44 protein-coding genes, 2 tRNA genes and 1 other annotated feature (1 of these 47 running past the window's edge) are annotated in these 57,671 nt (G+C 46.2%); of the genes, 24 read left to right on the top strand and 22 right to left on the bottom strand.

Features of this window, described 5'->3' with window-relative positions:
* Positions 1 to 29: 29 nt before the first annotated feature.
* The 3 genes from AADH33_RS04810 to leuC all read right to left on the bottom strand — a co-directional run bounded on the left by AADH33_RS04810 (position 30) and on the right by leuC (position 2,948).
* The gene (locus tag AADH33_RS04810; RefSeq protein ID WP_100749553.1) at positions 30 to 698 is read right to left on the bottom strand and encodes a hypothetical protein; all 669 of its coding nucleotides are present in this window, start codon (positions 696 to 698) and stop codon (positions 30 to 32) included.
* 136 nt (positions 699 to 834) lie between these two features.
* Positions 835 to 1,485 carry a 3-isopropylmalate dehydratase small subunit gene (gene leuD, locus AADH33_RS04805; RefSeq protein ID WP_100749554.1) on the bottom strand — a complete coding sequence of 217 codons (651 nt, stop codon included), beginning with the start codon at positions 1,483 to 1,485 and terminating at the stop codon, positions 835 to 837.
* 44 nt (positions 1,486 to 1,529) lie between these two features.
* Complete coding sequence (gene leuC / locus AADH33_RS04800; protein ID WP_348549744.1) at positions 1,530 to 2,948, bottom strand: 3-isopropylmalate dehydratase large subunit; 1,419 nt, start codon at positions 2,946 to 2,948, stop codon at positions 1,530 to 1,532.
* 443 nt (positions 2,949 to 3,391) lie between these two features.
* On the opposite strand from leuC, the gene AADH33_RS04795 reads away from it, so the two are divergent.
* Complete coding sequence (locus AADH33_RS04795) at positions 3,392 to 4,264, top strand: LysR family transcriptional regulator (protein WP_075101606.1); 873 nt, start codon at positions 3,392 to 3,394, stop codon at positions 4,262 to 4,264.
* Between the two features lie 558 nt (positions 4,265 to 4,822).
* On the top strand, positions 4,823 to 6,322 hold the full coding sequence (putP, locus tag AADH33_RS04790; protein ID WP_348549743.1) for a sodium/proline symporter PutP: 1,500 nt from the start codon (positions 4,823 to 4,825) through the stop codon (positions 6,320 to 6,322).
* 169 nt (positions 6,323 to 6,491) lie between these two features.
* Here the strand turns inward: putP and AADH33_RS04785 are convergent, their stop codons facing one another.
* From AADH33_RS04785 to AADH33_RS04770, 4 genes are all read right to left on the bottom strand, one after another.
* Positions 6,492 to 8,078, bottom strand: coding sequence for a hypothetical protein (locus AADH33_RS04785; protein ID WP_348549742.1), 1,587 nt, complete (start codon positions 8,076 to 8,078; stop codon positions 6,492 to 6,494).
* A 682-nt stretch (positions 8,079 to 8,760) separates the two neighbouring features.
* Entirely contained in the window at positions 8,761 to 10,212 is a 1,452-nt protein-coding gene (locus AADH33_RS04780; RefSeq protein ID WP_348549741.1) for a hypothetical protein, read from the bottom strand.
* Positions 10,213 to 10,414: 202 nt separating this feature from the next.
* Positions 10,415 to 11,491, bottom strand: a complete 1,077-nt coding sequence (locus AADH33_RS04775) for an RNA-guided endonuclease InsQ/TnpB family protein (protein WP_348549740.1) — start codon at positions 11,489 to 11,491, stop codon at positions 10,415 to 10,417.
* A 175-nt stretch (positions 11,492 to 11,666) separates the two neighbouring features.
* Positions 11,667 to 11,924, bottom strand: a complete 258-nt coding sequence (locus tag AADH33_RS04770) for a SlyX family protein (RefSeq protein ID WP_348549739.1) — start codon at positions 11,922 to 11,924, stop codon at positions 11,667 to 11,669.
* 240 nt (positions 11,925 to 12,164) lie between these two features.
* On the opposite strand from AADH33_RS04770, the gene AADH33_RS04765 reads away from it, so the two are divergent.
* The 6 genes from AADH33_RS04765 (at position 12,165) to AADH33_RS04740 (ending at position 18,588) form a co-directional block, all read left to right on the top strand.
* A complete protein-coding gene (locus AADH33_RS04765) occupies positions 12,165 to 14,105 on the top strand; it encodes an ATP-binding cassette domain-containing protein (protein ID WP_348549738.1) in 1,941 nt (646 codons plus the stop codon).
* A 469-nt stretch (positions 14,106 to 14,574) separates the two neighbouring features.
* Positions 14,575 to 15,159: a ubiquinol-cytochrome c reductase iron-sulfur subunit gene (petA, locus tag AADH33_RS04760; RefSeq protein WP_075101614.1), complete on the top strand. Its 585-nt coding sequence runs from the start codon at positions 14,575 to 14,577 to the stop codon at positions 15,157 to 15,159.
* A 22-nt stretch (positions 15,160 to 15,181) separates the two neighbouring features.
* Positions 15,182 to 16,387, top strand: a complete 1,206-nt coding sequence (locus AADH33_RS04755) for a cytochrome b (protein WP_172953106.1) — start codon at positions 15,182 to 15,184, stop codon at positions 16,385 to 16,387.
* A complete protein-coding gene (locus tag AADH33_RS04750) occupies positions 16,387 to 17,103 on the top strand; it encodes a cytochrome c1 (RefSeq protein WP_207968845.1) in 717 nt (238 codons plus the stop codon). Before AADH33_RS04755 ends, AADH33_RS04750 begins: the two co-directional genes overlap by 1 nt.
* 254 nt (positions 17,104 to 17,357) lie before the next feature.
* Positions 17,358 to 17,972, top strand: a complete 615-nt coding sequence (locus AADH33_RS04745) for a glutathione S-transferase N-terminal domain-containing protein (protein WP_348549737.1) — start codon at positions 17,358 to 17,360, stop codon at positions 17,970 to 17,972.
* Between the two features lie 190 nt (positions 17,973 to 18,162).
* Positions 18,163 to 18,588, top strand: coding sequence for a ClpXP protease specificity-enhancing factor (locus tag AADH33_RS04740; RefSeq protein WP_317053670.1), 426 nt, complete (start codon positions 18,163 to 18,165; stop codon positions 18,586 to 18,588).
* A gap of 156 nt (positions 18,589 to 18,744) precedes the next feature.
* On the opposite strand, the gene dcd is transcribed toward AADH33_RS04740, so the two are convergent.
* The 8 genes from dcd to AADH33_RS04700 form a co-directional block, all read right to left on the bottom strand.
* A complete protein-coding gene (dcd, locus tag AADH33_RS04735) occupies positions 18,745 to 19,320 on the bottom strand; it encodes a dCTP deaminase (protein WP_075101619.1) in 576 nt (191 codons plus the stop codon).
* A 258-nt stretch (positions 19,321 to 19,578) separates the two neighbouring features.
* Complete coding sequence (locus AADH33_RS04730) at positions 19,579 to 20,700, bottom strand: DUF2804 domain-containing protein (protein WP_348549736.1); 1,122 nt, start codon at positions 20,698 to 20,700, stop codon at positions 19,579 to 19,581.
* Between the two features lie 23 nt (positions 20,701 to 20,723).
* A complete protein-coding gene (locus tag AADH33_RS04725) occupies positions 20,724 to 21,152 on the bottom strand; it encodes a hypothetical protein (RefSeq protein ID WP_348549735.1) in 429 nt (142 codons plus the stop codon).
* 82 nt (positions 21,153 to 21,234) lie between these two features.
* Positions 21,235 to 22,467, bottom strand: coding sequence for an iron-sulfur cluster carrier protein ApbC (gene apbC, locus AADH33_RS04720; RefSeq protein WP_075101724.1), 1,233 nt, complete (start codon positions 22,465 to 22,467; stop codon positions 21,235 to 21,237).
* Positions 22,468 to 22,662: 195 nt separating this feature from the next.
* Positions 22,663 to 24,015 carry a magnesium transporter gene (mgtE, locus tag AADH33_RS04715; protein WP_348549951.1) on the bottom strand — a complete coding sequence of 451 codons (1,353 nt, stop codon included), beginning with the start codon at positions 24,013 to 24,015 and terminating at the stop codon, positions 22,663 to 22,665.
* Positions 24,016 to 24,274: 259 nt separating this feature from the next.
* Positions 24,275 to 25,075, bottom strand: coding sequence for a 3-hydroxybutyrate dehydrogenase (locus tag AADH33_RS04710; RefSeq protein WP_348549734.1), 801 nt, complete (start codon positions 25,073 to 25,075; stop codon positions 24,275 to 24,277).
* A 50-nt stretch (positions 25,076 to 25,125) separates the two neighbouring features.
* On the bottom strand, positions 25,126 to 25,755 hold the full coding sequence (locus AADH33_RS04705) for a CoA transferase subunit B (protein ID WP_348549733.1): 630 nt from the start codon (positions 25,753 to 25,755) through the stop codon (positions 25,126 to 25,128).
* Positions 25,756 to 25,946: 191 nt separating this feature from the next.
* Positions 25,947 to 26,660: a CoA transferase subunit A gene (locus AADH33_RS04700; protein WP_348549732.1), complete on the bottom strand. Its 714-nt coding sequence runs from the start codon at positions 26,658 to 26,660 to the stop codon at positions 25,947 to 25,949.
* A 356-nt stretch (positions 26,661 to 27,016) separates the two neighbouring features.
* On the opposite strand from AADH33_RS04700, the gene AADH33_RS04695 reads away from it, so the two are divergent.
* The 6 genes from AADH33_RS04695 to AADH33_RS04670 all read left to right on the top strand — a co-directional run bounded on the left by AADH33_RS04695 (position 27,017) and on the right by AADH33_RS04670 (position 35,380).
* A complete protein-coding gene (locus AADH33_RS04695; protein ID WP_348549731.1) occupies positions 27,017 to 28,432 on the top strand; it encodes a GntP family permease in 1,416 nt (471 codons plus the stop codon).
* A gap of 321 nt (positions 28,433 to 28,753) precedes the next feature.
* Positions 28,754 to 30,832, top strand: coding sequence for a methionine--tRNA ligase (gene metG, locus AADH33_RS04690; RefSeq protein WP_172953104.1), 2,079 nt, complete (start codon positions 28,754 to 28,756; stop codon positions 30,830 to 30,832).
* A 302-nt stretch (positions 30,833 to 31,134) separates the two neighbouring features.
* Entirely contained in the window at positions 31,135 to 32,178 is a 1,044-nt protein-coding gene (locus AADH33_RS04685; protein WP_348549730.1) for an ABC transporter substrate-binding protein, read from the top strand.
* Between the two features lie 107 nt (positions 32,179 to 32,285).
* Positions 32,286 to 33,323 (top strand): ABC transporter substrate-binding protein, encoded by a 1,038-nt coding sequence (locus tag AADH33_RS04680; protein ID WP_207968855.1) that lies wholly within the window; start codon positions 32,286 to 32,288, stop codon positions 33,321 to 33,323.
* A 296-nt stretch (positions 33,324 to 33,619) separates the two neighbouring features.
* Complete coding sequence (locus AADH33_RS04675) at positions 33,620 to 34,519, top strand: ABC transporter permease (RefSeq protein WP_075101629.1); 900 nt, start codon at positions 33,620 to 33,622, stop codon at positions 34,517 to 34,519.
* 66 nt (positions 34,520 to 34,585) lie between these two features.
* Complete coding sequence (locus AADH33_RS04670) at positions 34,586 to 35,380, top strand: ABC transporter ATP-binding protein (RefSeq protein WP_100749770.1); 795 nt, start codon at positions 34,586 to 34,588, stop codon at positions 35,378 to 35,380.
* A 92-nt stretch (positions 35,381 to 35,472) separates the two neighbouring features.
* Here AADH33_RS04670 and AADH33_RS04665 read toward each other — a convergent pair whose 3' ends face one another.
* Positions 35,473 to 36,150 carry a response regulator transcription factor gene (locus tag AADH33_RS04665; RefSeq protein ID WP_348549729.1) on the bottom strand — a complete coding sequence of 226 codons (678 nt, stop codon included), beginning with the start codon at positions 36,148 to 36,150 and terminating at the stop codon, positions 35,473 to 35,475.
* Positions 36,151 to 36,297: 147 nt separating this feature from the next.
* The gene (locus AADH33_RS04660) at positions 36,298 to 38,394 is read right to left on the bottom strand and encodes a PhnD/SsuA/transferrin family substrate-binding protein (RefSeq protein WP_348549728.1); all 2,097 of its coding nucleotides are present in this window, start codon (positions 38,392 to 38,394) and stop codon (positions 36,298 to 36,300) included.
* A gap of 199 nt (positions 38,395 to 38,593) precedes the next feature.
* On the opposite strand from AADH33_RS04660, the gene AADH33_RS04655 reads away from it, so the two are divergent.
* The 6 genes from AADH33_RS04655 to AADH33_RS04630 all read left to right on the top strand — a co-directional run bounded on the left by AADH33_RS04655 (position 38,594) and on the right by AADH33_RS04630 (position 47,320).
* The gene (locus tag AADH33_RS04655) at positions 38,594 to 39,979 is read left to right on the top strand and encodes a cytochrome c (protein WP_348549727.1); all 1,386 of its coding nucleotides are present in this window, start codon (positions 38,594 to 38,596) and stop codon (positions 39,977 to 39,979) included.
* Complete coding sequence (locus AADH33_RS04650; protein ID WP_348549726.1) at positions 39,976 to 40,899, top strand: c-type cytochrome; 924 nt, start codon at positions 39,976 to 39,978, stop codon at positions 40,897 to 40,899. Before AADH33_RS04655 ends, AADH33_RS04650 begins: the two co-directional genes overlap by 4 nt.
* Positions 40,900 to 41,096: 197 nt before the next feature.
* Positions 41,097 to 43,460: an FdhF/YdeP family oxidoreductase gene (locus AADH33_RS04645; protein ID WP_348549725.1), complete on the top strand. Its 2,364-nt coding sequence runs from the start codon at positions 41,097 to 41,099 to the stop codon at positions 43,458 to 43,460.
* Between the two features lie 90 nt (positions 43,461 to 43,550).
* Positions 43,551 to 44,510 (top strand): formate dehydrogenase accessory sulfurtransferase FdhD, encoded by a 960-nt coding sequence (gene fdhD / locus AADH33_RS04640; protein WP_348549724.1) that lies wholly within the window; start codon positions 43,551 to 43,553, stop codon positions 44,508 to 44,510.
* A gap of 913 nt (positions 44,511 to 45,423) precedes the next feature.
* Positions 45,424 to 47,091, top strand: coding sequence for a sodium:solute symporter family protein (locus tag AADH33_RS04635; protein WP_093068989.1), 1,668 nt, complete (start codon positions 45,424 to 45,426; stop codon positions 47,089 to 47,091).
* Positions 47,092 to 47,185: 94 nt separating this feature from the next.
* On the top strand, positions 47,186 to 47,320 hold the full coding sequence (locus tag AADH33_RS04630) for a putative transporter small subunit (protein ID WP_348549723.1): 135 nt from the start codon (positions 47,186 to 47,188) through the stop codon (positions 47,318 to 47,320).
* A gap of 33 nt (positions 47,321 to 47,353) precedes the next feature.
* Here AADH33_RS04630 and AADH33_RS04625 read toward each other — a convergent pair whose 3' ends face one another.
* The gene (locus AADH33_RS04625) at positions 47,354 to 48,430 is read right to left on the bottom strand and encodes an RNA-guided endonuclease InsQ/TnpB family protein (RefSeq protein WP_348549722.1); all 1,077 of its coding nucleotides are present in this window, start codon (positions 48,428 to 48,430) and stop codon (positions 47,354 to 47,356) included.
* A 295-nt stretch (positions 48,431 to 48,725) separates the two neighbouring features.
* On the opposite strand from AADH33_RS04625, the gene AADH33_RS04620 reads away from it, so the two are divergent.
* The 3 genes from AADH33_RS04620 (at position 48,726) to AADH33_RS04610 (ending at position 50,537) form a co-directional block, all read left to right on the top strand.
* A tRNA-Cys gene (locus AADH33_RS04620) sits at positions 48,726 to 48,799 on the top strand.
* Between the two features lie 126 nt (positions 48,800 to 48,925).
* Positions 48,926 to 49,012 (top strand) — tRNA-Leu (locus AADH33_RS04615).
* A 163-nt stretch (positions 49,013 to 49,175) separates the two neighbouring features.
* Positions 49,176 to 50,537: a tyrosine-type recombinase/integrase gene (locus AADH33_RS04610; protein WP_348549721.1), complete on the top strand. Its 1,362-nt coding sequence runs from the start codon at positions 49,176 to 49,178 to the stop codon at positions 50,535 to 50,537.
* A gap of 106 nt (positions 50,538 to 50,643) precedes the next feature.
* Here AADH33_RS04610 and AADH33_RS04605 read toward each other — a convergent pair whose 3' ends face one another.
* Positions 50,644 to 51,624: a BREX system Lon protease-like protein BrxL gene (locus AADH33_RS04605; protein WP_348549950.1), complete on the bottom strand. Its 981-nt coding sequence runs from the start codon at positions 51,622 to 51,624 to the stop codon at positions 50,644 to 50,646.
* Positions 51,625 to 51,675: 51 nt separating this feature from the next.
* Here AADH33_RS04605 and AADH33_RS04600 point away from each other — a divergent pair.
* Positions 51,676 to 52,895, top strand: a protein-coding gene (locus AADH33_RS04600) for an IS3 family transposase (protein ID WP_348549720.1) whose coding sequence is annotated in 2 segments (ribosomal slippage) — positions 51,676 to 51,961 and positions 51,961 to 52,895 — 1,221 coding nt in all. Because the reading frame shifts where the segments join, the coding sequence is not laid out codon by codon here.
* Positions 51,951 to 52,067 (top strand) — a sequence feature (AL1L pseudoknot). (Overlaps the previous gene by 117 nt.)
* On the opposite strand, the gene brxL is transcribed toward AADH33_RS04600, so the two are convergent.
* The 3 genes from brxL to AADH33_RS04585 all read right to left on the bottom strand — a co-directional run.
* Positions 52,859 to 54,007 carry a BREX system Lon protease-like protein BrxL gene (gene brxL / locus AADH33_RS04595; protein WP_348549719.1) on the bottom strand — a complete coding sequence of 383 codons (1,149 nt, stop codon included), beginning with the start codon at positions 54,005 to 54,007 and terminating at the stop codon, positions 52,859 to 52,861. The two genes, AADH33_RS04600 and brxL, sit on opposite strands and share 37 nt — an antisense overlap.
* 100 nt (positions 54,008 to 54,107) lie before the next feature.
* Positions 54,108 to 56,378 (bottom strand): hypothetical protein, encoded by a 2,271-nt coding sequence (locus tag AADH33_RS04590; RefSeq protein ID WP_348549718.1) that lies wholly within the window; start codon positions 56,376 to 56,378, stop codon positions 54,108 to 54,110.
* A gap of 12 nt (positions 56,379 to 56,390) precedes the next feature.
* Positions 56,391 to 57,671, bottom strand: partial view of a hypothetical protein gene (locus tag AADH33_RS04585; protein WP_348549717.1) — the 3' portion only. The gene runs 633 nt beyond the window's last position; only the last 1,281 of its 1,914 coding nucleotides appear in the window; its start codon lies beyond the right edge, outside the window; it ends in the stop codon at positions 56,391 to 56,393.

The following is a 57,671-nucleotide window of genomic DNA, read 5'->3' as shown; positions in this document are numbered from 1 at the left end:
TAGATGACATCGACGTATTAACCAGATTTTTATATACGGGTTTCTACAAACTCACCTCGATGCTTGCTATCTAACTGCTTACAAAACCGGCGCTGTACGGTACTACCCTGTAGCAGCTCAATGCATAAAGGCTCGGGCGACGCGGTCTCTAGCAAGCTGCCTGACTTATTACTAGGTTTTTTTTGATAAGCACGTAACTGATAAGTCCCTGCCTGAGTAAAATCATGAATCATGGCAAAACGCTCAACATAGCCCACGTTATTTTCTGGATAGAAATTGACGTGAATTTCGCGCTTGGCTGGCATGACTCTGGCATAGTAATTGGTCAATCCTGGCATTGCAGAGGCGGATAGCGGCACTATCTTGATCGACTTTTTATTGGCAAGCGGCATCATCTCTGCACTGGTTGGGGTCTTTTTTGTGCCCTCTGCAAGCGTCGTCACCATGGCTGGATTTACCGGCTCGTGACTGTCAGGAGCGATGACGAGTGTTTTGTCTATCTGCACGATTTCGCAGTGATAGGTTCCAACACACGCGATACTTACCTCGCCTGCGACTGGCTGAATATGGCCTGCCCATACTTTGGCATCTTCGGCTTCATCAATTTTTTGATAACCGGTTAATAGCTGGCAGCCTGACATTAAAAAACTGGCAGCAATCACTGTACTGGTCCACAAAGCATAACGTGTTTTATTCATAATGGCGGCTACTGTTTATAATAAGGAAGATAAAAACAACACAACGACCCCCTTATTTTAGCCAGTTCACCGCCATAACTCAACGCTGCATTACTATTGTTCAGCACGTTGCCCACCACGGTTAAGAGGCACTTTTTTATGCTTGTACGTCATTAAACACCCACGGTGTTTTTTGCTTCATTTTGTCCTCATACGCTTTGATGGCGTCGCCTTGCTGCAAAGTCAGTCCGATGTCATCAAGACCATTTAACAAGCAATGCTTACGAAACTCATCGACCTCAAAAGCGTACTCTTCACCGCTTGGAGTGATGACAACTTGACGCTCAAGATCGGCGGTGAGCTCATAGCCTTCATTGGCCATGGTCGCTTTCATCAATTCATCGACAATCTCTTCGTCTAAGACGATGGGCAACATACCGTTTTTAAAACAGTTATTATAAAAAATATCGGCAAAGCTTGGCGCAATAATCGTACGAAAGCCATATTCTGACAGTGCCCAAGGCGCATGCTCACGGCTTGAGCCACAGCCAAAGTTTCTGCGTGCCAGCAAAATGGTAGCACCTTGATAGCGGGGCTGATTTAAGACAAAATCAGGGTTGATCGGGCGTTTACTATTATCTTGCCCCGGAAACCCTTCGTCCAAATAACGCCAGTCATCAAATAGATTGACGCCAAAACCAGTACGTTTAATGGACTTTAAAAACTGCTTGGCGATAATCTGGTCGGTATCGACGTTTGCGCGATCAAGTGGGCAAACGATACCCGTTTGGGTGTTATAAGCTTGCATAGTTTTTCCTATCAATTCAATGAGGGAGTTATGGATGAACGGTCTTAAAACGTACGCACGTCCACAAAGTGACCCGCCAATGCTGCTGCTGCTGCCATCGCGGGGCTGACCAAATGCGTACGACCACCATTGCCTTGACGGCCTTCAAAGTTACGGTTAGAGGTTGAGGCACAATGCTCTCCAGGCTCTAGCTTATCGGCATTCATCGCAAGGCACATCGAACAGCCAGGCTCACGCCACTCAAAACCCGCCTCCGTAAAGACGGTATCCAAGCCTTCTGATTCTGCCTGCTGCTTGACCTGCCCTGAGCCCGCCACCACAATCGCCTCCTTGATATTGTCAGCGACTTTGCGGCCTTTGATGACCGCAGCAGCATCACGCAAGTCTTCGATACGCGAGTTGGTGCATGAGCCAATAAAAATACGATCAAGCTGGATATCGGTAATCTTTTGACCTGCAGTTAGGCCCATATAGGTGTATGCGCGTAGCCAGCCTTCTTGCTGCGCCTCATCGATAGCTTCGTCAGGTGTCGGGACAGACTGAGTGACATCGACGACCATTTCAGGTGACGTGCCCCAAGACACCTGCGGCGCAATCTCACTACCATCAATCTCAATCACGCTATCAAATACGGCATCATCATCTGAGTATAACGTACGCCAATAAGCTTCGGCTTGCTCCCACTGCTCCTCGGTTGGCGCATAAGGACGACCTTTGACATAGTCAATCGTCGTATCATCGACCGCCACCATACCAACGCGTGCGCCCGCCTCAATCGCCATATTACAGACGGTCATGCGCCCCTCCATGCTCATGTCTTCGAACACTTGCCCTGCAAATTCAATGGCGTATCCTGTGCCGCCTGCCGTACCGATTTTGGCTATAATCGCTAACACCACATCTTTTGGCGTCACGCCAGCGCCAAGCTTACCAGTGACTCGGATTTGCATATTTTTTGATTTCTTTTGAATCAAACACTGAGTGGCTAGTACATGCTCAACCTCAGAGGTACCGATGCCATGAGCGAGGCAACCTAGCGCGCCATGAGTGGCGGTATGTGAATCACCGCAGACCACTGTCATACCGGGCAGCACCAAGCCCTGCTCAGGACCGACCACGTGCAAAATACCTTGACGCGCATCATTGATGGTAAACTCAGCAATATCGAACTTGCTACAGTTTTCATCCAACGTCAGTACTTGTAAGCGCGATACTTTGTCTTTGATACCCGACACGCCCTCTAAGCGCTCTTTGGTCACTGTTGGGACGTTATGATCTGGGCTTGCGATATTTGCAGACAGACGCCACGGTGTGCGATTGGCCAGCTCTAAGCCTTCAAACGCCTGTGGACTTGTCACTTCGTGCAGCAAATGGCGATCGATATAAATCAGGCTCGAGCCATCATCACGCTTGGTGACTTCGTGAGCGTTCCAAAGTTTGTCATATAACGTTTGACCGGCCATATTGCTATCCTTTATTGATTGCTAATTACTAATTGCTCAGTTTTTCACTGACCCACTATTTTCACTTGCTTACTATTTTCACTTGCTTACTATTTTCACTTGCTTACTATTTTTATCTGCTTGCTATCGGTAAGCAAAAATAAGGTCTAGTCTAGGTAGTATGTTGGTATATCTTATCTCTACGCCAACGCTTTGTCAGGTCGGCATACTTATCTAGTATTTATTGCTAAAAACTGCGCTTAAAACAAGCGTTATACGAAAAAATACCGCCGTTTATGCAATAAATATGTGACAATACGTCTCGATGTCTTGTGATTATAGCAGGCTAATCCTATAATAATAATTGATGATTTTTACATAGACACAAACTTTTATTTCTAATACATTGTGATTGGGTCAGCCAACTTTTATTTATAGCTTACAAAGTAGCTAAGGACATCCGTTTGAACACCACAAATTTGACGACATTCGTTACCGTTATGCACACTGGCAGCATCTCAGGCGCAGCCGAAAAGCTGTTTATCACTCAGCCTGCAGTCAGTAAACGTATCAAAAATTTGGAAGATGAGTTTAACATCACTTTGTTCGATACTGTCGGACGCGGTATCGTACCCACGCAAGCGGCGACCGAAATGCTGCCGCATGCCAAACGCTGGCTTGAAGATTATGAAAACTTCAAGATAAACCTGCAGCACTCTCAGCATATTGTCTCAGGTAAGCTGATTATCGGTACCAGCCACCATATTGGCCTACACCATTTAGCACCTGTTCTCAAACACTTTATCCAAGCGTATCCTGCCGTCCAGCTAGAAGTGCATTTTGTCGATTCAGAGGCGGCACACAAAGCAGTATTAGACGGCGACTTGTCACTGGCGTTTGTCACTTTGCCACCTGTCTACGACAAGCGGCTAACCTACCATACGCTTTGGTCTGACCCTTTATACTTTATGACAGGTACTTTGTCACCATTGGCGACCAAATCCAATGTGACGCTCGAGCAGTTGGCTCGCTATCCTGCGATTTTGCCCTCTGCCAATACCTTTACCAGTCAGATTACACTAGCTGAGTTCGCCAAGCATAACCTCAAGCCTTATGCGACCATGAGCACTAACCCACTAGAGTCTATTCGCATGCTGGTCTCTGTCGGTCTTGGCTGGTCGGTACTGCCGCAGACCATGATCAGTCAAGACTTGGAGCGTATCGATATGGCGGACAATATTGAGCTACAGCGCTATTTGGGCGTGGTCATCAATCCAAAACTGACTCAATCTAGCAGTGTGACGGCGCTATTGGATTTATTATCTCCTATCGATTAATAAAGTGATTCATACTATATAGCATCAGTCAAGGCGCATAATTCTTGTGCCTTGCTACTAGCAGGCACGCCATTCGCATTTGTAGTAGTCATACGTTATAATACGCTTGACGTTGTTTTTATAACAAAAATTTACCATATGAACACTGATAGTCATATATTGAACACTTCGAGTAATATATGATAGGTGGCAGTAGGTTTAATGGTTTTAAATGATTGGTTATATTGGCGATTAATATAGGTATATAACCATAGGTATACAACTGGCAAATGCGATAAAGCGAAGCATCGACTTTTTGATTTGCTCCTTATTGACTATACCATGTGCTATTTATGAGCGGATGACTGGGTCGATAATTGCAGTGTCATGATCTATATACCTTCGCCCTAGAACAACGCCAATCATATAAAACTAACAGCAGATATTGAATCAAAGCCATTATGTCCTACTTAATGGCTTTTTTCGTCTTTAGATATTGTTTTGGACAGCGTCTTGTAATACTTACTCTTTATAGTTAAAAATAATTACCGCCAACGCAGTTGGTTAAGGACAATTTATATGAACGGAGTTTCTAGTGGCGTGCTGATATCGCTCGGCGCCTATTTTTTAGTGATGATTGGGATTGGCATTTATGCTTACTTTAAGCAGGCCAATGACACAGAAGGCTATATGCTCGGTGGTCGTAATCTCGGCCCAGCAGTAACGGCACTCTCAGCGGGTGCGTCAGACATGTCAGGCTGGTTATTGCTTGGATTGCCAGGCGCTATGTATGCCGATGGTGTGGTCAGTGCTTGGATTGCCATCGGTCTGACATTGGGTGCTTTTTTAAACTATATCATCGTGGCACCGCGTCTTCGGGTTTATACCGAAGTTGCTGACAACGCCATCACCCTTCCTGATTACTTTGCCAATCGCTTTGAAGACAAATCGCACATGCTGCGCGTCATCTCTGCCATCGTTATCATCCTCTTCTTCACAGTTTATACCGCAGCCAGCCTCGTCGGTGGTGGTAAACTGTTTGAAAGCTCATTAAATCTATCTTATAGCACAGGCCTATGGGTCACCGCTGGTGTGGTCGTCATTTATACCTTGTTTGGTGGTTTCCTTGCCGTATCGATGACTGACTTTGTACAGGGTGTCATCATGCTGTTTGCCATGGTGATCGTCCCTATCGTTGCCTTGACAGATTTGGGCGGCGTGTCAGCCACGACTGATGCCATCAGAACCATCGATCCTAGTATGCTTGATATCACAAGTGGTATGACAGCACTTGGTATCATCTCGCTACTTGCATGGGGCTTAGGCTATTTTGGTCAACCGCATATCATCGTGCGCTTCATGGCGATTCGCTCAGTGCGAGATGTTCCGACAGCGCGCAACATCGGTATGAGCTGGATGATCATCAGCTTGATCGGTGCTTGTGTGACGGGTATCGCTGGTCGCGCTTACGTACAAAAAACCGCGATGACCCTAGATGATCCTGAGACCATCTTTTTGGTATTCACGCAATTCTTATTCCATCCATTGGTTTCAGGCTTCTTGTTAGCCGCCATCTTGGCAGCGATCATGAGTACCATCTCATCTCAGCTATTGGTGGTCTCAAGCTCATTGACAAAAGATGTGTATAAGCTGTTTTTTGATAAAGAAGCACCAGAGGCGCGTCAAGTACTGGTCGGCCGTATTTCTGTGATTGTCGTGGCTCTCGTGGCTATCTTATTAGCGTCGAACCCAGACAGCTCAGTACTGAACCTTGTATCTAACGCTTGGGCAGGATTTGGCGCAGCATTTGGCCCGCTCGTTATCTTTAGCCTCACCTGGCGCGGTATGAACCGTAACGGCGCTGTCGCCGGTATGGTCGTCGGTGCCTTGACAGTCATCCTATGGGTCTATGGTCCATTTGAGATGAATGGTGTGGCGTTGAATAGCTGGTTATACGCCATTGTCCCAGGCTTTATTTTAAGTACTATTGCTATCTTTGCAGTGAGTATCATGACTGGCGGTCCAAGACCTTCGGTATCTGCCAAATATAAAGAGATGGAGCTTAACTTAAATAAATAAGTCAGATATGCTACTCATAGTATCTTAATGACCGGCCTCGCTACCTTGATCGTAGCGGGGTTTTTTATTGGCTAAGCCTGTCTTTATCTCAAATCAGACACATAAAAAAAGCGACCCATCAACGGATCGCTTCTTCTTCATACTTATCAATATGTATTAGGCTGGAAGCTTACTTATCTTGATAAGACAGTTTGACTCCTAATACATACCCATCATTATCTTCAAAATCAGAGACTATAGTACTATCTGGCAATGAACCTTCAGCATCACCGAACCATAGATATTTACCACCAGCGGAGACTGCCCAGTTTTCAGTGACATTATATTTCGCACCCAGACCTACACTATAGTAGCCTTCAATAGGACCTAAAGAAGACACTGGATTACCAGCACCACTATCCCAGCCCACTGTGCCTGAAACCGCTAGTTTTGGAGCAAGACGCTTGCCTAACCCTAGCTCTACTTGCCATTGATCTTTATCATAATCAACCAAGGGTAAGTTCGATGCTTGAGTATATGCAGGTGGTCTAATTGCAAAGTCACCCCACGGTACCCAGCGCACTTTGGCAGTAGCCAAGGTTGTTGGATTCACACCTGTCTGAAGATCTAAGTTCACAGATTTAGGAGTGGTTACCTCAAAGTCGTTTGTACTATTAGGGTCTTTCCCTTGTATTGCGAGCGCCGGAAAGTATTCGGCGGCATTTAATGTATGGTCTATCTCAGAGCGGTACGTCAAAGCCGCCTTTAAAGCAATCTCAGGCTTACTATAAGAAATACCAGCCAACCAACCATAGTCCTGATCGGGGCTTATGTGTGCAGTATATCCAGCAGCTCCTTTATAAGCGTTACCTCTTAGCTTAACATCTGCTTCTAAACGCTGAGCAACAGGCCCACCATATATTTGAAACTGGTTCTGAGCACCAAACTTCATACCACCGATAAGTGATAGCGTATGAGAACGTACTTCTACATTGGTTGCCTCATCAATACTTAATAAGTTGGCGACTGCATCACGGGTGGCTTCACTTTGCGCTAGATCTTCTTTGTTACCATCCAACAGATTTTGTGCAAGTTGATTTGTCTCATCCGACAAGCCTGGTGCTATTTGGTTAAGAATTCCTTCAGTTTGAGCAATATTCTCTCGAGTACCCTCAATTAAATTATTATAATTTTCAAGGGTTGGCGCATCATTTAATGACTCAAAGCCTGTAACTGCATTAGCTAGAGCGCCATTTGCCAGTTCTAAAACTGCTTTGTTTTGACCTAATACTTGCTGTTGCGCTGGTGGCAGATTGGGGTTTGCTAAAGCTGCATCAATACCTGCTATTTGTGTATTAATTTGATCAATTTTATCTTGAGTTCTTCCAACAGCAGTTTGTGCAACTGTTTGAATAGCTCCAGCACCAGTTACATCTGCTACTCCAGTGAAGTTATTATCACCTTCATACTTTGCGGCTGCACCAAAAGGCTCATCATACAATACACCCACACTGAATCTATCGCCTATATCTGTCTTAACACCATAGCGAAAGAAGTCATAGGATTCAGCAATATCACCACTTTTATTGCCATCATTATCAACACCAGTAACATCAGCATCGATATAGGTATAGACAGTCTCTGCATAAGTACCATCTTGCAAGAATGCAGTGATGTCTTGACCAGAACGGTCGAGGCCAGCAGCTTGCGTCAACGAAGCAGCCGATAGCGTAATCAGAGCGAGGGTAAGTTTAGAGATAGGAAAATTTTGAGACACTTAGATATCCTCCATGAATAAAATAACTGGCAAGTAGCTCGGAGACTATACAGACTAGTGACCTGTACTAGTAACGTCAGCCGATGCTATGCAATCCTTTGCCAAACGACTTAACTGTCGAAAGTAACGAAGACTTATGCAACCTCACTTTCGTTGTTATCAGACATTACCGCTATGTAAGACAACGTAACTGATTTCAGTATCATAATTAAACTTCTATACTATAGCAATACTCTTTTAGAGATTTTACAAAGATAGATTTATGTTAATAGAATATTCACCACTGTTCTATTGAGCCAATAATGTGGCATTTTTTACCTCACAAACGCTTTCTTGTCGTCTATATACCACCTTATATAATGCACTATATCTCATTGATTATAATAGATATATTTTATAAAATTTTTTTTGTAAAAAAGCAGGCCGTTTTAGGCCACCATTTTTATAAAGAACAGCACAGTAAAGTATTAAAACAATCGTTCACTGACTGATAAGTATTAACTAGCTATTTGACATTTTGATTAAGCAGAAATCTCACCTATGGTCGACTCTAAATAAAAGAATCATATGTTTATTCACCAGCAAGGCTGACCATACTGTTTGTTTTTGCCAAAAAAAAGCGACCCATAATGGATCGCTTTTTTAGCATTTATCTCAATTTAAAACTAAACTGATTTAGTGCTTATTTTGCTTGATAAGACAACTTCACACCCAGCGCAAAACCGTCGTTGTCTTCAAACTTGCTGACGACTTGCTTGGTTGGAATTTGACCATCAGCATCGCCGAACCGTAGGTATTTACCACCTGCAGACACTGCCCAGTTTTCTGTGATGTCGTATTTACCACCTAGACCGACACTATAATAGCCTTCAATTGGGCCTAGTGAAGTGACAGGGTTGCCAGCGCCACTGTCCCAACCAACGGTACCACTAACGGCAAACTTTGGTGCTAGACGTTTAGCAAGACCTAACTCAACCTGCCACTGGTCTTCATCATAACTCACTAAAGGCAAACCGATATCATCTTGAGTTAGGTTTTTACTGACAGCATTATAGACGGGTGGAACGATTGCAAAATCACTCCATGGTACCCAGCGTACTTTTGCCGTAGCTAGTGTCGTTGGATTGACACCAGTCTGAAAGTCAAAGTTCACAGATTTTGGTGTAGTAATATCAATATTACCACCCTGGCTTATTCCTGCTACTGGGTATTGTTCGTCTATAGGAAGCGCGTGGTCAATTTCTGAACGGTAGGTCAATGCAGCTTTTAAAGCAATTTCAGGTTTGCTGTAAGCAACACCTGCCAACCAACCAATATCCTTATCAGAGGTTATATGAGCGGTATAACCATTTGCCAAACCATAAGCCAGTCCTCTTAGTTTGACATCAGCTTGTACTTGCTGAGCAACGGGGCCACCATAGATTTGAAACTCTTTGTTAGTACCGAATTTAGCACCTAAAATCGCTGTAAGGCTTTCAGTACGCACTTCAACATTTGTACCCTCGCCTTTACTATCTAGCTCAGACTTAACTGCATTTAAGGGAGCACCAAGTTTCTCAGCTGTAGCTTTAGAAGCTAATGCCTTTTTTTCTGAATCCTTCGCTAGAGCAGCTAATCTACCCGCTTCTGCAAGGTCACCTCTCTGCTGAGCTTGCCCTGCTTGCTGAGCAAAATTTTGCGCTTTGGTAGCTTCTTCTACCGCATTATTACGAGCACTACTAAAGTCTGAGTTTAAATCTTCAAAAGACGTATATTTGCCTTGTGTTAAATATTTCGCAGAGTTGTTTACATCACCTTGTGCTACAAAGTCATTGTCGCCAAGATAATCAGCGGCAGCACCAAATGGCTCGTCATATAAGATACCGATACTAAAGGTGTCATTGATATCTGCTTTTACACCATAACGGAAAAAGTCATAGTCTTCTGCGATGTCATCAATTTTGTTGCCTGATGAATCCTTACCACTCACATCGGCATCGATATAAGTATAAACGGTTTCGGCATAGGTACCATCTTGTAAGAATGCGGTGATGTCTTGACCTGAACGATCAAGACCAGCAGCACTAGCAACGCTAGCGACAGATAGAGCAGCAACAGCTACTGTGAGAGTTTTTAAATGAAAAGTTGCGCGCATTGTATATCTCCAAACATCCGCATTGTTTCACTACTTAACCCGACTTTTATGAGTAAGTAGCATCCGAGGGTGAAGATAGTAAAGATTTTGGCACACGAAAACAACTACAAAAACACATTATTTCTTGTTTATGACTGAACAGTATCTTCATCTAATAATGTGCATTTGACTTCCTCCCCTCCCTAAAGTGAGGAGATTCCTACTAAAGACGGTCAAGCCCGACCGCAAGAATGTTTTTTGCTCCATTAACATCTCTGTTATGGATCGTTTTACAAGAACGACAAAACCACTCTCTTATACCAAGACCTGATCTACCTTTCGGACTGTCTTGGCGAGAGCCGCAACACGAGCAGGTTTGGGTGCTGTACGCTTCATTGACTTCGATATAGTGACAACCTGCGTTCGCGCATTTGTAGTCCAGTTGCCGCTTTATTTCAAACCAACCAGCATCATAGACGGATTTGGCCAGTTTGCTTGAAGTGAATGATGTTGATTTAATTTTACCAACAACGATTAGGCTGTTGGCTTTAACAAGCTTTGATGTGAATTTATGGATCAGATCTTGACGGGTATTTTTAATCTTGGCGTGAATCGCCTTAACCCGCTTTTTGTTTTTAGCTCTTTGGGCAATGGCCAGTTTTTCAGCATATTGATGGGTGACTTTGATTTGTAGCTGATCACCCTCACTACTGACTGCTGAATCCTTGCAGCCTAGATCAATACCAACTTGGCCATCACCGCAGTTGGTTTTTGGAAATTCTTTAACGGTGACACAGGCGTACCAGTGACCACGATTGTCTTGCACTAATTCGCACGTATTGATGTTGTAGAGCGAGAGATTATAGCTATCCCACACATCAATGGTCAGCTTTTTACCCTTAGCAAGGCTTAGCTGAATGGTAGATTTAAGGCTTGTCTTGCCTGATTGACGAGTTGATAGGTGTTTTACGGCTGTCTTTTTAAAAGGAATCCAGCCCAAGCTTCTTCTCTTGGCCTTTGGGTTGTTGGTGCGCCAGTTGAGTTTGGCTTTTTTAAACTGTTTTCGGCTTTTGGAGTGAACCTCACTAATCGCTTGCAGGGTTTGGCTGTGCAAGTTTAAATACTCGCCACTACCTTTGGTATAAGTAGCCAAGTCATAGGCTGAAAAGAATTTGCCTGTGCGCTGTAAATGTTTAAAACTTAGCTCATTGACGTAATTCCAGACAAAGTTAACCGCCCCAGCTAAGATATTGAGCTGAGTGGCGTGTTTGTCTTTGATGCGTAGCTTGAGCGTTTTCATGGATTAATTATGATCTCAATGTATTTGGGTATCAAGGGGTTCGCCATACTGGGCGACAATGGCTGACGCCTGATGCCTGATATCCACGCCCTAGAAGAATGTAGATATCAGGCGCTGGTTGATAAAACAATCAAACAAAAAATATCCAGTCCTGCATCAGATATTGGTTTAGAAATCAATAATGTGGCGGTCTATCTGCCATCACATCAAATGGTGCAATACCCACTTCAGTAGCTTGACTGTCTATTTGCTTATAAATGAGCTGTAACTGACGCTGCAATGTATGAATATCCTTATCTTGTCGCGTAATGACGTCATTTAACCTTTCGACAGTGACCTCAAGATGCGCTAGGCTCATTTGTAAATCGATTACTTGGGCTTGCAAGTCATCTTGCATACCAAACCTGTCCTCTTTATCTTTGAATTGATTCATGTTGTTCTCTAAATAATGGTAAATAGAAGGTCAAATAGACTCGGCGGCAGCATATTTGCAGCAGCGTCAATAATAACCAGTCACCCTTGATGACAGGCATTAAATCGCAGCCACTATGCAAAGTAATAAATAGTGTTGATAAAACCACTTACGCGCACTACAGTGATGCGGTGGCATGTTATACTGCTGGCAATTTTGCAACAACCCCTACCTCACTATTATATAAGCTTAAGATACTCTATGGCACTGATACATCTAAAAGACATTCACTTAGCCTTTGGCGTCGCTCCCATTCTCGATGGTATTGATTTTTCCATCAATGCAGGCGAGCGTGTGTGCTTAATCGGCCGCAATGGCGAAGGTAAATCTACTTTATTTAAACTGATCAATGGCTCGCTGCAGCCAGATAGTGGTGAGATTATCACCAATAGTAGCATGCGCGTTGCGATGCTCGAGCAAGACGTCCCCGAGTCGAGCGGACGCATACTTGATATCGTCATGGGCGGTAGCCGCCGCACAGCTGAGCTGCTGATCAATTATAATAAGCAAGTGGAGATGTGCGCCAATGGCGACATGGACGCTTGCGAGCACATGGCGACCTTGCAGCATGATATCGACGCCGTCCATGGCTGGGACTTAGAGCGCGATGCCACCCGTCTAATCACCACCATGGGGCTTGACCCAGAGGACGACCTCTCCTCGCTATCTGGAGGCCGTAAGCGCCGCGTTTTGCTCGCGCGTGCGCTGGTCACCAAACCTGACGTATTGTTATTAGATGAGCCAACCAACCATTTAGACGTTGATAGTATTGAGTGGTTAGAGCGCTTCTTGCTTGATTGGCAAGGTCTAACTCTACTGTTTGTCACCCACGATAGAGCATTCGTTGATAAGCTTGCGACTCGTATTGTAGAGCTTGACCGTGGCCAATTGACCAGCTATGACGTCACCCAAGGTGCCAAAGGCTACGCTCGTTATCAAGAGCTAAAAGAGCAGCAGCTACTTGCTGAGGAAAAAAACAATGCCAATTTTGATAAAAAACTGGCACAAGAAGAAGTGTGGATACGTCAAGGCATTAAGGCCCGTCGTACCCGTAACGAAGGCCGCGTACGCGAGCTAAAGGCTCTGCGCGAAGAGCGAAAAAGCCGCCGCGAGCAAGTCGGCAATGTCAACATCACCATGGGTGAAGGCGAAAAAAGCGGCAAGCTGGTCTGTAAAGTCAAAAACCTACATCTTGAATATGACGGCAATGTACTCGTCAATGACTTTAGCACCATGGTCATGCGCGGTGATAAAATTGGGATTATCGGCCCTAACGGCGCAGGCAAAACCACGTTAATCAAAGCCCTACTAGGTATGTCGGATGACGAGGTTACCAAGACCGGTAGCGTCACACTTGGTACCAATTTACAAATTGCCTTTTTTGATCAGCTGCGCGATCAGCTCGACCTTGAGGCAAGCGTCGCACAAAACGTCTCAGAGGGCTCGGACTTTGTCGAAGTGGGCGGCCGAAAAACCCATATCATGAGCTATTTGCAAGACTTCTTATTTGCGCCAGAGCGCGCACGGACACCTGTCAAGGCCTTATCAGGTGGTGAGCGCAACCGCGTATTACTTGCCAAGCAATTATTAAAACCTGCCAACATATTAGTCCTTGATGAGCCGACCAACGATTTGGATATGGCCACCCTTGAGCTATTAGAAGAGTCGGTCAGCAGCTTTAACGGTACCATCTTGCTGATCAGTCATGACCGCTCATTTATGGACAATGTGGTCACTTCCACTTGGGTATTTGACACGGATGAAAATAGCAATGGCATCGTCAAAGAGTATGTCGGCGGTTATCAAGAGTACTTGATACAAAAAAACCGCGAGGAAGCCGCGCGCGCCGCAAAAGCACCCGTTAGCAATACTAAAACGTCAAAATCAGCCAATAAAGCTGACGCTGGAAAGCCAAATAAAGCCGCCAAAAAGCTCAACTTCAATGAGCAGCGCGAGCTAGATAGCTTACCCAAAGAAATCGCGGCGCTAGAAGCCGAACAAAAAACGCTAGAAGACAAGCTGGCTGATGGCTCATGGTTTACCACCGACTTTGATGCCGCGACGGCCGCCAGTGAGCGCTTGTTGGTCATCGAAGAGGAGATGATGAGCAAGCTTGAACGCTGGAGTGAGCTTGAAGGCTAATCGCCTAGAGACGCGTTTAGGATAATAAAAAATCACCGCTTTTGTCGCTAAAGTGGTGATTTTTGATTGACAATGAGAGACATAACGCTTAAGTACTGAAAGTTAGTGAACATTGCCTGAATTTCAAGTATCATTCGCTATTGCTGAATATCCTTATTAATTATAAGGTCATCACGTGACCATCGTTTGCAAAACCTTTGAAGCGCCTTTGCGCCCTTTATCGAAACAAAACGGATGTTAGACGTTGATAATCCAGCTTTTTTGTATGGGTTACCCTGTTCAACCTTATACTGTGTTCTCTCAAGGTTGCTTTATTTTTAACGCAATAATTTATTTTATCACCGAAATAGCTTAGAATAGCAACAATTAGCAAAATTAGGCACAGCTAAAGTGGCTTGATATTGTATATTTTCTAAGCCACAAACCCAGTGTGGGATAATCCCATTTCATTCACCTGGAGGAAGTATTAATGAGCCAAGCCGAAGGCGTTAACGTACAACGCCGTAGAGTTCTTATTGCCTCAACTGCCGCAATTGGTGCAGCTGGGGTAGCTGCTGTGGCAACACCTTTTGTCCGCTCTTGGTACCCAAGCGCCAAAGCTGAGGCTGCAGGGGCTGCAGTCACCCAAGATATCAGCTCTATTGAAGCGGGACAGATGATTGTCGTCAAATATCGCGGTAAACCGATCTTTGTGGTAAAACGTACCGAAGACATGTTGAGCACGCTTGAGTCAGTTAAGCCATTACTATCTGACCCTAATTCAGAAGCATCGCTACAACCAGAGTATTGCCAAAACCCAGAGCGTTCTTTGACACCAGAGGTCTTGGTGGTCGAAGGCGTGTGTACGCATTTAGGCTGTGCACCGAACTACCGCCCTGATGTGGGCGCAACCGATTTGGGTGGTAACGACTGGTACGGCGGCTTTTTTTGCCCCTGTCACGGATCAAAATATGACTTAGCAGGCCGTGTCTATAGTGGCGTTCCTGCACCGCTGAATTTACCTGTTCCAGAATATAGCATGGACGGTACCATCTTGACGGTTGGGGAGGCTTAATATGAGTATGGGTAAAAAGTTAATGCATTGGGTGGACGCGCGTTTCCCAGCGACTGAAACCTATGAATACCACATGTCAAAGTACTATGCACCAAAGAACTTTAACTTTTGGTACTTCTTTGGCGTATTGTCAATGATCGTATTGGTCAACCAGTTGGTGACCGGTATTTGGCTGACGATGATGTACAACCCTAGTGCCGAGGGCGCATTTGCGTCTGTAGAATACATCATGCGTGATGTCAAAGGCGGTTGGCTCATCCGTTATATGCACTCGACTGGCGCTTCAGCGTTCTTTGTCGTGGTGTATTTGCATATGTTTAGAGCACTGCTCTACGGCTCATATCAAAAACCTCGTGAGCTTATTTGGCTCATCGGCATGGGCATCTATTTGGCTCTTATGGCCGAAGGTTTCTTTGGATACCTACTCCCTTGGGGCAACATGTCATTTTGGGGTGCTCAGGTTATCTTAAACCTTCCTGCGGCGCTGCCAGTGATTGGTGACGGTCTTGCTGAATGGGTACGTGGTGACTATATCATATCAGGTATCACTCTAAACCGCTTCTTTGCGCTACACGTTGTTGCTATTCCATTGGTCCTTGTGGGCTTGGTCTTTATGCACATTGTTGCATTGCACCATGTGGGCTCTAACAACCCTGATGGTATCGATATTAAGAAGCTAAAAGATAAAAACGGCGTACCATTAGACGGCATCGAATTCCATCCATACTACACTGTGCATGATATGGTGGGTATCGTGGTATTCTTTATCTGTTTCTTTGCGGTGGTGTTCTTCTTCCCTGAAGGCGGCGGCTTCTTCCTTGAGCCACCTAACTTTGAAGCGGCGAACTCTCTAAAAACACCAGAGCATATCGCGCCAGTCTGGTACTACACACCGTTCTATGCCATCTTACGTGCAGTTCCAAGTAAGCTGGGCGGGGTCATCGCCATGGGTGCAGCCATTGCTGTACTATTCTTGATACCATGGCTCGACAGATCACCTGTACGCTCAATACGCTACAAAGGTATCTTGTCTAAGATTGCACTAACTGTCTTTGCTATTAGCTTTGTAGTACTAGGCTACTTGGGTGCAACACCTGCGACGCCAACCGCGACGATTATGTCACGTATATTCACCATTCTGTATTTCTTGTTCTTCTTGTTGATGCCGTTTTACACTGCAATCGAGAAGTGTAAACAGCCACCAGAACGCGTTACCGGAGGTCACTAATGAGCACGCTAATCAAATCCCTAGCTGGTCTAGGCTTAGGCGCGGCATTGAGTTTGACTGCTGGTAGTGCGCTGGCAGCAGGCGGCGGCGGATGTGGTACTTTTACCAATGCCGACGGCGTGGTAGAATCTTTGGCTTGTAGTGAAGCCCCCATTGACTTTACCAATAAAGGCTCGCTACAAAACGGTGCAAAAATATTTATGAACTACTGTGCTGGTTGTCACTCTGCACAGTACGTTCGTCATTCGCGCATCGCCAAAGACTTGGATATTCCACCTGAGCTGGTCGAAAAATACCTAATGGTCACCACCGATCAAATCGGTGACCATATCACAGCGGAGATTGACCCTGATGTTCAAGCCGCATGGTTTGGGGCGGCGCCACCAGACTTATCGCTTGAAACCAGACTACGCGGTGATGACTGGGTTTATACTTATCTATTGTCATTTTATGAAGATCCAAGCCGTCCTTGGGGCTCAAATAACTTAGTACTGGCAAACGCAGCCATGCCGCACGTATTGCATAACATGCAAGAAGAGCTTAGTGCTGAAGAGTTTGAATCTGAAGTTGGTGACTTGGTCAACTTTATGGCGTGGATGGCAGAGCCTGTCCGTCATGACCGTCAAGTGATTGGCTTCTTTGTGATTTTATTCTTGTTAGTATTACTGATCCCAGTTTACTTACTCAATAAAGAGTTCTGGAAAGACGTAAAGTAATAGAATCATAAACATAGCTTATCGCTATAAAAACTTGGTCACAATAGACACAAAAAGGCACTACTTTGGTAGTGCCTTTTTTCATTTTGCCGCACCGTATTTTGTACGTGTTACTATAGGGTGGACAATAGAGACTGACAATAGAACAAACACCTATCCATACGTCATCCACCCATCGTGTTTACGTACGCTGGCTTGATAATCGGCTCTACTTTGTTTACGATGACACCCTTTACTATGAACATTAGGCTTTCATGATTGATGCAAACGACATTCCAAGTAGTCAGCTAATCTTATATGCTGATGACGGCTACGACAGTCATGTGGTGCGCCTATTACTTGAAGAAAAAAAGCTCGATTATTACTTGTCACGTTTGCACTCTGAGCGCCCCGAGGACTTGACTGAGCTAAACCCCTATCATACCCTGCCTGTGTTGCAGCAGCGTGATATTGCCCTTTATGAAATCAACGTGATTTTTGAATACTTAGAAGAGCGCTACCATACCAATAAGCTGCTCCCTGAAGCCCCGCAAGAGCGCGCACAGTTTCGCCAATTGGCATGGCGCATCCAGCATGATTGGCTGGTGCTCGGCAGGCAACTACTGACACATCCTGATAGTTTTCATAAAGCAAAAGCTGTCATTGCCAAAAAACAGCTCAGTGATTCTTTGATCACGCTTGCGCCTTTGTTTGCGCATAAGCCTTATTTTATGGCAGATGATTTTGGCTGGTGTGACGTGTTGTTAGCGCCTTTACTGTGGCGACTAGAAGACATGGACATAGCGCTACCGCGCACGATCAGTCGGCCTTTATTGGACTACCAGCAGCGTATCTTTGAGCGCGAGAGCTTCCAAAGAAGTGTGCGCTAATTAGACAACGCTCGATGTCTGTCTTAAAATAAAAAGTGTAAAAAGAATAAAAACCAAACAGACAGTGACAACGCAAAAATCGGTCCCACCATACTTGTCTGTTGCAAACAATGTATTATTTAAAATAGTAGACTGTTGTCATAGATGACCGTTTATCTCATAACCCATATTTAGTATAGGAAATCATTAGATGAGCGATACCACTTCTCTCACCCCAACTCGCCCTTATATGGTACGCGCCCTTTATCAATGGATAGAAGACAATGCGCTGACGCCCTATCTGATGGTCGATGCGACGGCCAAAAACGTCCAGGTACCAACCGAACATGTGCAAGATGGCCGTATTGTGCTCAATATTGCCAGCCGTGCGACAGGCAACATGCGTATGGACAATGACTATATCCAGTTCAGCGCTCGTTTTGGCGGCGTCTCACAAGAGATTTGGGTGCCATTGACGGCGGTGATGGGTATTTATGCCAAAGAAAACTCGCAAGGCATGTTTTTTGATCCAAACGAGTATGATAATTATGAGCCAGAAGAGCAGCACACGACGCCAAAGGCTGACAAGCCCAAACCCAAACGCGATAACAAGGCGGGTCTAAAAGTCTTAAAGTAACAGAAATCTCCAACACCTTGGTCTTTAGCCCACAAAAAAGCCAGTCATGGTTCATATGACTGGCTTTTCGCTTATTTAACACTCTATAACTTTACTCTATAAGGCTAAAAACCTAAACTAGTGCCAAACAGCGATAATTAAGCAGCTGCCTGCTGACTACGTTCTTGGTAGCGTGACACCGCGTTGGCCTTGGTACTTGCCGCCGCGGTCTTTGTAGCTGGTTTCACAAACATCATCGCTATCGCTTTGGAAAAACAGCATCTGTGCGACCCCTTCACCCGCATAAATACGCGCAGGTAAATTGGTGGTATTACTAAACTCAAGCGTCACGTGCCCTTCCCACTCAGGCTCAAGTGGTGTGACGTTGACGATGATGCCGCAGCGTGCGTAAGTAGACTTGCCAAGACAAATAGTCAGGACATCGCGCGGTATGCGGAAGTACTCAACGGTACGCGCCAGCGCAAATGAGTTGGGCGGAATGATGCACTCATCACCAACGATATCGATAAAGCTTTTATCATCGAAGTTTTTGGGATCGACCACCACAGAGTGTACATTGGTAAAAACTTTAAACTCAGGGGCACAGCGTACATCGTATCCGTAGCTTGATGTGCCGTAGCTGACCAAACGCTCGCCTGCATCGTTGAAACGTACTTGACCCGCCTCAAATGGCTCAATCATGCCATGTTCTTCAGCCATTTTGCGAATCCAGCGGTCAGATTTGATAGACATTTTTGTTCCTTAGAAAATAGTAATATAGGGATTGGGCGCTGACGATAGCGCATCAATGACCCAGAGGCTGTTATGATTACCACCCTCTAAGAGACACGCTTCGTATATTGGTAGCGGTGATTATACGGAATTGAGCGCTGAATTTATAGAGCTGTCACTATTTATCATGCAAACCATTTAACAGCCAAACTGCTTGACAACCAAAAATTCAACATCCGAGTCAACCGAGTAACTTTATAAAAATCAGGCATATCTAGGCTACCATTTGGCAAAATGGTCTTCTGCCAATCCTATGACATGATCGAGTCTGATGACGGTATCGCCCAGCCGTATCTCACCACTATACCAGCCAAGCCACTGCTCAAAAATACTGGCCAGCACGCCAAGATTATCGGTTTTTTGATAGACAGTCATGGGCGTAAAGGTCAAATCAATATCGACATTGCTCCAGCCAAGGTTTTGATGATAAACACGCCAAGTACTTGGCACAACTGCCTGCAAGTCCTTACGTACAAACATCACAGGCGGTAGATAATGTATCTGCCCATCTAGCCAGCAGGCATTTTCGCTCATACCCGTTTCATTGACACCCATCGATAAGTTTAATAAAAAATGGCGACCATCGGGCAAATAATGATTGATACATGTCCAAAACCAATTGGTCTCGCGGCGCATATAGCCCAGCGTCCAATCTAGATTGGCAATTGCAGACGTATCAAAGTCTATTTGCTTGGTTTGGCTGCCAGCCGTAACCGCAGCGATATTAAGTATTGACGCTTCTTTGATACGCATGTGTCCCATGATTGCTGTCAGTGGCTCTTTTTGCGTGTATGTCCAGCCGCGCCTGCCCGTTGGGGTACAGATCGCAAGTGGCTGCGCTTGCCGCTGTAGCGTCGCATCAAGCGTAATGTGTTTACTATCCAATGCTACTGCGATTTGTGAAGGCGTAAAATCCAACGTTACGGTCAGCTTATTATGGGTAAATGCCATTCGCCCTTGATAGCAATCACCTATTAGCTGCGTCTGCCGCGTCAAAGGCTGCAAAGCTTCACAAACCTCTAGCTCATCAGCCTCATCGTTATAAAGGTAAACAAAGGCGCTGGTGGCAAGCTTGATGGTCGCCAGTGCCAAACAGATGCGATAAGGCGGCTGGATAATTTGGATAAAGCAAAATTGATTGGCTTTGAGATCTTTTCGCCAGTTTGGCAACGTCTTTTGCGAGATCAGATGACTGTGGTAGTCAAGATAATTGATACTTTTGACTTGCGTAAACACCCCAAAAGTGGGCTGTCCCTCTTGGATAAGCTGTTCAATAACTGGTCTTGCACTCACAGATGAGTGCAGCTGATTTTGTGCGTTGGGGCTGGGGTTTTGGTTCATGTTTACGGCATCCTAGCCAAATTTTATCGTGAGACTACCCGTCCTTGGTAGCCAACGGTGGTGCTTATGACGCTTCTTTTTGCTTGTCTTGCAGACACCCAAATGGCTTCTCTTATCACCTTAATCTCTATATCGGTCAAACCATCTGTCAGCGTTTGTGTCACATCGGTAACGGCTATCGCGCTCGTCCACAAAAAGTGACGAGGAAACTTTTTTAATAACTCAGCCAACACTGCTGAAAACTTATTGAAGTCGGCGATCACCATGCGGCGATTGCTAAATTCGGCGTTGATTTGATACCGTTTGCTACTACCATCTTTGTTATAGCAAACGGCAATTATTTGATTGTTTGAAAGCTCGATCACATATATCGGCGGGCGCAACAGTTTCAATAACACATACTGCTTGGGAATATCGTCCAAATAATGCCGATAAATCGATACGCTCACCATACTTCCTTGTTGTAAACCACGTTCTTTATGGAAAAGTACGCTTAGGTTATCTTGCTATTATTCGAGTAGCGCGCGAAACTTATCAAAAAATCCGCTTATCATCGACTGGTTTGGCAAATTTTGCAATGTTGGCTTCGATGTTTTTGGCAATGCTCAAATAATAAGAGGCAAACTCATCGTCAGCCAAAACGCTTGGCACCCCTTTGTCCACTTGGGCGCGGATACCACTGGCAAGTGGCAGCTGGCCTAGTAGCGGCACCTGATACTGCTCTGCGATAAACTCGCCGCCGCCGCTGCCAAAGATGGCCTCGGTATGGTTGCAGTTACTACAAGTATGCAAGGCCATGTTTTCCACCACACCCAGTACAGGGATATTGGTTTTATGAAACATCTCAACGCCCTTTTGCGCATCCATCAAGGCCACATGCTGCGGTGTTGTCACAATCACCGCCCCTGTGACAGGAATACGCTGCGCCAATGTCAGCTGAATATCACCTGTACCTGGTGGCATATCAATCACCAAATAGTCCAATTGGGGCCAGTTGGTTTGATTGTATAGCTGCATCAGGGCGCCCGTGGCCTTAGGGCCGCGCCACGCGACAGGAGTGTTGTCACTATCGAGCAAGCTACCTATCGATAGCATGGCCATACTGTGCGCCTCGACAGGCACAAACTGCTCGTTTTCTAGCTCAGGCTTGATGTCCGCCACACCCAGCATCGTTGGCATACTGGGGCCGTATATATCGGCATCTAGCACGCCCACACGGTTGCCAAGCTTTTGTAATGCCAAAGCAATATTGACTGTCGTCGTTGATTTGCCGACGCCGCCTTTGCCTGAGGCCACCACAATGATATGACGAATACGTGGGTGCGCTGCCAGCGATGCTTGGGTCGGCGCAGCCTTAGTAATCGGCGGCTCGCTGCTTGTCGGTTCTTGGTCTGCTTGGGTAGCAGGTTTGGCGTGAGTGGCCATGGCATCTGTCGTCTTTGGCATCGATTTGGGCGGCGCTTTGGGCAAGCTTGCACCGGCGCCTTTAGCATCGGCTGGTAGGCGTACATTCATATGAATGGTTCTGATACCATGCGGATGCAGCAGTTGCCCCAGCTCCTGTTGTATCTGTTCAGGGTTACTGTCTTTGGGTAAGCGCAAATCTAAGGTGAGCACTTGCCCGTCGCGCTCAAGCCCCGTCACCATCGTGGCGATGCTAACGGTGCCGACTTCATAGCCGAGCAAGACTTTATCGACCGCGCTATCACGCTCGGCGCGCTGCTGCGGTGTTTCGGCTTTGGGTTTTTTTTTCATAAAATTAAACATGGCTATCATGACTACCTATTTTGCAAGTGGGCCGGTAGGACAACTCGAGCAATACCGTCGTCGCGCTGGTCAATAATACATCATCAGCTTTTTGTCTACCCTTATTATCCGACAGTGTAGCTCAATTGACGCTATAAAAAAACCACAATGCCAGTGGGAACACGCGCGCCGACGATACCTATGGCAAAAACCAAATCAACCAATCGCCAAAAACTTCGAGGCGATAAATAAATAGATCAGCACCCCCGACGCATCACACACTGAAGTGATCAAAGGCGCACTGGCGGCGGCAGGGTCAAAGCCTAATTTGTTCAGCACAAATGGTAAGCTCATGCCGATCACACAACCAATCATCACCACCGACATCATGCTAAGCGCCAGCACCAGCGACACCACGGCATCACCGCGAATATAACCGATGATAGAGATCGCCACCGCCATAGTCGCACCGAGCATCAATGCCACCAAAGCCTCCCGACCAAGCAAGGAAAACCAATCGCGCATCACCACATCGCCCGTGGCCAGCGCCCGTACCATCAAGGTTGCAGACTGCGAGCCGGCGTTACCACCACTATCGACCAATAGCGGCAAAAAAAACACCAGCACTAAATTGGCGGCAATCACCTCTTCAAAATTTGCAATACTCAAACCAGATAGCAAGTTGCCAAACACCAAAAATACCAGCCAAAACACCCGTTTGCGGTAGAGCATACGGATACTGACATCTTTTAGCTTACCGACCATGGTCGAGACACCACCCGACTTATGAAAATCGTCGGTGGCTTCATCATTGACCACATCGATCGCATCATCATGAGTGACGATCCCAACCAGAGCGCCACTGTCATCGGTAATGGGCAAGGCGATCAAATCATAACGCGCGATGGTTTTGGCGACGTCCTCTTGGTCATCATGGACATTACACGACACCACACTACTCATCATCAGATCGGCGATACGCTGCTCAGGCGATGCCAAAATCAATACACGTAAGGACACCACGCCCAACAGCTTGCGCGCCGCATCGATGACATAAGCATGATAAATGGTCTCAGCATCCGGCGCCTCTAAGCGTAGCGCGGCCAATGCCTCAGCGACACTCATCTGAGCGCTTAAGGTCGCATAATCTGAGGTCATCAGCGCCCCAGCGGTACGCTCTTCATAGGCGGAGAGTCTGCGAATATCTTCGCGCTCTGCCTGTGCCAACGCTGGCAGCAGGGCATCACGCTGCGCTTGATTGAGACGCTTATATAAATCGGTACGCTCATCAGCGGGCATCTCGCCGACAATCTTTGCTAGGCTTGCCCGCGGGAACACCTGCGCCATGGCAACCTGAATATCAGGCGCTAAGTAGGCAAACACTGTCGCACGATTGGGCAGACGCTGTAGTAATGGCCACGCAAGCGTAGGCGTCATTAATGCCAGTACGTCAGCGCTATCGATAGGTCGCAGGTCTTGCAACTGCTGTACCGACTCATCAAGTTGCTGCTGTGCGACAGCGTCGCTTAACTTGGCTGCAAACGTTTCTGCAAAATCTTTCTCATTCATCATTGTCACTCCGTGCAGCGCGAAGTCAGGCAACAGGCGCTCATAAAAAAGAGCCAATACAATTGGCTCAAGTCAACATAAAATCAAATCCTAATGGATTGGTCTTTTATTAGCAAGCTGATGATGGTCAAACGCCTCAAATAGCCAGCAAATCACAATCACGGTCAGTGTTGCCAAAGTTGATACCACAAACAAACATGGATGGTATCAATTTATATAAAAGCGCCATAAACCCGCGACTGGCTCAGTTTGGATTTTATTAATTCATAAACCAACCATGGCTGGCGACGATGGATTGCCCAGTAAAGACATTGCTTGGGAATGCCGCTAAAAACAAAGCCAGCTGGGCAATATCATCGACTGTGGTGAACGCTTTATCGACGGTATTGACCAACATAATGTCATTCACCACCGACTCTTCACTGATGCCTTTTTCGGCGGCTTGTTCGGGGATTTGTTTTTCGACCAGTGGGGTTTTGACAAACCCAGGGCAGATCACATGCGCGCGGACATTATGAGGCGCGCCTTCTTTTGCCAACACACGGCACAGCCCTAGGAGTCCATGTTTGGCAGTGACATACGGCGCTTTATATAGCGATGCTTCGTGCGAGTGCACCGAACCCATATAGATGATCGTACCGTCTTTGTCATCTTTATACATGTGCTGCGTGGCCGCTTTGGTGGTCAAAAACGCCCCATCCAAATGAATGGCGAGCATTTTTTTCCAGTCCGCAAACGCCATCTTATCGATAGGATCAATGATCTGAATACCGGCATTGGAGACGAGAATATCGATACTACCAAACGTATCTACCAGCTGCTGCACGCCCTCACCCACCGCTTGCTCTGCGGTGACATCCATGGCGATTGCCAGCGCACGGCCACCAGCTGACTCGATGGCATCAACCGTTTGCTGGGCGGCGGCCAGATTGATATCAGCAATACCAACCGCAGCGCCTGCCTTGGCATAGGTTTCGGCGATATCGCGTCCGATACCGCTTGCAGCGCCTGTGACTAAGGCCACTTTGCCTGTCAAATCTTGTTGTAATTGGGTCGCCATATGCGATCATCCTTTATCAGTTGGCTGTTTTCAGTCTTTGTTGGCCGCCGTTATTGCACAATGCTCACTGGCGTTTTTTCTTGTAGCTCCTCAAAGCTGACACCCTCTGCCAATTCCACCAGCTTTAGGCCATCGTCGGTGACGTCTAACACTGCAAGCTCGGTGATAATACGATCGACCACGCCTTTGCCCGTCAAGGGTAGCGCGCATTCTGCAAGGATTTTTGGGTCGCCGTGTTTGTTGACTTGCTCCATCAGTACAATCACGCGCTGTACGCCTGCGACCAAATCCATCGCCCCGCCCATGCCTTTGACCATTTTTTTGGGGATCATCCAGTTGGCCAAGTCGCCTTTTTCTGACACTTCCATCGCGCCGAGTATCGCCAGATTGACGTGCCCACCGCGAATCATGGCAAACGACTCTGAGCTACTAAAATAACTGGCCCCCGGCTCTGCGGTCACCGTTTGCTTGCCTGCATTAATTAAATCGGCATCGACATTCTCCGCCGTTGGAAACTCGCCAATACCTAATAAGCCATTTTCAGACTGCAGCCAAACATCCACATCATCAGGAATATAGTTGGCCACGAGGGTCGGTAGTCCAATGCCTAAGTTTACATAATAACCGTCTTGCAACTCTTGTGCGGCACGCTGTGCCATCTGCTCTCTTGTCCATGCCATGGTGATTTCCTTATTTTTATAACCACTCGAATTTATAACCACTCGAAAAAATATGATTAGCGGCATCAAACTCGCTTAGTCTACAAAATGTAGCACTTAGGGTTATCTTGCTTACTGCTCAATTTTTAGAAGTGGTATTACAATATTCTATTATTAATGTCATCTTTGAAAGGTTTGGATAAAACCACTAACTAAGCACCCTCAGCGGCTTTCGTGGTGGTTTTTTCGATGCGTTTTTCAGGAGTCGTATTTAATACAATGCGCTGCACAAAAATACCGGGTAGGTGTACTTCATCTGGGTCAAGGCTGCCTGTCTCGACGATTTCTTCGACCTCGACGATGGTCACTTTGCCTGCCATCGCGCAATCTGGGTTGAAGTTACGGGCGGTCTTATTAAAGATTAAATTGCCTGCCTTATCGGCCTTTTGCGCTTTAATCAATGCCACATCGGCGCGCAGTGAATGCTCTAGCACATAAGTACGGCCGTCAAACTCACGGGTTTCTTTGCCTTCAGCGACCAACGTACCAACGCCTGTGGCGGTATAAAATGCAGGAATGCCTGCACCGCCTGAGCGCAGTTTTTCGGCCAAGGTGCCTTGCGGCGTCAGCTCAACTTCAAGCTCACCTGCCAAGTATTGACGCTCAAATTCTTTGTTTTCACCGACATAAGACGAAATCATCTTTTTGATTTGACGGGTTTGTAGTAGTAATCCTAAGCCAAAGTCATCGACACCGGCGTTATTACTGATACAAGTCAAATCTTTGACACCGCTATCACGTAGCGCTTCGATTAACGCTTCAGGAATACCGCACAGACCAAAACCGCCGATAGCAAGTGTTTGTCCATCACTTACCACACCTTTTAGCGCCTCTTCGGCACTACTGTATACTTTTGAGCGACTCATGCTTATCTCCTTGCAAGTCTGTTTTTGTTATTAACGTCCATTATCCATCATGATTTATTTACTGTGCCAATCAATAGCGTATTGACTGTTTTAAATTTATATTAATACACTTTATATCGATATATCATATATCAAATACTTATGCTAACTTAACATATAAATCTCGTAGCGAGAAGACAATAACACTAAGAACGAACGAGACAGCACAGTGGCGGGGTATGAGGCAAGTCAATATCATATTATTCTAGATTAATGTTTGATAAAAAATCAAAAATCACATATTTTGATTAATTTTATTGACCCCGATAAACATGCCCTGCATACTCGCTGATTGAACTTTGCCAAGGAGGGCGATTATGTATAGCACATTTGCTATTGTCATTACGTTATTATTATTGATGTTCTTTGCTTATCGCGGTTATTCAGTGCTGATATTAGCACCGATTATGGCGACGCTGGCCGTATTACTGTCGGGCGACTTTCTTAGCAGTATTCCGGCTTATACCGATGTGTTTATGGGCGCGTTAAGTGGGTTTTTGCTTAAGTTTTTCCCCATATTTTTGTTAGGTGCGCTATTTGGGCGCTTGATGGCAGACTCAGGCGCGGCGACAGCGATTGCCAATACCGTGGTCGAAAAACTCGGTGCCAGCAAAGCCATTCTCGCCGTCATCTTAGTCTGCGCTATCTTAACCTACGGCGGTGTGTCGTTGTTTGTTGTGGCCTTTGCCATTTATCCAATCGCCAAGGATTTATTTAAGGCTGCAGATGTACCCAAGCGCTTGATTCCAGCGGCGATTGCGCTTGGCTCCTTTACCTTTACCATGACAGCGCTACCAGGCACGCCAGCCATTCAAAACGCCATCCCAATCCCATACTACAATACCAATGTTTTTGCCGCGCCTATCCTAGGTATTATCGGCGGTACCATTATGTTTGTCTGCGGCTGGCTATGGCTACAGACACGCGCCAAAAAAGCCAATGCCGCAGGTGAAGGCTATGGTCAGCATGACGAAGAAGATGTGGGCGGTGTTGGTGCGGTTAAAAAAGAAACCGAAACCCTCAGTACGCATCCTACCTCATTTACCGTTGCGATGATTCCGCTGGTGTTGGTCATCGCTCTCAACGCCGTTCTGACCTATTTCATTTTTCCTTCAATGGACTTTAGCGGCTTGCAAGCGCAGTTCCCTGATCTCAATATCGCAGGCTCGCTTGGCCTTTGGTCAATTATCATCTCATTGGTCGTTGCTTGTACGGTTTTGATTGTGCTGCGTATTGGTCATTGGAATAACCTACAAAAAACCATCAACCGTGGTACTTACGACTCGATGTTGCCGATTTTTAACACGGCGTCGGAAGTGGGTTACGGCGCGGTGATTGCCTCACTCGCAGGCTTTCTTATCATTCGTGATAGCATCTTAAACCTAAACCCTGACAATCCTTTGATTTCAGAAGCGGTGGCGATGACGACCTTGGCAGGTATCACTGGCTCCTCGTCTGGTGGCTTGAGTATCGCTCTCTCAACCTTGGGTGAAGACTATCTTAGAATGGCAGTCAATGCTGGTATCGACCCTGAGCTGATGCACCGTGTGGCGGTCATGGCAGCAGGCGGTCTGGATACCTTGCCGCACAGTGGCGCGGTCATCACCTTGCTGGCGATTTGTGGCTTGACTCATAAGCAGTCGTATCTCAACCTAGCCATGGTCACCATCGTGATTCCGCTGGTCGCAGTGGTCGCTATCATCATCTTAGGGACGATGTTTGGTTCTTTTTGATCGCACCGCTCGCCTAGCCTTAGCGCACCTCACTCTACAGTCGTTTTATTTTCGATTGATGATAACCACGAATACCACCCACTTAGCCTGCGCTCGGTGGGTTTTTTATGTCAAAGCGATGCTGGTTTTTTATAAAGATTCAGCCATCACTTAGCGTTAATTACTAAGGAATATCACAAATTTGGCCGAATTACGGTATCATAGGCACACTTTTTAGACTTTTGCTTATTTTAGAAGTTTTTAGCCTTGATAACGTCATCATCATACCTTTATAAACAGCGTGTGACGTTTGATAATCAACCCATTTATACAAAAATATAGGTGATAAAAGTGCGTGAGATTTTAGTAACCAGTGCGCTGCCCTACGCCAATGGCTACATCCATTTGGGGCACCTTGTAGAATACATTCAGACAGACATCTGGGTACGTGCCATGAAGGCGCAAGGCCATCAGGTCACTTATGTCTGTGCCGATGACGCGCACGGTACAGCCATCATGCTCAAAGCAGAAGCCAATGGCGTCACGCCAGAAGAGCAAATCGCCTCGGTCAAAGCCTCACACGAAGCAGACTTTGCGAAGTTTTTGATTGAATTTGACAACTACCACAGCACCCACTCAGAAGAAAACAAACAGTTTTCTGAGCTGATTTATCGTCGTCTAAATAACGCCGGCCACATCAGCACAAAGGATGTCGAGCAATTGTTTGACCCCGAAAAACAATTGTTTTTGGCCGATCGATTTGTCAAGGGAGAGTGCCCAGAATGCGCTAGCCCAGACCAATATGGTGATAACTGTGAAGTCTGCGGCACCACCTATGATGCCACCGAGCTAAAAAACCCTTATTCGACGTTGTCGGATGCCACGCCGGTACTCAAAACCTCAAAGCATTATTTCTTTGATTTGCCAGAATTTGAGCAGTTTTTAAAAGACTGGACCCGCAGTGATGAGCGTTTGCAAGTCTCGGTCGCCAATAAGCTGCAAGAATGGTTTGAAGCGGGTCTCACCAGTTGGGACATCTCGCGCGATGCGCCGTATTTTGGTTTTCAGATACCTGATACGCCAAGCGATGAGCCAGACAAATACTTTTATGTATGGCTCGATGCACCAGTGGGCTACATGGCCAGCTTTAAAAACCTCTGTGATAAGCGAGAGGGAACCGAAAACGAATTGGACTTTGACCGCTACTGGGCACAGGAAAATGAGCATAAAACCGAGGTGTATCACTTCATCGGTAAAGACATCGTGTATTTCCATGCGCTATTTTGGCCTGCCATGCTAGCCGGTAGTGAATTCCGCACGCCAACGGGCGTTTTTGCCCATGGTTTCTTAATGGTCAATGGCGAAAAAATGAGTAAGTCACGCGGCACCTTTATCAAAGCTGAGACTTATGCCGAGCACTTGCACCCAGAGTATTTGCGTTATTACTTCGCCAGCAAGCTGTCGGACAAGGTCGAGGACATCAACCTTGATTTAGAAGACTTTATGCAAAAGGTCAACTCTGACTTGGTGGGTAAAGTGGTCAATATCGCCAGTCGCAGCGCCGGTTTTATCGTCAAAAAATACGACGGGATGCTCTCAGAGGCCTGCGCTGAGCCTGAGTTATTAGAAGACATCACCAAAACGGGCGATGAGATTGCCGCCGCTTATGAAAACCGCGAGTTCTCCCGTGCCATGCGCCTTATCATGCAGTGTGCGGACAAGGCCAACGAATATATCGATGGCAAAAAACCATGGTCACTTGCCAAGCAAGAAGGTACTGAACAAGAGGTGCAAGACGTCTGCTCGGTGGCGATCAACATCTTCCGTCAGCTCATGGTTTATTTGGCGCCAGTATTGCCTGAGCTGACCGCCAATGCCAAAACGTTTTTGAATATTGAAGACTTAAGCTTTGCCAGCCGCAATGAGTGGCTACTGGGTCATAAAATCAATAAATTCAAGCCACTCATGCAGCGTATCGAAGAAAAAGACGTCACCGCCATGATTGAAGACTCCAAAGCATCGCTAACCCAGAGTGAGACGCCAGCGGTTGATCAGCCGGCTTCTGCCGCAGACAACGCAAGCGAGTCAGACGACTATATCGGTATCGAGGATTTTGCCAAGGTTGAGATGAAAGTGGCGCACGTGGTCGCGTGCAACCATGTCGAAGGCGCGGACAAACTATTGCAATTTACCCTAGATGTCGGCGAAGAGTCTCCGCGCAATGTGTTTAGCGGTATTCGTAAATTTTATGAGCCTGAGCAGTTATTGGATAAAAAGGTGATCTGCGTCACCAATCTGGCGCCGCGCAAGATGAAGTTTGGTGTCTCAGAAGGCATGGTACTCTCAACCGGTCATCCAAAGACAGGGCTTACGGTCGTCACCTTGCCAGATGACTGCGTGATTGGCGATACGTTAGCGTAAAGTCGGTTTTGAGCGTCATGCTCTTTGTACCTTTATGATTTTTTTGTTTCAAAAAAGACGTCCAAGTGACGTCTTTTTTGCGTTTTTGCCGATAAAAGCTGAGAAACCCCATTGTCAATATATTTGGCGAGATGACTCATGACGAACTCGCCTTAATTTTTTATTGCGATAACTTACATTACTGTCATAATATGGACGTAATAATCATGGATTGATTACTTTTATGTTCGCCCGTTATCTCAGCATGTACATAATATTGACTCGGGTAACCTGCACTTCTTTAACCGACGAGCCAGAATAACATGACCTTTGCTACTACTTTACGCTTTAGCCTATATGGTGCCGCCATGAGCGCGGCCCTTGGACTACTGGGCTGCTCAGACGCCACCGACACCGCCGCCGATAGCGCTGGTACTGATGCCGACAAACCTGCCAAGACCTTGGCCATCACCCAGATCGTCGAACATCCATCGCTAGATGAGATGCGCCGCGGTATCATTGATGAGCTGGCTGATAATGGCTACATCGAAGGTCAAAACCTCACAGTAAACTTCCAAAGTGCGCAGGGTAATACTGCCACCGCAGGGCAAATCGCCAAACAGTTTGCCGGCGACAACCCTGATGCCATCGTCGCCATATCGACGCCCTCGGCACAGTCAGTGGTGGCCTCTACCAAAACCGTCCCTGTGATTTATACCGCCATCTCAGACCCTGTGGCGGCGAAACTCATCGATGCCAATGATGTGCCTATCCAGTCAAATGTCACTGGCCTATCAAGTGAGCTGCCTATCGAGCCGCAACTGGACAATATCAAAAAAATCGTCCCCGATGCCAAAACCATCGGTTATGTCTATAGCCCAGGTGAAGTCAACTCTGTGGTGGTGCTCGATCAGCTCAAAAAAGCCGCGCCAAATTATGGCCTTACCATCTTAGATGTCACGGCCAATCGCCCAACTGATGTCGCCATGGCAACGCGCAGCCTCTCAGGTCGTGCCGATGTCATTTATACCTCGCTTGATAACAACGTGGTATCCGCCTTTGAAGCCATGGCAGGCGCAGCCAACGAGCTGGATATTCCGGTGATTGCCTCGGACGAGTTTAGCGTACGACGCGGCGCGACCGCTGCACTTGGAGTCAATGATTATGACTTTGGTCGTACCACAGGCAAGATGGTCTATCGCGTGCTAAATGGTGAGGCCGTGAGCGCCATCAAGCCTGAGGTCATGAACACCTTAACCTTGTACGCCAGTCCAAAGCATGCCGCTGAGCAAGGCGTCAGCTTGAGTGAGGATTTGCTAAAAAACGCCATCAATATCGACAAAAAAGCACAAGCCACTGCGCAGTAGTCATAGGGCGTGTGATGCAGTGATGTATGACACAGTCAACTGACGTTATCCTTTACCCATTTATTAAATAATGTACGGACACATTATTATTTTCAGGAGTGAGAGCTATGTTTTATCAAAACCGTTTTGGTCATTTCAACTTCAGTAAGGCACTGTTATTAGGCAGCGTTTGTACTGCGATCTTAACTGGCTGTAATCAGACAGCCCAAGACACCAACAGTGCTGACGGTGCGACAGACAGTACCGCCACGCAAATGAAAACGGTCGCCATTACCGCCATTGTCGAGCATCCTGCCTTAGATGACGTACGTAAAGGCGTGATCGACGAGCTCGATGAAGCAGGTTTTAAAGACGGTGAAAACCTAACGGTTAACTTTCAAAGCGCACAAGGCAATACGGCAACAGCCGGACAGATCGCCAAGCAGTTCGTCGCGGATGAGCCAGACGCTATCGTCGCGATTGCCACCCCATCCGCTCAGTCTGTTGCGGCAGCGACCAGCACCATTCCGATGGTGTTTTCGGCTGTGACTGACCCTGTCGCCGCCAAGCTAGTACCGAAACTTGATGGCTCAGGCACCAACGTCACTGGCGCATCAGATGCGCTACCCTATGAGCCGCAAATCGAGCTGATGCGTCAGATCATCCCAGACCTAAAAAACGTCGGTTACGTCTATAGCCCAGGTGAAGTCAACTCAACCATCATCCTAAAAAACCTAAAAGAAAAGCTGACGCCACTTGGTATCAATGTGCATGAAGCGCCAGCACAGCGTAGTAACGACATCGCCATGGCCGCCCGCAGTCTTGAGGGTAAGGTGGATATGATTTACACCTCAACCGATAACAACGTGGTGTCGGCTTATGAGTCGCTATACCAAATCGCCAAAGAAAGTAAGATCCCACTGATTGCCTCAGACACCAGCTCAGTCGAGCGCGGTGCGGTGGCGGCGTTGGGGGTCAACTACTACGATCTTGGCCGCGAAACTGGCAAAATCGTTGTGCGTATCTTAAATGGTGAAAAAGCAGGCGCTATCCCTGTCTATACGCCGCAAGCGCTAGATTTGTATGTCAGTCCAAAACATGCGACTGAAGAAGGCATTACTTTGTCACAAGCGGTTATCGATAACGCCAAAGAAGTGATAGAATAACGGCCTTTTATCTTTGACGTCACATAGCAGCGTCTATCTATCAGCAAAACCACCAAACAGACAGCGCTATTCATGGCTGTCTGTCGTTGGTTTTGTCCGATGGGGCTATATAATTAAAACCAAGGTAGCTTATGATCGTTATTCATCGTGATATGTTTTGGTTTACCCTAACCGCAGATTGTTTAATCTGTTAAATTCACCGCTTAGCTGTTTGGCGTTTATATGAGTGTGGCAATCGCCGCGCATTTATGTGACTCTCACGCGCCGGACACTTGGTTATGACTTACTGATCTCTTATGTCTTTAATTGCTTTTTTTGGTGCGCTTGAAAGCGGTCTGATTTATGGCCTTGTTGCACTTGGCGTCCTGATCTCATTTCGTACGCTCGACTTTCCTGATCTGACGGCTGATGGCAGTTTTCCGCTCGGCGGCGCTGTCGCTGGTATCTCTATCGTCGCTGGTATCAACCCATGGCTAGCTTGCGCGTTTGGTATGCTCGCAGGATCAGTCGCAGGTATCGTCACGGCATGGCTCCACGTCAAGCTGGGTATCTTGCAGCTACTTGCCAGTATCTTGGTGATGGTCGCGCTATATTCTGTCAACTTGCGCATCATGGGTGCGCCAAACTTACCGCTCCTTGGTGAGACCACTGTATTTAGCAGCTTGGTAACTGATGGCAACGGCTATTGGATGCGCTGCTTGATCATTGGGGTGGTGATCTTACTGGCCAAGCTATTTTTAGATTGGTTTTATAACACTGAAACTGGCTTGTCGATGCGCGCCACAGGCTCCAACCTACGGATGGCACAAGCCCAAGGTATCAACACCTCATGGATGACCATCATCGGTATGGCCATATCCAATGGTCTAATCGCACTGGCAGGTGCTTTGTTTGTACAAACACAAGGCGGCGCGGACATCTCTATCGGTATCGGTACCATTGTCATTGGCCTAGCAGCCGTCATCATCGGTGAGACCATCATTCCTGCCAAGCGTATCTGGCTGATTACCTTTGCTGTTATCGTCGGGGCGGTGCTATATAAGCTGTTTATTCAGGTGGCACTATCGAGCGATACACTACGTAGCATCGGCTTTGGTCCGCAGGATTTAAACCTAATCACCGCCCTACTGGTGGTACTGGCACTGGTACTACCAAAAGCCAAAACCAAGTTTTTATCTCGTAAGGCTCGCGCTTAATAGTGGGAAAAGTAGCAGTACAAGCTTGAAGTGACTGTCTTAAAGTGACAATAAGGAATAACGACTATGATGCAAGCCACAGATTTGCGGTTAACCTTTAACCCAGGCACGCCTATCGAAAATCCGGCGCTACGCGGCATCAATCTCAACATTGCTGATGGTGAGTTTGTGACGGTGATTGGTACCAATGGTGCCGGTAAATCCACGTTTTTGAATGCTGTCAGTGGCACCACACGTGTCGATAGTGGCTCAATCTTACTCAATGGTATTGATGTCACCAAAAAAACCGCGCATCAGCGTGCGCACTGGGTCGCTCGCGTGTTTCAAGACCCGATGGCGGGCACCTGCGAGGCGCTCACCATCGAAGAAAACATGGCACTGGCGTACAAACGCGGCGGCAAGCGTGGGTTGAGCTTTGCCTTAAACCAAAATAACCGTGATTTGTTTCGCGAAAAGCTGTCCGTACTCAAACTGGGATTAGAAAACCGCTTAACTGACCGCATGGGATTGCTATCAGGCGGGCAACGTCAGGCAGTTAGCCTACTGATGGCCTCGCTCCAGCCTTCCAAAATCTTATTACTAGATGAGCATACGGCCGCGCTTGACCCGAAGACAGCGGCGTTTGTCTTGGAGCTGACTGATAAGATCGTCACAGACAACAGCCTCACGACGATGATGGTTACCCACTCTATGCAGCAGGCGCTGGCGCACGGCACGCGCACGGTGATGCTACATCAAGGCCAAGTGGTCTTGGATGTCGCAGGAGACACTCGTCGCGGCATGACTGTCCATGACCTGCTCGATATGTTTGAGCAAACCCGTGGTGAAAAGGTCGAAGATGACAGCCTAATTTTAAGCTAAGTCATTGATATTATGCACAGTGCTTATTTTAAAAACAGGTCCCCGATAGCTGGTAAATAGACCGCAAAATGAGTCACCAGTAAGGACATGCCCTAAGCGTCAAGCAGCACCAGCTTTTGAATCAATTCACTGACATGCTGCGCTTGCATCTTTTTCATCACTTGTGAGCGGTGCGCCTCGACTGTGCGCACGGCAATATCTAAGTGGTCGGCGATGACTTTATTGATATTACCTTGTAGCAGCTCATCGGCTACTAGCTTTTCTTTATCCGTCAGCCGAGCATACAGCTTGCGAATCTCGTACAGTTTGGCACGCTTGATGGTTAATACTTGCGCCTGTACCAACGCTTGCTGTAGACGCTGACTGCCTATGGGTTTTTCTAAATAGTCGGCTGCGCCCTGTTTGAGCATATTTACTGCATCCGCAATCTTGCCATTACCTGTCAAAGCAATGAGCGCCATAGGGCTATCATGAGTATTCAGATACGCCTGTAGCGCCTGCCCGCTCATCTCCGGCATCATCAAATCACTGATGATGACAGCGGGACGATAGATATCTACCTGCTGCAAAAACGCTAACGCACTCGGCCATCCTTGCGCTTGCACCCCCAAACTCCCAAGTAAAAACTCACAAGAGAGGCGCACGCTTTCTTCATCATCGATGATATGAACGACAAGGGGCTCAGCGCTGGTTTTTGGTACATGGTCAGATGACATCATAGGCGTATCTTGACCCTGCTCAGAGATGTGTGTCAAAGGGGAGAAAATCATATAAACCTTTTTGGCCCAATTGAGTGATGATAAATGATGGTGTTTTTAAATATAGGTTGCGCAGCATCGAAGGCATGCAGCACACACGTAAAACTTATACCCATCACGCCTCACAATTTATAACCGTTTTTTATTCAACTGGCTATATTACTGCCTGTTGTTTCTATCAATTACAGACAGCGGCAAATAAAAAGAGACTTGCGCGCCCAGCGTATTTGCTGGCGGCTGGCCTAGATGCGCGGGTAGCGACTGCAGTTTACCCTGTAAGGTACGCCGAAAGCGATAGGTCTGAGCGTTTGCTACAGGATATTTATCGAACTCTGCGGCCACTTCGATATTACTTAGCGCTATCTGTGCCTCTATGGACTTACACAGCCGCTGACAAATCATCAGACCCAGCCCCAGACCGTCCGCTTTGCTCGACTGCGCGGCATAATATCCAGATGCAGCCTCGTGCTGATGAGACTGAGCCAATTGCCGCACATCAAATCCTCCTGCATCGTCACTGACATGCAGCGCCAGCCACTTTTCGTCATCGCGGCTATCTATCTGACAGCGTAACGAGATATTTGTCGCACCTTGCTGGGCGGCATTGCTCATGGTATTGATGAGCAGTTGATCTAAGAGCAGATGCGGCAGGGTCACGCCTTTATAGTCGGTTATCAGCCAAAAATCGATACCGCTCGCTTTATCACCCAATAATAAAACACACTGCCGATAGGTCGCTATGATGTCGACCCTCACGTCATCGGTGGCGCTCCGCTGCGAGCGTCCCGCCCAGCTGCGGATATTATTGACGACCGCCGCGACACGTTTGGTCTCATGGACGATCTGCTCTAAGGCATTTTGTGTCATTTTATTATTTGGCTCTTTATTATTTGTTTCTGTCTTAGTCTTATGCTGATGCCGTATCAGCAGTCCTTGTGCGTAGTTTTGAATAGTTGCCAGCGGCTGATTGATTTCATGGGCGATGGCACCGCTCATCTCACCAATGACCGCAAAACGCTCTGATTGACGCAGCTGCTCATCATAGTCACGAATGAGACGGTTTTGCGTCAGTATTTTTTGGCGGCGACGCCATGCCAGCCAGCTCATCCAGCCATAATTGATGGTCGATATCAAAATAATAAACACCAGCACGCCGACCCCCAGCCGATGCGCTTGTATCCAGTCGAGCAGATGAGCGCTGAGCGGTTTTTGGGCTGGATGACGCTGCATCTCATACAAGACACGCTCAGCCTCCATGCTAGACTCTGGAGGTAGCCAGCGCAGCCCTGCCGTAGACATTGGCTCTGCTGGCGGCGGGGCAAATATCTGCTGACTGACTTGCCGTACCAATGCCGCCGGTGCTTGCTCAGTGGCGGCTAACGTCCAGTTGGGATAGATTGCTGTAGAAGACTGGCAGTTTGATGCGGTCGCGACTGGATGCAGTAGACGATATTGTTTAGCATGTATTTTCCCTTGCCGCGTCATCTCCTCCATCAAGCATAGCGGCACGATGGCAGCATCGACCCTGCCATGGGCCAAAGCCTGCAAACTCCGCTCAATCGGATAGCCGGTGAACTGTATGTGATAATGACTGGGCGTGATGCCGTTTTGCTGTAGTAAATGCGCGCCCAGCAAATATCCACCAAACGCATCGGCATCGACTGCGGCCACCGTACGGCGCTGTAAATCTGACAAACGATAGATGTCGCTATCGGCTGCCACCCATAAGGCACTGGCGACCGCTTCCATCGCGCTGGGCTGTTGCTGCGCTATCGGCTCAGGTATTTGGCGAAACTGCTGAGCCAAGCTAACCGTCGCCTGCGATGCACGTTGGGTGAGCGTATGTGCCCGAAAGCCTTGCACCTTATCATCGACCGACAGCGCCGGCTCAGACAACACTGTCGGCGCCTGCAACGTAGCCAGCCAGCGCCATTTGGTGGTATTCATTTTTATAAACTGAACTTGCGGACCCAGCACAAATGCAAACTGCTTGGCTTGTATTTGCTGTTGCCAGTTTTCTAATGCCAACGGCACTAATATCACCGTGTCCTCGGCGAGCTGCCGATTGATATCATCTAGCCATGGCTGCCAGCGATCTTGCGCGGCTCTCTCGCCTTGCGGCGCCAGCACGCCCAAATAATACGTCTGCGCAAATGCTGTCGCGACACCTACCCCACTGTATAATGTCATCACAAGCAGCAAGACGGCACTAACAGACGCATGCCACACCGCCTTATTTTTAGAGCCTTTGTACATCGTGCTCACTTCCCACTGGACCTATCAGTCGATATTATAAACCAAAACCCCAATTATAATGTGGTTTTCCACAATATCGCCAGTGCCGCGCCTGCCCTATACTTAATCATCATAGTACGACTTTTAAATCGTCATGCGCACCGTATGCAATCCTAGGGCATGGTGTGCTGGACACAGCTATCTTATGGAGGGTGGACGGATGAAAAACAAAAAGTGGCCACTGATTATCTTAATCATCGGTATTATCGGGCTGGTCATTGCCTTTATTATTGGACAATTATTGCCAAATATGCGCACCAGCACGAGCAATATCGAGGTCGATATCACCGATCCGGCCTTAATAAAAAAAGGCGCGTACATCGCCCGTACTGCAGACTGTGTCGCTTGTCATACGACGCTTGACGGCGAGACTTATGCAGGCGGTCTCCCGATGCTGACGCCACTTGGGGCGATTTACTCAACCAACATCACCCCCGACAAAGACACGGGCATTGGCAATTATAGTTTTGATGATTTCAAAAATGCGGTCAAACACGGGGTACGCCATGATAACAAAGCCTTGTATCCTGCGATGCCCTACCCGTCTTATCAGCTGATGCCAGATGAGGACGTGGCCGCAATGTATGCGTTTTTTATGTCTGATGTCAAACCCGTTCAGCAAGCCAACCTAAAAAGCGAGCTACCACCAGTGGCCAATTGGCGCTGGCCCCTAGCCTACTGGCAGGTGTTATTTGATCGCAAGCGTGAGTTTGTCCCTGAGACGGACGATGCGCTCTTGACCCGTGGTCAGTATTTAATCGAAGGCCCTGGACATTGCGGCTCTTGTCACACTAGCCGCGGTATCGGCTTTCAAGAGGTCGCGCTCAGTAACGCGGACTCCAACAAATATCTAAGCGGCGCGGTCATCGATGGCTGGCGTGCCAAAAGCATACGCGGCGAGCATCGCGGACTTGGCACGTGGACAGTAGCAGAATTAAACGACTTCTTTAAGACTGGCCGTACCGACACCACTGCTGCCTTTGGTGCCATGGCCGAAGTGGTCGAGCACAGCACCCAATACATGACTGACAACGATATCAACGCCATGTCGTCCTACCTCAAAACCCTAAGCCCTACACCAAACAAAGAAGAAACCTTGCCGAATAAAGCAGACACCACCACGCAAAAACTGCTAGATGGCAACTATGACTCACGCGGCGCAATCCTCTACGCAGAGTATTGTCAAGTGTGCCACCGCGCCGATGGTCAAGGTGTGGCGCGTATCTTCCCCGCCCTTGATGGTAATAGCGCGGTGTATTCTAAAAACGCGGACTCCGTCCTACAAATCACCTTAAGCGGCGGCCGGATGCCCAAGACCCCTTATGACCGTATGGCATTTACCATGCCTGAGTTTTCTAACTTAAGCGATGCGGATGTGGCCGAGGTGGTCAACTATGTCCGCAACAGCTGGACCAACCAAGCGCCCAAAATCGACGTCAATGACGTAGTAAAAATGCGCGCTTTTCTCGCCAAAAAACCAAAAACCAGTACCGATATCGCCCCAGACCTAAGCATTGACGCTGCAGAAAAAGGAGCAAACCAATGACCCATTTACTATTCATATTGCCGCGCGCCGCGGTTTATGCCGTCTTAGGTGTCATCAGTATAGGCGCCTTCAGTGGCTGCTCCAATCCTACCCCTGCTGAGCGCAATGCGCCTGAATTTAACACGGTCACAGCCGACGATGCCAACGAAGACATCGGCACATATATACTGCCGCAAGACACTGCCATCTTATATGAGCCAAATGCTGAGGAAATATTTTATGGCAAGCGGCTCCTTAACGAAACCAAGCGCCTGCTACCAGAGCACGTCGGCGCGCAGATGAACTGTAATAGCTGCCATATATCACAAGGCAAAGTCCCGCTTGGCGACCCCTATATCAACAGCTATAACACCTACCCACGGGTGATGCCGCGTGCTGGCAAAGAAATCGATCTAGAAGCCCGTATCAATGGCTGTTTTCAGCGCTCAATGAATGGTAAACCCTTAGACCGTGAGTCACCTGAGATGCAGGCGATGATGGCTTATATGAAATGGCTGTCACAAAACACGCCAAAAGAGCACAAAGTCGATATCAAAAACGCAGGCGCTGTCGATACCTCATTGACACCGGACCCTATACGCGGCGAGCAAATCTATCAGGCACAATGCGCGACTTGCCATGGCGACAATGGCGAAGGGCTCAAAGACAGTCGCGGTGACATCGTTTTTCCGCCATTATGGGGCGATGAGTCCTTTAATATCGGCGCAGGCATGGCTCGCACCTATAAAGCTGCCGCCTTTATTAAATACAACATGCCCATGGGCATTCAGACCAAAGGGCTATGGGGCCACGGCAATGTCCTAAGCGATCAAGATGCTGTCAACGTGGCGCATTTCTTTACCCATCAGCCGCGCCCTGATTTTGCAAGCAAAGTCAATGACTGGCCCAGTGGTAAAAAACCCAAAGACGCGCGCTACTGATCGCCCTAAACGCGGCGTTCTCCGTGGTTGTTCTTTGCTGTTGATAAAACCACTCTAACAAAGCAGACCTTTAAGAAAACGCGCTTTTCTTAAAGGTTTTTTGTTATCTATGGTTACTACTGCTACACACGGTACAGCGGGCATTATATAGTGATGAAACACCACCATTATGCCGCCATTTATCGATGAGGTCTGTCATGCGCAAAATTCCTGTTTACTCCCACCCTGCTGCCGGTTGGCCTGCGCTGATCTCATCGACACGCAAACTGATGGATTATCAAACCTTTTTACGCGGTAGTGTCAGCGTCCTAAAGAGCAATCAGCCTCAAGGCGGATTTGACTGCCCAGGCTGCGCGTGGCCAGACCATAAGTCACATAAGCGCATCGACGTCTGCGAAAACGGCATCAAGGTCATCGCCAGCGAAACCATGACGAAAAAGGCGGATGCACAATTTTTTGCGCGGCATACCGTCACCGAGCTGCAAGGCTGGTCGGGCTATGAGCTTGAGCATAGCGGGCGCTTATCAGAACCTTTATATTACGACGCCGTGCAAGATCGCTATGTACCGATTTCTTGGGAGGCCGCTTATCAGTGTATCGCTGAGCAATTAGGTCAACTTGACTCACCAGATGAGGCGTTATTTTATACCTCAGGGCGCGTGACCAACGAGCCGGCCTTTATGTATCAGCTGTTTGTTCGCAGCTTTGGCACCAACAATCTGCCTGACTGCTCGAACATGTGCCATGAACCGACCTCAGTGATGCTCGGTAAACAGCTAGGCGTCGGCAAAGCGACAGTCATGCTAGAGGATTTTGAGCAAGCCAAGCTCATATTGATGTTTGGTCAAAACCCTGCCACCAACCATCCGCGCATGCTCGAGATGCTCGCTCATGCCCATGAGCAAGGCTGCCAAATCCTCTCGATAAACCCCATGCGCGAGCAAGGCTTGAGTAAGTTTCGAAACCCACAAAAACCCACGCATATGGCAGCAGGGCAAAGCGACACCATGATCGATGAAGTCGTGCAAATCCAAATCGGCGGCGATGCGGCGCTGCTGACCGGCATTGCCAAATGGCTGATAGATAATAATAAAATTAATACCGATTTTATTACAACGCATACCTCAGGGTTCGAGCCATTAAAACAATGGCTGACCGAGCAATCATGGACGGATATCGAGCAAGGCTGCGGTATCGCTCAGACAGAGATTATCAGGCTTGCTAAGTTGGTCGCCGATAGTCCAGCGACCATTTGCACATGGGGCATGGGCATCACTCAGCATGTACAAGGCGATGACAATGTAGCGATGATTACCAACCTATTATTATTGATGGGTATGATTGGCATTGAGGGCGCAGGCGCATCTCCTGTGCGTGGACACTCTAACGTACAAGGCGATCGCACCATGGGTATCCATGAACGCCCAGCGCAAAAGCTACTCGATAGTCTAGCGCGCGTCTTTAAGCGCCCAATGCCAAAAGAGCATGGCTATGATGTCGTCACAGGCGCCAAAGCCCTTATCGAAGGTAAATTAAAAGTGTTTATGGGTATGGGCGGTAATTATGCTGTGGCAGCCCCTGATACCAGCGCTATCGAGCAAGCACTCACCACCACTCAGCTCAATGTATTTGTAGGCACCAAGCTCAATGAAACCATGCTCTACCCCGGGGCGCACAACCTAATACTGCCTTGTCTAGGGCGTACTGAGCGTATCGTGACGGCCAAAGGTGAGCAGTTTGCCACCATCGAAGACTCTATGTGTCAGATTGTCCCAACGCAAGGCACCCTAACACCAGTCAGCGACGCACTCAAATCTGAGGCGCAGATCGTCGCCGATATCGCCACGCATGTGCTCAAGACTGATACCGACATTCCTTGGCAGGCGATGAGTGCCGACTTCGATCTCATTCGCGACTATATCGCCCAAGCGATTGACGGCTTTGAGAACTTCAACACGCGCATTCGGGCAGCCGAGCGCGGTTTTCATTTATACCATCCAGCGCGCCACCGGGTGTGGAATACAGACAGTGGTAAAGCACAGTTTATCGTGCTGCAATACCCCATCACTTATGTCGCAGCCCAAATGGCCGACACCGCCGCTGCCTTAAATGATGGCTTCAAACCCTCTGGCAATGACAACGACCAAGGGACCGAACAAAAAATTTGGCAACTGACCAGCGTTCGTAGTCATGACCAGTTCAATACGATGATATTTGGATTCAAAGACCGCTATCGCCAGACCAACCGCCGCGACGTGCTATTCATGCATCCAGACGAGATGAGCCGCCTAGGCTGGCAAAAAGGAGATCAGGTGATGGTATCGCGGCACGCCAGCAGCTCAAGCCACACAGCGCATAAAAACAAGCCGCGCGTACTAGGGCCTCTCATATTGACTGAGATGGATATCGCCGCCAATGCCGTCGCCGCCTATTATCCTGAATGTAACGACCTGTTTGATTTGGATACCCATGCGCCAGACTCTCATATCCCAGCATACAAATCGACGACCGTGATCTTAGAGCGTGTGAATACAAATGTTCAGACAGCCGAACCTGTATAAGTGGTGATGATCACTGAAAGTAATTTTGAGCAAAGTGAGTCCTCTAGCAAAATGGCTATGATGGCAGAGACAACTGAAACTAGAGTGATTATGACTGAGATATCTGAGGATAATGATAATAGCGCAGCCGAGACAATGCTCGCTCGCAAACATTTAGCGCAGAAGCATTATTATCCATCGGACAAGGCTCATGGAGCCGATATACCTCAAAGCTGTATTGAGTCTCAAACCACCAGTTTGGCAGTAGAGGCAGCGGTATCAATCGTTATTAATGGGATTCATTATGCGGTACTGATGGCCAGCCCTTACCAACTAGAGTATTTGGCTGTTGGGTTCTTATTTAGCGAGGGCTTGATTCAGCACAGTCATGAGTTACTTGATTGGGAAGTGACACATCTTACGGATATTGCCATCTACCAAAAGTTTGCTCAATCCTTAAACGATGGGGATCTTGAATCCGCCTCCATTGAGCAACGCTTAGAGCAATTTCAAGATTATGATATCTATGTCGTAGAGCTGGTGCTAAACCAACGCTGCCATCAGCGGATCCAAGCCCAAAAGCGCCAACTGGCGGGGCGTACAGGCTGCGGTATGTGCGGTATCACGGGGCTGACACAAGCCCTACCTGATTTGAGCGCTTATACGCAAGATAGCCAACCAATTCAGGCAGCCTGCCCGCGTCTGGATTATCTATTGGATATGCGCCAGCAAATCACTGCCATGCAGCATACCCATCAGCTGACAGGGGCGGTACACGCTGCAGCGACCCTGCATGACGAGCATCTGTATTTGTTTGAAGATGTTGGCCGCCACAACGCGCTAGACAAACTGATTGGCTGGCAGCTGCGCAACAAGCGAGAGGCAGACTGTGTGCTGATGACCTCACGCTTGTCTATCGAGTTGGTACAAAAATCGATTCGGGGGCGTATCCCTTGGCTCGTTGGCATGTCTGCGCCCACCAGTACGGCCGTACGGGTCGCCCAGCGCTATGGTTTGGGACTGGCTGGGTTTTTGCGTGACAATAGAGTCACCTACTACACTGGTATTTGATGAGTATTGCCTAACCACATTTTCTAAATCCTGTCGTTATCACCGATTCGTTTACTTTGATACCCTCACATTGATCATTCAATACTGCCACCATTCAATATGTTAGCCTTATTGATACCCTCACAAACACCTTTTCATAAACCCCATTTGTCAATGCCATTTTTCTTAAGGTCTGTCTCTGCCTTTTGGTCATTTATGACAGATAACTGACCGATAGATTTGAGCTTCACGGCAGAATAGGGTACCCTTAGCACACGAGTATGTTACACATAGTTAACATAGCTGTAGTTTTATTTATAAATACCGAGCCTATGGTGCAACGCATCAGGGCTGTAACGTGTTTGATACCTTAACTACAGGTAATGCGTCAATTACCTAATCATGGGCAAAAATTCGCTCATGCTTGGGTGTATTTCAGCCGGCTATACATAATATTAGCCGATAAAGCTGTCTACACTTAGCACCGTCATCAGCAGATGGCTGAGTGCTTATCCATAATTTTGCTGTAGATACCTGCCTTGTCAGCGCTCTATAGCAGCCAGCTACTATCAAGTATGACCACTTGACAGCGTGATGGATTATCCATCAACAGACGCATGCTGATGACTGCCCTGCGATTTTTGTGAGACGTGGCTCACTGTTGCATGTGATTTTTTCCAATGACGTACAACAGTGAGTGACCGGCATGATGTCAATGGACAGTTGTCATCTACAGGTTGCAGGATCTACTCTTAAAACACCAAGTGCGCCAGCGTGCTGCATTTGGGTCGGCGCTGACCGCTTTTTATGACGGCCAACTGTTAGCACTGTGTGATGCCTCTACATAAGAATTTTATGGGCTTTATTGTATTCTTAACAGTTTTGGATAAAGTTATACTATTAAACTTTTATTTATGTAAAATAATCGCGAGGTATGAATTTGAAAACTGAGTCACTGTTCCAATTTTCATCGTTAACCATTATTTTATTGTTGTTAGCGTTTTATGGCGGCACGTATTTGTTGTCATTGCTTATCAAAAAAGACAAAGAAACCACTTCAGGATTTATGGTGGCAGGCCACGGCGTCGGCTTTGGCATGGGTGCTGCTAGTATGACCGCTACTTGGATTTGGGCGGCATCGTTTTATGCGGCGGCGACCTCTGGTTACAAGTATGGCGTGTCAGGGCCGATACATTACGGCTTTTGGGGCGCGCTGATGATCTTATTCATCTATCCTTTTGGTATGCGCTTTCGTGAGCTTGCACCCGATGGTCATACCTTAGGTGAGCTTATCCACGCCCGCCATGGCTCATCAAGCCAATTAATTTTAGCCATATCCAACCTTATGGGCAGCTTAATTAGCTTGATGGTCAACTTTACTGCAGCTGGGGCGTTGGTGTCGGTATTATCGCCATTATCGTTTCAGACAGGGGTCATGATTGCAGGTATCGGGGTGCTAAGCTACACCCTAACCTCAGGGTTTCGCGCTTCCGTCTTTACAGACTTTGCGCAATTGGTCGCTTTGATGGCCATCGGTATTGTCATTATTCCAGCGGTACTGTTTGCGATGGGTGGGCCACAAGTCATGGTCGATGGCCTCGCTAACCTCACGCTTGAACAGCAGGATTTCTTTTCATCCGAAGCGTTTTTTCAGCAAGGAGCGCCCTATTTTGTCGCTGTACTTGCTTATGCGATTGGTAACCAAACCATCACGCAGCGCTTGTTTGCGATCGATAAGACTAAGATTAAACAGACCTTTATTACCGCCACGGTCGGCTATGCTGGCATCGTCATCGGTCTTGGTATGATCGGATTGATGGCTTTGACCATCGGTATCGAGCCACTAGATGGCAATATGAACAACCTCATACCGCAGATGGTCAGCACTTACTTGCACCCTGTATTTATTGCCTTGTTCTTTATCTTGGTCATTGGCTCATTGTCATCGACTGCTGATTCGGATTTGTCGGCATTATCGACCATTATGATGGCAGATGTGTATGGCAAAAACATTGCCAAAGGCCGCGTCAAACCTAAGACCATGATGCTCGTTGGTCGTAGCACGATGATTATCGCCACCGCTGCCGGACTGATCTTTGCCAGCTTTAAGCTAGATATCTTGGTGATGTTGGTCTTTGTAGGGGCGCTGTGGGGCGCGATTGTTTTTCCGGTCATCGCCAGTGTGTTTTGGAACCGCGTGACCAATGCCGCCTTTACCTCGGCAGTCATCATCGGCCTACTGCTATTCTGTGTGGTACGCTTTGAGCTGCTACCGATGACAGGCTTTACTGCCCTTTTCTTTGAAATACTGGCCAGTGTGGGCGCCGCAGTCGTGATTGGGCTGATGGTCTTTGGCTTTTTGGGTCGTAAAATCGGCATGGTAGCGGCAGCGATCACGCTGGTACTGATGCTCATTTTTGCCACAGGCTTCTTACGTCAGTACATGGTACTACTGGCCTCACTAACGGCCTATGGTGCCAGCACCATCGCTTGTATCATCGTTAGCCTCATGGGTGATGAACACTTTGATTTTGCTTTAATCAATCAACGTGTCGGCGATTATGATAAAAAAGCCAAGGCATCGACCTCTGAGCTTTCATAAACACAGGTAGCGAGCACCGCTTGCGGGTTTAGCAGTCGGTCAATATATGACCCGCTGCACAGGCAACCCTTCATAAATACTATAAGGAGATATCATGGACAACGTCTTTATCTACGGCTTATATATTTTAATTTGGCCAGCCATTACGCTCGGCGTGCTGGTATTGATTTGTACCGCGACTTATCGCGATATCAAACGAGCCAGACGTAATAACGAAGAGATATTTTGACCTCCTCCCCTCCCTAAACGGATGGGATTCCTACTAAAGACGGCCAAGCCCGACCGCGAGAATGTTTTTTGCTCCATTAACATCTCTGTTATGGGTCGTTTTACAAGAACGACAAAACCACTCTCTTATACCAAGACCTTCTCTACCTTTCGGACTGTCTTGGCGAGAGCCGCAACACGAGCAGGTTTGGGTGCTGTACGCTTCATTGACTTCAAGATAGTGGCAACCTGCGTTCGCGCATTTGTAATCCAGTTGCCGCTTTATTTCAAACCAACCAGCGTCATAGACGGATTTGGCCAGTTTGGATGAAGTGAATGAGTTTGATTTAATCTTACCAACAACGATTAGGCTGTTGGCCTTAACAAGCTTTGATGTGAATTTATGGATTAAGTCTTGACGGGTGTTTTTGATCTTGGCGTGAATCGCACGGACCCGTTTTTTGTTTTTAGCTCTTTGGGCAACGGCCAGTTTTTCAGCATATTGATGGGTTAGCTTAGTGGTTAGAACATCGCCATTACTACTGACTGCTGAATCCTTACAGCCTAAATTAACACCGACTTGGCCAGTACCACACTTAATCTTTGGAAAGTCTTTAACGGTGACACAGGCATACCATCTGCCTCGTGCATCTTGTACCAGCTCACAGGTATTGATGTTGTAGAGCGAGAGATTATAGCTGTCCCATAGGTCTATTGTGAGCTTTTGACGGTTAGCGAGGCTAAATTGCAGGGTGCTTTTTAGAGATTTTTTACCGCTTTGGCGCGTACTGATATGCTTAATCGCGGTCTTTTTAAAAGGAATCCATCCCAAGCTTCTTCTCTTGGCTTTTGGGTTGTTGGTGCGCCAGTTGAGTTTGGCTTTTTTGAATTGTTTACGGGATTTAGCGTGAACCTCACTAATCGCTTGCAAGGTTTGGCTGTGCAAGTTTAAATACTCGCCACTACCTTTGGTATAAGCGGCCAAGTCATAGGCTGAAAAGAATTTGCCTGTGCGCTTAAGATGTTTAAAACTTAGCTCATTGACGTAATTCCAGACAAAGTTAACCGACCCAGCCAAGATATTGAGCTGAGTGGCGTGTTTGTCTTTGATGCGTAGCTTGAGCGTTTTCATGGAGTAATTATGATCTCAATGCAGCTGGGTATCAAGGGGTTCGCCATACTGGGCGACAATGGCTGACGCCTGATATCCACGCCCTAGAAGGACGTGGTTTTACGGCGTTAGATGATAAAAGTACACACTCAATGATCAGTACTCTCATCAGTGAGTCCGGCTCGCTGATGAGCCTGAATACGCAAAAAACTCATAAAAAAGCACTAAAATCAGCACAAGTGAGCATATAAGCTATTTTTAGCCAAAAAATGACTTGTAATTTAAATTATTTTTGCTAATATAGTCCACCTTGATTGGCTGGATGGCAGAGTGGTCATGCAGCGGACTGCAACTCCGTTAACGCCGGTTCGATTCCGACTCCAGCCTCCAATTATTTATTAACATCATGTTAATTTAGGCTTGCATTATCACCATAACCGCTTATAATAGCGACCACTTATCTTACCAGCGAAAAGCACTATCAACGCTTTTTAATGTATAGATAACACAAGTTTTGCCCGGGTGGTGAAATTGGTAGACACAAGGGATTTAAAATCCCTCGCTCTAACGAGCATGCCGGTTCAAGTCCGGCTCCGGGTACCATTACATAGTCCTATACTATCTTATAGAACAGCTAAAGCCCCTGATATCAGGGGCTTTGTTGTATCTGACGTCTTATACTGTCCTGCTATATCTATCCCAATCCATGCATCTGATGTACACTACTATGTACACTGGTTTTTAAATGTACATTGGGGTATCAGTCATGGAAGCACGCAAACCTATTAGCTCTGATCGTAGTATTAGCAGCCATAAAGCTAGTGACAAAGAATATCTCGTCTCTGTCAAAAACTATCCCATGCTGTATCTCATGGTCAGACCTAACGGCACTAAATCTTGGGTTTATCGCTACCTATCTCCTACTCACTCAAAAAATAAACGTATATCGCTTGGTGTTTATCCAAACGTATCGTTTTCACGTGCCTGTGAAATCTGGCGTGACTATGAAGAGCTATTGAGCCATAACATTGACCCCAAAGATCATCGTGAAGAAATAAAGAACAGTGTTATTAGTAAAAATAAAAACTCTTTTAATCATTTTGCTTGGGAATATTTTGATAATTTAGAGCAGACTCAAAAAGGTAATACGCTCATTCGTAAGAAAGGCCGCTTAGAGCTTATATGCTCATACATAGGTAATGACCCTATTAGTGAGATTGGCTCACCTAGAATGCTTGAAGTATTACTAGACATCCAAGCCAACTCATTAAACAAAGCTGGCAAGCCCACAGACAAGGCTGAGCGCTGTGCAGGTATCGCTAGTGATGTATTCGTCTATGCGGGCGCGCGTGGCTTTTGTAGCAGCAATCCTGCGGCATTAATCAAAAGCCAATTGGCTAAGTCGAGCTATGGTCATCGTCCTGCCATCACTAAGCCTAAAGATTTAGCTAAGCTACTACGTGATATAGAGACTATAGAAGGTGATCCAAACACGATAAACTCCCTTAGGCTATTAGCATTACTGTTTGTGCGTAATGGTGATCTAAGGCGCATGCGCTGGGCTGATTTGGACTTGGATGTTGGTAGGTGGACACTAAAGCCGCTCAAAGGACAAGGCAAGGTAAACATGGTCAAAGACATGGTGGTTCCCTTACCGCGTCAGGCAGTGTCTATCTTACGCGCGCAGCAGCAAATCAATGGTCATACTAAATTCGTCTTCTACAGTGAGACGGCAAAAAAGCATCAGATCATCTCTGATGCGACTGCGAATAAGCGGTTAAAGGATTTGGGCTATAAAGACATTCACTGCGCACATGGTTTTCGCGCGACAGCAAAGACCATCCTACAAGAGCAATTAAAGTATCCTCTCGTGCTTGTTGAGATGGCATTGGGTCATACAACCAAAGATCCTAATGGAACCGCCTATGGTCGATTTGAGTACATTGATGATCGTAGTGAGATGATGCAAAACTGGGCGGATTATTTAAATGCACTGCGTGAAGGCAGAGATACGGCAGAGTTTAGAGCGGATGTTAAAGATACAGCTGACCCTAATGCCCAGCTGCAAGCGTTGATTGCTCAGCTGGGAGAGGATCAGGTATTAGCTATGTTGAAGAGTAAGTCTTAAATATCTGACTGTTAAATGAACTGAGAAATATAATATTAGCTAAAAAGCTACTTTTAGCTAATCGTGTTAATCAGGAGTTTTCACTTGAGCTGTTTGTTATTATTGATTAATCCACAAGAATAGCTTTTTGCATTAGCAATTGATTGTTTTGATAAAACTGTATGTCAGTGTTACCCAACACCGTAGCAGGTATACCTGTTAGCTCTGATAAATTATCAATTGGTACGACCACAGACTTCGCACCGTTATCAGAAAGCATAGTAATTTTATCTGCAAAGTTAATAGCTCGCTCCACAGCACCACCGACAGAAATATTCCCAAGTACAGCAAGTCCAGACTTAAGGTTCTTTTTATATAAAGCTGACACTATGGCTATGTACACAGCTGAGCCAATACCTGATGATATTGAAGCCCCTAGCATATTGGTGATCTGAATAGTTATATCGTAATTCTTAAGAGAATGCTGCTCATTTAGAATCGTTTTTTCATTGGCATTTATATACTGGTAGGTGTTTTTGATATTGTCTTTAACAACCGTATTATTAACTCCAGATATATACATCTTACCTGATCCAGAGGTGACTACAGTCTCGATTCTAACCAAAGCCAAACTATCACCATCACTAGTACAAGTGTAACAGACGCCTGGTGGTAATGGTGTATTTTCTATTAAGTTCGAGCCTTTCTCTTCTGGTAAACCAACGAAGTGCTCTTCTTGAGTTTCTTTGTCGATATAAGAAAAGTTAGTCTCCCAAAACTCCATACCGCCAATACGCTTAAGCTGCTCTTTGACACGTCGGCGCATTTCGAGTGCAATCTCTAAATATTCTCGAACATCTTCTTTCGTGTACTCTCCATCAGGATGCATTAGCTTGATAAAGCCAGAAACAGTCTTTTTAACAGGCTTGGTATCACGCTGCTTAAGATGAGATCCTAATGAAAAGTAATCCTCTAGGACGTCTGTATAAGTCACTCTACGCAGGGATTTGAGCGCTTCTGAAAAATAATCTGTACTAAAGCCAAAATTAGAGGTGAAGTGATGAGGTGAAAACTTAATCATCTCCCAACCCGGAAGATAAAAATGGATATGAACCGCCCCGGGATTGTCGGAGACCTAATATTCTGAGAGAATACGACAATGAAAAGACAAACCTATACTCCCGAAATTAAAGAACGCGCCGTTCGCATGCTGATAGAAGCGTCGAGCGACTATCCCTCCACTTGGTCAGCTATTCAAGCCATTGCTCCTAAGATTGGCTGCACGCCTGAAACCCTGCGATCGTGGCATAAAAAGCACATCGATAGAACTATACCAGCTAATATTCAAGCTGAGGATCAAGCTGCACGTATTAAAGAGCTTGAACGCGAGAATAAAGAGCTCAAGCAAGCTAATGAAATTATACGCAAAGCAGCCGCTTTTTTCGCCCAGGCGGAGCTCGACCGCTGACTAAAATCATGATTCAATTCATCGACGACAATAAACATCTTTATGGGGTCGAGCTGATCTGTAGAGTATTACCGATTGCCCCGTCAACTTATTATCGTGCTCAAGACTTAAGCGACAACCCACACAAGCGCTCATTACGCAGTCAGCATGACGACTACTATCTCAGCGAGATTAAACGCATCTGGCAGGACAGTAAATGCCGTTATGGTGCGCGTAAGGTTTGGCAGCAGATGCAAGCGGAAGGCATAAAGGTTGCTCGTTGCACCGTAGAGCGTTTAATGAGACAGCATGACCTACAAGGCGTCTGGCGTGGCAAAAGCAAAATTACCACCAACAGCCGTGACGACCAAAAACGCGCTGATGACTTAGTCAATCGTAACTTTAGTGCTCGTCGTCCTAACCAGCTCTGGGTGGCGGACTTTACCTATATCAAGACGACAAGCGGCTGGGTATATACCGCTTTTATTATTGATGTGTTTGCTCGCGCTATTGTGGGCTGGAAAGTCTCTAATCGCATGAACACCGATATGGTGATGGCGGCATTAAATCAAGCGCTAACAGACAGGAATAACCCTAAGGATGTCATTCATCACAGTGATCGAGGCGTTCAGTACTTATCCATTCGCTACACCGATAAGATGACAGACTGCGGCGTGATTGCGTCTGTTGGTACAACAGGCGATTCTTATGACAATGCATTGGCTGAAACGGTCAATGGGCTGTACAAGTCTGAGGTGATTCATTATTTAAAGCAGAACTGGACTGGTGTGAACGATGTTGAATTAGCAACCCTTGAGTGGGTAGATTGGTTCAATAAAACACGACTGCATAGTAGGATTGGTTATGTCTCGCCTTTTGAGTTTGAAAAGCGGTATTATGACAATTTAACCCTATCAGGCATTGCTGCCTGACTCAAGTAAAACACTCTCCGATATAGTCGGGGCGGTTCAATACGATCTAAAAATGCTGTATCGTTATTCACCTCATCCGAAAGTGGACTAAATAAGTGAGAAGTCTGTAAGACGGTTTCCACTGGCTGGTTAATATTACCGTTGAAAATTATCGAGGCAACACCAGTAATTTCCCCTCCAGCTCCTGCTCGTGAAAACGATCCTGACTCCATGTAATCTTTCATTAAAGGGATGGCATCTCGATCTTTGAAAATCTTATCTGTCGCTTCGTCAAAACAGATAGCATCCCATTGTCCTACTGACCCCACTTTGTTGGTAGTTCCGTGTACAAATAGCTTAGCGACTGTTCCTTGTCCACCAGATATCAATACTGCGTAGGGTGTTAGCTCTTTAAATACAAATGATTTACCAGTCGATCGTGGCCCCAGCTCAATGAAGTTAAAGTTACTTTCAACCATTGGTAATAAACGAGATAACAACAACATCTTGATGCGGTCGGTTACGCCTTCTGCATTAGGCTCATAGCCACAGCTTCTCAATAAAACATCTAACCACTCACTTTTAGTAAACTCTTTACGCTTACTAATTATTTTACTGTTGTCAAATGTAGATAACTGTATTGGCTTGATATTACTGATAACGAAAGGATAGATATTTTGGCCTATTTTGATATCAGAGTCGTATTCAACGTCAATGATTGCCCAAATGCCACCCATCAGCATTTTTTCATGCTCTGTAACTAGGCTATCTCGAATATTGCCATTTCTTATATTACTGTTTTGTAGACTAGCCCAGTACATATCTCTATTAGAGTCCAACTCAACTGAAATCTTATCAATGATCTTAAAGCGACCTTTTTCTCGTATTTTAGAGTGTATCAACGCACTTTCTTCAGGATTAACATAGTGCTCGCTAAGAATTTTCTTAACGTTGCTCATGCCCTCTTTGATCTTTTCTTCATCGTCAGTCGAGCAAGAGTTGGCAATTAAGTACTCCAATACAAATACAGGTACATTAGCCCCTACCTTGACTGAGCGTACTAGGTCTTTTTTTACTACATAACCTTTAAAATGCTCTAAGAGTTTTTGGTCTAACTCATTTAAGACAAACATTGCCAATTCCTTGTTTTAACTCTTAGTAAATACCGCTAGGAAAATTAAAAGAAGCTCTATCAGTAGTATCGATACTAATAATGAATGAAGTATGAGCTTTTTAGAAGAGCCCACCTAGATCGCGATCATTATTCTTTTTGACCACAACTCGATCAAGCTGCTGTTTCGTTACAGCATCAATGAGTTGCACCTCAATTTCGTTATGACCATCAAAGGTATACTCTTTACCGAGCTCGCTGTTACTTTGAATAGCTATTACATCACTCTTATTAATGATGCTCTTATTAGCTGAAAATAACAGCATGACCTTTCGCTCTTGCGTGAACAGGTCTACTTCACTTGCATTTGCTTTTAGTGCTATTCGATAAAGCTCTCCAGTGACGCTAAGCAATTCACTTTTATTAGCAATAGACACCTCTAAGTTTAATCCTTCATCACTGTCTTTTGACCAACAAAAATATGGCGTTACCAGCTCTTGAGGCGCTAAGCCACCGTGAGCAAACCCATAGGTACTAGGCGTTTTGAAAGGATTCATACTCTTAGCAAAGTAAAGATAATTAAAGTTTTTATAGCCCTTGGCTTTCTCAACAAACTTCTCTGTAAAACTGCTATCTTGTTTGTCCACAGTCCACATATAGCGTTCATATATGCTTGCGTCACCTGTAGGCTTATTAGTAATCTTATCAGCTTCAGTTAGAAGCCCCGTTAGTACAAAACCATGATCCGTAATGAGATAAACTTTTGCATAACCAATTTTTAGTAGCTGGTTGATTTTTTCACCAAAGAAATCGATGGACTCAGGGAAGTATTTTAGCGCTTTACTGTTGAGCTTATCTCCCATGTCATCGATATCTTTATAAGTACAAATTAGCACTCGCCCTGTCAAAGCTTCATCGTTCACTTCATCTAGACGTATATAGTCGATACTAGTACCAGAGTTTTTCGCTGTGAGGAATTTTTCACGCTTACTCTGTATAGGCTCTACGGTGCCATCAGAGATATAGATATGGCTCATGTTGTTTTCAGTAACAGAAGGCCAGTCAGCAAGAATGTGCTTGCGTTTTAGCTTGCTGTCGCTGCCTAAGCTTTCGACCTTTATCGCTACCTGTTCAGCGATCTCATAAGCGACCCCATCACCTACGATAACAGCAATCTTACCGCTGTTTGAATCGATGATGTCTTGTAATATGCCAGTCTGATCTTCTTGATACTGATCGAAATACATAAACCATTTATCTAAAAATAATGCAACATAGCCTTTATACAACTCTTGAAAAGGATCAAGGACATCGTCTTGTTGCAAAAATTCAGTATATAGATTACGTATTGCTGTATCTAAAGGGCTGAAGTGGTCTTTATAGTAATCGACACATTCAGCAAAAGTATTTAGATAGGCAATATTTTTGGGCTCAAACTCTAGCAAGGTAATTATGTCTTTCCAAAAGGTAATTCCTACTGCTTGAGCCTGCTTGCTCTTATGGCGTTGTCTTAGTTTAGCTATCAGCTGAGACTTCTCTCCTTGATCAAGCTTGTTATTAGCCAACTTGTGACCTATTTGCTTTAGCCAATTATTGTCTACCTGCCTAAAAGGATGATTTGGATCAACGCGCCATATATCTAAATTTGCATCTAACGTGTATTTAGCAAGGTAAGCTGCAAATGAATCACGATAGCTCATAGAGTCTAACCAAGTGCAGTACACCTCCATTAGTGTGCTATTACAGCTATTGGTCGCCAGACCATCTAATAAAGCCTTGACGACTTCATCAGCTAGTGTTTTGGCTGGCTTGTCCATATATTCTTGGCCAAGAAGATCATTAACTTTACGATAAAAAGTTGTACGTATTTCCTGATCATACTTGTCTGTTTCATAAGCTTTCGGGTCATGAACGAAAGGAAGCAGCTCTTTTTTAAGATCAAATATCTCGGACGCACCTTTATGACTTAAATCCATCCAGTAAGTACGATCTTTACCAACACTCACTTTAGCAGCCGCTATCAGATCTTCTTTAGGTAAGTTGATATTAATGTTCAATGTCTCATGAACGTTGTCACTGACATAATTCTGTAGATAGCGTATTTCGATACAACCATTAGTTTCGCAATACTCACGTATAAAAGTAAGCTTACTTTTAGCGAGCTGGGTATAGATCACAAATTTTTGATCCAATAAAGAGTTTTGCTGTAGCGCTTTTTCAAGCTTATATTTAGCTTCTAGCTCATCCAACTCACCACTGGTACGATAGATCGTAGTATCACTTTCTAGAGTTTTTAATAAAAACTCAGCCTCACCGCTTTCATCAACGAATACTGCTACTGGATGCTTTTCATGGATGCGTGATAAGTCTTTCTTAAACCAAGTATCAATCATAATAAGGCATCCTTACCAGTCAGCATTGAGGTATTTTTTAAGTTGGCCAGCATTGAGCACATCGTAAGCCAGCATTTTCTTCTGCTGTAATGGTGCGATATTCTTACCCACTCCATCATCTAGGATTGGGTTATAGCCCTCTTCTAGTAATTCATCAATCTTACCCTTAAAGACTTCAATCTCTTTCAACTGCTTAAAGATGCGATCTTTTTCATTCTGGGCACTGGCACTCTCATTCTCAGCGATATCACTCTGACGGTTCTGTAGGGCACGTTCACGGTTCTCTATATAGACGGAGCGAAGACGCATTAAATTATCACGGCTCCACTTATAAATAATAATATAGCAATCAAACCCCTGCTCTGGGCCACTGGTGAGGTGCCAGATAAAAGGAGTTTTAGGTAGGTACATAAATAAGTTTAAATGATCAGATAGCTCTGCGAAAAAGTTCTTGTTGATGTAGTCATTAAGTGGGCGGCCGAGCACAGAATCAAAATTAGAATACTGAGCACTAGTAAAGCCCTTTTCATAGAACTTTTCTTCTATCAAGTCTAGTAGTTGCTTTCCACCAGAATTCGGCATTAACGAAATAATACCATCCTCATCTTCCATGAGAATTTCACGGATCATATCCGCAAGGAACTCCATAGCTAGCGTATTCATACGCTGCTTTGGTATTATTTTACTTTGCTTAAACCAGTACCAAACGTTTATAGGATTAACTTGATGACGTTTACAGAACTGTTCTAAGTTATTATTACTTTGATATAACGTTTGAAAATCACTTTCAATGGTTTCACGCTCGGTGAGCGTAAACTCTTTAGTTGGTAGGCTTTCTATAAAATCAAAGCTTGCATTCAGAGGGAGTTCTTCAACAATCTTCAAGTCTGTTAAGTAAGCTATCCTCGCGTGGGAAGAAACTGCTAAGCCTCCAATACTCTCGCCCTCTTTAGCAACAACCACTGCTCTATCATGCTGCGTTAAATTATAGACCTCAAATATTTTTTTATTAATAATAGCTTCGTTAATTAAAGTTTGAGTAAGTAGATGATTTTCATAGTTAAAATATGCTTTAAACTCATCTTTATTGACTCTTGCTATTGGCGCATGATTCAATTCTATTAAAGAGTAACTACACAACTGCTGTTTAATCTTGGTATTTAGACTAGCTAAATGAGAAACCTCTACTTCAATCTTTTTAGTCGGAGTTGTGAACGGTATTCGTTTTATGTCACCAACTTGTGTTTTAACTGTTGGGTTTAAACAACTAACTATATAAGAAGCTAATTCTGA

It is taken from the genome of Psychrobacter sp. KFRI-CH2-11 (genome assembly GCF_038239325.1).
Lineage (GTDB): Bacteria > Pseudomonadota > Gammaproteobacteria > Pseudomonadales > Moraxellaceae > Psychrobacter > Psychrobacter celer.
This window is presented reverse-complemented; position numbering and strand designations above follow the sequence as displayed.

What these genes read in the sequence shown, in the direction of transcription:
- AADH33_RS04810 (WP_100749553.1), bottom strand. Translation starts at nt 698, where the DNA reads ATGAATAAAACACGTTATGCTTTGTGGACCAGTACAGTGATTGCTGCC.
- leuD (WP_100749554.1), bottom strand. Translation starts at nt 1,485, where the DNA reads ATGCAAGCTTATAACACCCAAACGGGTATCGTTTGCCCACTTGATCGC.
- leuC (WP_348549744.1), bottom strand. Translation starts at nt 2,948, where the DNA reads ATGGCCGGTCAAACGTTATATGACAAACTTTGGAACGCTCACGAAGTC.
- putP (WP_348549743.1), top strand. Translation starts at nt 4,823, where the DNA reads ATGAACGGAGTTTCTAGTGGCGTGCTGATATCGCTCGGCGCCTATTTT.
- AADH33_RS04780 (WP_348549741.1), bottom strand. Translation starts at nt 10,212, where the DNA reads ATGCGCGCAACTTTTCATTTAAAAACTCTCACAGTAGCTGTTGCTGCT.
- AADH33_RS04775 (WP_348549740.1), bottom strand. Translation starts at nt 11,491, where the DNA reads ATGAAAACGCTCAAGCTACGCATCAAAGACAAACACGCCACTCAGCTC.
- AADH33_RS04770 (WP_348549739.1), bottom strand. Translation starts at nt 11,924, where the DNA reads ATGAATCAATTCAAAGATAAAGAGGACAGGTTTGGTATGCAAGATGAC.
- AADH33_RS04765 (WP_348549738.1), top strand. Translation starts at nt 12,165, where the DNA reads ATGGCACTGATACATCTAAAAGACATTCACTTAGCCTTTGGCGTCGCT.
- petA (WP_075101614.1), top strand. Translation starts at nt 14,575, where the DNA reads ATGAGCCAAGCCGAAGGCGTTAACGTACAACGCCGTAGAGTTCTTATT.
- AADH33_RS04755 (WP_172953106.1), top strand. Translation starts at nt 15,182, where the DNA reads ATGCATTGGGTGGACGCGCGTTTCCCAGCGACTGAAACCTATGAATAC.
- AADH33_RS04750 (WP_207968845.1), top strand. Translation starts at nt 16,387, where the DNA reads ATGAGCACGCTAATCAAATCCCTAGCTGGTCTAGGCTTAGGCGCGGCA.
- AADH33_RS04745 (WP_348549737.1), top strand. Translation starts at nt 17,358, where the DNA reads ATGATTGATGCAAACGACATTCCAAGTAGTCAGCTAATCTTATATGCT.
- AADH33_RS04740 (WP_317053670.1), top strand. Translation starts at nt 18,163, where the DNA reads ATGAGCGATACCACTTCTCTCACCCCAACTCGCCCTTATATGGTACGC.
- dcd (WP_075101619.1), bottom strand. Translation starts at nt 19,320, where the DNA reads ATGTCTATCAAATCTGACCGCTGGATTCGCAAAATGGCTGAAGAACAT.
- AADH33_RS04730 (WP_348549736.1), bottom strand. Translation starts at nt 20,700, where the DNA reads ATGAACCAAAACCCCAGCCCCAACGCACAAAATCAGCTGCACTCATCT.
- AADH33_RS04725 (WP_348549735.1), bottom strand. Translation starts at nt 21,152, where the DNA reads ATGGTGAGCGTATCGATTTATCGGCATTATTTGGACGATATTCCCAAG.
- apbC (WP_075101724.1), bottom strand. Translation starts at nt 22,467, where the DNA reads ATGTTTAATTTTATGAAAAAAAAACCCAAAGCCGAAACACCGCAGCAG.
- mgtE (WP_348549951.1), bottom strand. Translation starts at nt 24,015, where the DNA reads ATGAATGAGAAAGATTTTGCAGAAACGTTTGCAGCCAAGTTAAGCGAC.
- AADH33_RS04710 (WP_348549734.1), bottom strand. Translation starts at nt 25,075, where the DNA reads ATGGCGACCCAATTACAACAAGATTTGACAGGCAAAGTGGCCTTAGTC.
- AADH33_RS04705 (WP_348549733.1), bottom strand. Translation starts at nt 25,755, where the DNA reads ATGGCATGGACAAGAGAGCAGATGGCACAGCGTGCCGCACAAGAGTTG.
- AADH33_RS04700 (WP_348549732.1), bottom strand. Translation starts at nt 26,660, where the DNA reads ATGAGTCGCTCAAAAGTATACAGTAGTGCCGAAGAGGCGCTAAAAGGT.
- AADH33_RS04695 (WP_348549731.1), top strand. Translation starts at nt 27,017, where the DNA reads ATGTATAGCACATTTGCTATTGTCATTACGTTATTATTATTGATGTTC.
- AADH33_RS04685 (WP_348549730.1), top strand. Translation starts at nt 31,135, where the DNA reads ATGACCTTTGCTACTACTTTACGCTTTAGCCTATATGGTGCCGCCATG.
- AADH33_RS04680 (WP_207968855.1), top strand. Translation starts at nt 32,286, where the DNA reads ATGTTTTATCAAAACCGTTTTGGTCATTTCAACTTCAGTAAGGCACTG.
- AADH33_RS04675 (WP_075101629.1), top strand. Translation starts at nt 33,620, where the DNA reads ATGTCTTTAATTGCTTTTTTTGGTGCGCTTGAAAGCGGTCTGATTTAT.
- AADH33_RS04670 (WP_100749770.1), top strand. Translation starts at nt 34,586, where the DNA reads ATGATGCAAGCCACAGATTTGCGGTTAACCTTTAACCCAGGCACGCCT.
- AADH33_RS04665 (WP_348549729.1), bottom strand. Translation starts at nt 36,150, where the DNA reads ATGATTTTCTCCCCTTTGACACACATCTCTGAGCAGGGTCAAGATACG.
- AADH33_RS04660 (WP_348549728.1), bottom strand. Translation starts at nt 38,394, where the DNA reads ATGTACAAAGGCTCTAAAAATAAGGCGGTGTGGCATGCGTCTGTTAGT.
- AADH33_RS04655 (WP_348549727.1), top strand. Translation starts at nt 38,594, where the DNA reads ATGAAAAACAAAAAGTGGCCACTGATTATCTTAATCATCGGTATTATC.
- AADH33_RS04650 (WP_348549726.1), top strand. Translation starts at nt 39,976, where the DNA reads ATGACCCATTTACTATTCATATTGCCGCGCGCCGCGGTTTATGCCGTC.
- AADH33_RS04645 (WP_348549725.1), top strand. Translation starts at nt 41,097, where the DNA reads ATGCGCAAAATTCCTGTTTACTCCCACCCTGCTGCCGGTTGGCCTGCG.
- fdhD (WP_348549724.1), top strand. Translation starts at nt 43,551, where the DNA reads ATGACTGAGATATCTGAGGATAATGATAATAGCGCAGCCGAGACAATG.
- AADH33_RS04635 (WP_093068989.1), top strand. Translation starts at nt 45,424, where the DNA reads ATGAATTTGAAAACTGAGTCACTGTTCCAATTTTCATCGTTAACCATT.
- AADH33_RS04630 (WP_348549723.1), top strand. Translation starts at nt 47,186, where the DNA reads ATGGACAACGTCTTTATCTACGGCTTATATATTTTAATTTGGCCAGCC.
- AADH33_RS04625 (WP_348549722.1), bottom strand. Translation starts at nt 48,430, where the DNA reads ATGAAAACGCTCAAGCTACGCATCAAAGACAAACACGCCACTCAGCTC.
- AADH33_RS04610 (WP_348549721.1), top strand. Translation starts at nt 49,176, where the DNA reads ATGGAAGCACGCAAACCTATTAGCTCTGATCGTAGTATTAGCAGCCAT.
- brxL (WP_348549719.1), bottom strand. Translation starts at nt 54,007, where the DNA reads ATGTTTGTCTTAAATGAGTTAGACCAAAAACTCTTAGAGCATTTTAAA.
- AADH33_RS04590 (WP_348549718.1), bottom strand. Translation starts at nt 56,378, where the DNA reads ATGATTGATACTTGGTTTAAGAAAGACTTATCACGCATCCATGAAAAG.